The organism is Pseudomonas pisciculturae (genome assembly GCF_015461805.1).
GTDB classification, from domain to species: Bacteria; Pseudomonadota; Gammaproteobacteria; order Pseudomonadales; family Pseudomonadaceae; genus Aquipseudomonas; species Aquipseudomonas pisciculturae.
This window is the reverse complement of sequence record NZ_JACVZE010000009.1, coordinates 227,517-285,187: the sequence shown is the minus strand read 5'-3', so window position 1 is coordinate 285,187 and position 57,671 is coordinate 227,517. Positions and strand designations below refer to the sequence as shown.

At 58.2% G+C, this 57,671-nt stretch carries 46 protein-coding genes, 2 tRNA genes, 1 other RNA gene and 1 pseudogene (2 of these 50 cut by a window edge); 19 read left to right on the top strand and 31 right to left on the bottom strand.

The annotated features are described in order from the left end of the window. From ICY20_RS23735 to ICY20_RS23690, 10 genes are all read left to right on the top strand, one after another. A protein-coding gene (locus tag ICY20_RS23735; protein ID WP_194938722.1) for a sigma-54-dependent transcriptional regulator crosses the window boundary here: on the top strand, nucleotides 1-664 show its 3' end. It extends 767 nt beyond the left edge of the window; 664 of the gene's 1,431 nt are visible here — the last part of the coding sequence; the start codon falls outside the window, past its left edge; the stop codon is at nucleotides 662-664. Nucleotides 665-1,360: 696 nt separating this feature from the next. After that, nucleotides 1,361-2,749 (top strand): polynucleotide adenylyltransferase PcnB, encoded by a 1,389-nt coding sequence (locus ICY20_RS23730; protein WP_122486210.1) that lies wholly within the window; start codon nucleotides 1,361-1,363, stop codon nucleotides 2,747-2,749. Between the two features lie 2 nt (nucleotides 2,750-2,751). Continuing rightward, nucleotides 2,752-3,237, top strand: a complete 486-nt coding sequence (gene folK / locus ICY20_RS23725; RefSeq protein WP_194938721.1) for a 2-amino-4-hydroxy-6-hydroxymethyldihydropteridine diphosphokinase — start codon at nucleotides 2,752-2,754, stop codon at nucleotides 3,235-3,237. A gap of 365 nt (nucleotides 3,238-3,602) precedes the next feature. Beyond that, nucleotides 3,603-4,403 (top strand): 3-methyl-2-oxobutanoate hydroxymethyltransferase, encoded by an 801-nt coding sequence (panB, locus tag ICY20_RS23720; RefSeq protein ID WP_122486208.1) that lies wholly within the window; start codon nucleotides 3,603-3,605, stop codon nucleotides 4,401-4,403. Further along, entirely contained in the window at nucleotides 4,400-5,251 is an 852-nt protein-coding gene (panC, locus tag ICY20_RS23715) for a pantoate--beta-alanine ligase (RefSeq protein ID WP_194938720.1), read from the top strand. Before panB ends, panC begins: the two co-directional genes overlap by 4 nt. A gap of 201 nt (nucleotides 5,252-5,452) precedes the next feature. Beyond that, nucleotides 5,453-7,117, top strand: coding sequence for a glucose-6-phosphate isomerase (pgi, locus tag ICY20_RS23710; RefSeq protein WP_194938719.1), 1,665 nt, complete (start codon nucleotides 5,453-5,455; stop codon nucleotides 7,115-7,117). Nucleotides 7,118-7,222: 105 nt separating this feature from the next. Further along, nucleotides 7,223-9,160, top strand: a complete 1,938-nt coding sequence (gene acs, locus ICY20_RS23705; protein WP_194938718.1) for an acetate--CoA ligase — start codon at nucleotides 7,223-7,225, stop codon at nucleotides 9,158-9,160. Between the two features lie 16 nt (nucleotides 9,161-9,176). Beyond that, nucleotides 9,177-10,046 carry an oxygenase MpaB family protein gene (locus ICY20_RS23700; protein WP_194938717.1) on the top strand — a complete coding sequence of 290 codons (870 nt, stop codon included), beginning with the start codon at nucleotides 9,177-9,179 and terminating at the stop codon, nucleotides 10,044-10,046. Between the two features lie 76 nt (nucleotides 10,047-10,122). After that, nucleotides 10,123-11,139 carry a class I SAM-dependent rRNA methyltransferase gene (locus ICY20_RS23695; protein WP_159956151.1) on the top strand — a complete coding sequence of 339 codons (1,017 nt, stop codon included), beginning with the start codon at nucleotides 10,123-10,125 and terminating at the stop codon, nucleotides 11,137-11,139. A gap of 87 nt (nucleotides 11,140-11,226) precedes the next feature. Next, on the top strand, nucleotides 11,227-14,145 hold the full coding sequence (locus ICY20_RS23690) for a DUF748 domain-containing protein (RefSeq protein ID WP_194938716.1): 2,919 nt from the start codon (nucleotides 11,227-11,229) through the stop codon (nucleotides 14,143-14,145). 292 nt (nucleotides 14,146-14,437) lie between these two features. Here ICY20_RS23690 and ICY20_RS23685 read toward each other — a convergent pair whose 3' ends face one another. The 16 genes from ICY20_RS23685 to rlmE form a co-directional block, all read right to left on the bottom strand. Then, a complete protein-coding gene (locus ICY20_RS23685; RefSeq protein WP_194938715.1) occupies nucleotides 14,438-15,058 on the bottom strand; it encodes a BON domain-containing protein in 621 nt (206 codons plus the stop codon). Between the two features lie 295 nt (nucleotides 15,059-15,353). Then, entirely contained in the window at nucleotides 15,354-17,459 is a 2,106-nt protein-coding gene (gene pnp / locus ICY20_RS23680; protein ID WP_159956145.1) for a polyribonucleotide nucleotidyltransferase, read from the bottom strand. Nucleotides 17,460-17,653: 194 nt separating this feature from the next. Continuing rightward, entirely contained in the window at nucleotides 17,654-17,923 is a 270-nt protein-coding gene (rpsO, locus tag ICY20_RS23675; protein ID WP_003177875.1) for a 30S ribosomal protein S15, read from the bottom strand. A gap of 117 nt (nucleotides 17,924-18,040) precedes the next feature. Continuing rightward, nucleotides 18,041-18,958 (bottom strand): tRNA pseudouridine(55) synthase TruB, encoded by a 918-nt coding sequence (gene truB, locus ICY20_RS23670; protein WP_003235022.1) that lies wholly within the window; start codon nucleotides 18,956-18,958, stop codon nucleotides 18,041-18,043. Nucleotides 18,959-18,961: 3 nt separating this feature from the next. Continuing rightward, nucleotides 18,962-19,357 (bottom strand): 30S ribosome-binding factor RbfA, encoded by a 396-nt coding sequence (rbfA, locus tag ICY20_RS23665; protein ID WP_003176137.1) that lies wholly within the window; start codon nucleotides 19,355-19,357, stop codon nucleotides 18,962-18,964. A 159-nt stretch (nucleotides 19,358-19,516) separates the two neighbouring features. Then, entirely contained in the window at nucleotides 19,517-22,042 is a 2,526-nt protein-coding gene (infB, locus tag ICY20_RS23660) for a translation initiation factor IF-2 (RefSeq protein ID WP_194938714.1), read from the bottom strand. A gap of 27 nt (nucleotides 22,043-22,069) precedes the next feature. Further along, a complete protein-coding gene (nusA, locus tag ICY20_RS23655) occupies nucleotides 22,070-23,551 on the bottom strand; it encodes a transcription termination factor NusA (protein WP_159956141.1) in 1,482 nt (493 codons plus the stop codon). A 47-nt stretch (nucleotides 23,552-23,598) separates the two neighbouring features. Then, entirely contained in the window at nucleotides 23,599-24,057 is a 459-nt protein-coding gene (gene rimP / locus ICY20_RS23650; protein WP_038843818.1) for a ribosome maturation factor RimP, read from the bottom strand. Nucleotides 24,058-24,197: 140 nt separating this feature from the next. Further along, nucleotides 24,198-24,274, bottom strand: a tRNA-Met gene (locus ICY20_RS23645). Between the two features lie 96 nt (nucleotides 24,275-24,370). Beyond that, nucleotides 24,371-24,456: transfer RNA gene (locus tag ICY20_RS23640), tRNA-Leu, on the bottom strand. Between the two features lie 22 nt (nucleotides 24,457-24,478). Further along, entirely contained in the window at nucleotides 24,479-24,862 is a 384-nt protein-coding gene (gene secG / locus ICY20_RS23635; RefSeq protein WP_010206600.1) for a preprotein translocase subunit SecG, read from the bottom strand. 4 nt (nucleotides 24,863-24,866) lie between these two features. Then, nucleotides 24,867-25,622 carry a triose-phosphate isomerase gene (tpiA, locus tag ICY20_RS23630; RefSeq protein WP_015885920.1) on the bottom strand — a complete coding sequence of 252 codons (756 nt, stop codon included), beginning with the start codon at nucleotides 25,620-25,622 and terminating at the stop codon, nucleotides 24,867-24,869. 66 nt (nucleotides 25,623-25,688) lie between these two features. Further along, nucleotides 25,689-27,026 carry a phosphoglucosamine mutase gene (gene glmM, locus ICY20_RS23625; protein WP_159956137.1) on the bottom strand — a complete coding sequence of 446 codons (1,338 nt, stop codon included), beginning with the start codon at nucleotides 27,024-27,026 and terminating at the stop codon, nucleotides 25,689-25,691. A 16-nt stretch (nucleotides 27,027-27,042) separates the two neighbouring features. Then, nucleotides 27,043-27,894 (bottom strand): dihydropteroate synthase, encoded by an 852-nt coding sequence (folP, locus tag ICY20_RS23620; RefSeq protein WP_159956135.1) that lies wholly within the window; start codon nucleotides 27,892-27,894, stop codon nucleotides 27,043-27,045. Nucleotides 27,895-27,902: 8 nt separating this feature from the next. Beyond that, the gene (gene ftsH, locus ICY20_RS23615) at nucleotides 27,903-29,813 is read right to left on the bottom strand and encodes an ATP-dependent zinc metalloprotease FtsH (protein ID WP_122486196.1); all 1,911 of its coding nucleotides are present in this window, start codon (nucleotides 29,811-29,813) and stop codon (nucleotides 27,903-27,905) included. Between the two features lie 200 nt (nucleotides 29,814-30,013). Continuing rightward, nucleotides 30,014-30,664, bottom strand: coding sequence for a 23S rRNA (uridine(2552)-2'-O)-methyltransferase RlmE (gene rlmE, locus ICY20_RS23610; RefSeq protein ID WP_017139255.1), 651 nt, complete (start codon nucleotides 30,662-30,664; stop codon nucleotides 30,014-30,016). Between the two features lie 106 nt (nucleotides 30,665-30,770). Here rlmE and ICY20_RS23605 point away from each other — a divergent pair, with 106 nt between their 5' ends. After that, the gene (locus tag ICY20_RS23605; RefSeq protein ID WP_010206607.1) at nucleotides 30,771-31,079 is read left to right on the top strand and encodes a YhbY family RNA-binding protein; all 309 of its coding nucleotides are present in this window, start codon (nucleotides 30,771-30,773) and stop codon (nucleotides 31,077-31,079) included. Between the two features lie 9 nt (nucleotides 31,080-31,088). Here the strand turns inward: ICY20_RS23605 and ICY20_RS23600 are convergent, their stop codons facing one another. The 8 genes from ICY20_RS23600 to grpE form a co-directional block, all read right to left on the bottom strand. After that, complete coding sequence (locus ICY20_RS23600) at nucleotides 31,089-31,493, bottom strand: MFS transporter (protein ID WP_159956133.1); 405 nt, start codon at nucleotides 31,491-31,493, stop codon at nucleotides 31,089-31,091. Nucleotides 31,494-31,521: 28 nt separating this feature from the next. Further along, nucleotides 31,522-31,998: a transcription elongation factor GreA gene (gene greA / locus ICY20_RS23595; RefSeq protein ID WP_003235048.1), complete on the bottom strand. Its 477-nt coding sequence runs from the start codon at nucleotides 31,996-31,998 to the stop codon at nucleotides 31,522-31,524. Continuing rightward, nucleotides 31,995-35,216 (bottom strand): carbamoyl-phosphate synthase large subunit, encoded by a 3,222-nt coding sequence (gene carB, locus ICY20_RS23590; RefSeq protein WP_159956131.1) that lies wholly within the window; start codon nucleotides 35,214-35,216, stop codon nucleotides 31,995-31,997. Before carB ends, greA begins: the two co-directional genes overlap by 4 nt. A 105-nt stretch (nucleotides 35,217-35,321) precedes the next feature. Then, entirely contained in the window at nucleotides 35,322-36,458 is a 1,137-nt protein-coding gene (gene carA / locus ICY20_RS23585) for a glutamine-hydrolyzing carbamoyl-phosphate synthase small subunit (protein ID WP_159956129.1), read from the bottom strand. A gap of 258 nt (nucleotides 36,459-36,716) precedes the next feature. Beyond that, nucleotides 36,717-37,523 carry a 4-hydroxy-tetrahydrodipicolinate reductase gene (gene dapB, locus ICY20_RS23580; RefSeq protein WP_159956123.1) on the bottom strand — a complete coding sequence of 269 codons (807 nt, stop codon included), beginning with the start codon at nucleotides 37,521-37,523 and terminating at the stop codon, nucleotides 36,717-36,719. Between the two features lie 10 nt (nucleotides 37,524-37,533). After that, the gene (gene dnaJ, locus ICY20_RS23575) at nucleotides 37,534-38,658 is read right to left on the bottom strand and encodes a molecular chaperone DnaJ (RefSeq protein ID WP_122486191.1); all 1,125 of its coding nucleotides are present in this window, start codon (nucleotides 38,656-38,658) and stop codon (nucleotides 37,534-37,536) included. A 317-nt stretch (nucleotides 38,659-38,975) separates the two neighbouring features. Then, the gene (gene dnaK / locus ICY20_RS23570; RefSeq protein ID WP_159956122.1) at nucleotides 38,976-40,892 is read right to left on the bottom strand and encodes a molecular chaperone DnaK; all 1,917 of its coding nucleotides are present in this window, start codon (nucleotides 40,890-40,892) and stop codon (nucleotides 38,976-38,978) included. Between the two features lie 102 nt (nucleotides 40,893-40,994). Continuing rightward, nucleotides 40,995-41,555 (bottom strand): nucleotide exchange factor GrpE, encoded by a 561-nt coding sequence (grpE, locus tag ICY20_RS23565; RefSeq protein ID WP_159956121.1) that lies wholly within the window; start codon nucleotides 41,553-41,555, stop codon nucleotides 40,995-40,997. A 254-nt stretch (nucleotides 41,556-41,809) separates the two neighbouring features. Between grpE and recN the strand changes: the two genes are divergently transcribed. Beyond that, nucleotides 41,810-43,483: a DNA repair protein RecN gene (gene recN / locus ICY20_RS23560; RefSeq protein WP_159956120.1), complete on the top strand. Its 1,674-nt coding sequence runs from the start codon at nucleotides 41,810-41,812 to the stop codon at nucleotides 43,481-43,483. Between the two features lie 85 nt (nucleotides 43,484-43,568). Here recN and fur read toward each other — a convergent pair whose 3' ends face one another. Next, complete coding sequence (gene fur, locus ICY20_RS23555) at nucleotides 43,569-43,973, bottom strand: ferric iron uptake transcriptional regulator (RefSeq protein WP_003235066.1); 405 nt, start codon at nucleotides 43,971-43,973, stop codon at nucleotides 43,569-43,571. A gap of 98 nt (nucleotides 43,974-44,071) precedes the next feature. On the opposite strand from fur, the gene ICY20_RS23550 reads away from it, so the two are divergent. Beyond that, nucleotides 44,072-44,599, top strand: coding sequence for an outer membrane protein assembly factor BamE (locus tag ICY20_RS23550; protein WP_058427661.1), 528 nt, complete (start codon nucleotides 44,072-44,074; stop codon nucleotides 44,597-44,599). Between the two features lie 63 nt (nucleotides 44,600-44,662). On the opposite strand, the gene ICY20_RS23545 is transcribed toward ICY20_RS23550, so the two are convergent. Beyond that, nucleotides 44,663-44,965, bottom strand: coding sequence for an RnfH family protein (locus tag ICY20_RS23545; protein WP_194938713.1), 303 nt, complete (start codon nucleotides 44,963-44,965; stop codon nucleotides 44,663-44,665). Then, nucleotides 44,958-45,392 carry a type II toxin-antitoxin system RatA family toxin gene (locus ICY20_RS23540; RefSeq protein WP_049711477.1) on the bottom strand — a complete coding sequence of 145 codons (435 nt, stop codon included), beginning with the start codon at nucleotides 45,390-45,392 and terminating at the stop codon, nucleotides 44,958-44,960. The genes ICY20_RS23545 and ICY20_RS23540 overlap by 8 nt, the downstream gene beginning before the upstream one ends. Before the next feature lie 166 nt (nucleotides 45,393-45,558). Here ICY20_RS23540 and smpB point away from each other — a divergent pair, with 166 nt between their 5' ends. Next, a complete protein-coding gene (smpB, locus tag ICY20_RS23535; RefSeq protein WP_003235073.1) occupies nucleotides 45,559-46,041 on the top strand; it encodes an SsrA-binding protein SmpB in 483 nt (160 codons plus the stop codon). 37 nt (nucleotides 46,042-46,078) lie between these two features. On the opposite strand, the gene ICY20_RS23530 is transcribed toward smpB, so the two are convergent. Continuing rightward, entirely contained in the window at nucleotides 46,079-46,846 is a 768-nt protein-coding gene (locus tag ICY20_RS23530) for an FCD domain-containing protein (protein WP_159956117.1), read from the bottom strand. Nucleotides 46,847-47,108: 262 nt separating this feature from the next. On the opposite strand from ICY20_RS23530, the gene ICY20_RS23525 reads away from it, so the two are divergent. From ICY20_RS23525 to ICY20_RS28180, 5 genes and pseudogenes are all read left to right on the top strand, one after another. Next, nucleotides 47,109-48,803 carry a lactate permease LctP family transporter gene (locus tag ICY20_RS23525; protein ID WP_194938712.1) on the top strand — a complete coding sequence of 565 codons (1,695 nt, stop codon included), beginning with the start codon at nucleotides 47,109-47,111 and terminating at the stop codon, nucleotides 48,801-48,803. A 74-nt stretch (nucleotides 48,804-48,877) separates the two neighbouring features. Continuing rightward, a complete protein-coding gene (locus ICY20_RS23520) occupies nucleotides 48,878-51,688 on the top strand; it encodes an FAD-binding and (Fe-S)-binding domain-containing protein (RefSeq protein WP_194938711.1) in 2,811 nt (936 codons plus the stop codon). Nucleotides 51,689-51,824: 136 nt separating this feature from the next. Then, nucleotides 51,825-52,103, top strand: coding sequence for a hypothetical protein (locus ICY20_RS23515; protein WP_159956111.1), 279 nt, complete (start codon nucleotides 51,825-51,827; stop codon nucleotides 52,101-52,103). Nucleotides 52,104-52,206: 103 nt separating this feature from the next. Continuing rightward, nucleotides 52,207-52,603, top strand: a transfer-messenger RNA (tmRNA) gene (gene ssrA / locus ICY20_RS23510). Nucleotides 52,604-52,802: 199 nt separating this feature from the next. Further along, nucleotides 52,803-53,055: pseudogene (locus ICY20_RS28180) on the top strand (integrase arm-type DNA-binding domain-containing protein); the annotation flags it as partial. Between the two features lie 74 nt (nucleotides 53,056-53,129). Here ICY20_RS28180 and ICY20_RS23505 read toward each other — a convergent pair. The 3 genes in view from ICY20_RS23505 to ICY20_RS23495 are tightly spaced (each overlapping or abutting the next) and all read right to left on the bottom strand, a layout consistent with a single transcriptional unit that may run on beyond the window. After that, nucleotides 53,130-54,083 carry a PD-(D/E)XK motif protein gene (locus ICY20_RS23505; protein ID WP_194938710.1) on the bottom strand — a complete coding sequence of 318 codons (954 nt, stop codon included), beginning with the start codon at nucleotides 54,081-54,083 and terminating at the stop codon, nucleotides 53,130-53,132. Beyond that, nucleotides 54,076-56,394 (bottom strand): Z1 domain-containing protein, encoded by a 2,319-nt coding sequence (locus tag ICY20_RS23500; RefSeq protein WP_194938709.1) that lies wholly within the window; start codon nucleotides 56,392-56,394, stop codon nucleotides 54,076-54,078. Before ICY20_RS23500 ends, ICY20_RS23505 begins: the two co-directional genes overlap by 8 nt. Further along, nucleotides 56,394-57,671, bottom strand: partial view of an ATP-binding protein gene (locus tag ICY20_RS23495; protein WP_324187961.1) — the 3' portion only. The gene runs 741 nt beyond the window's last position; 1,278 of the gene's 2,019 nt are visible here — the last part of the coding sequence; its start codon lies beyond the right edge, outside the window; its stop codon occupies nucleotides 56,394-56,396. The genes ICY20_RS23500 and ICY20_RS23495 overlap by 1 nt, the downstream gene beginning before the upstream one ends.

The window sequence follows — 57,671 nt, the reverse complement described above, 5'->3', positions numbered from 1 at the left end:
AGCGCGCTTGCTGCGTGTGCTGCAGGAAGGCGAGATTCGTCGCGTGGGTTCGGTGCAATCGCAGAAGGTCGATGTGCGCCTGATCGCGGCGACCCACCGTGACTTGAAGAGCCTGGCCAAGATCGGCCAGTTCCGGGAAGACTTGTACTACCGCCTGCACGTGATCGCCCTAAAGCTGCCGGCCCTTCGCGAGCGTGGCGCTGACGTCAACGAAATCGCCAGTGCGTTCCTGCTGCGCCAGAGCGCGCGCATCAACCGTACCGACCTCAAGTTTGCCCCGGATGCCGAGCAGGCGATTCGGCATTACTCGTGGCCAGGTAACGTGCGCGAACTGGAGAACGCGGTGGAGCGCGCGGTCATCCTGTCGGAGAGCCCGGAGATTTCCGCCGAGCTGTTGGGCATCGATATTGAGCTGAGCGATCTGGAAGATGACGACTTCATCGGCCTGGCTCCGCAACAGGGCGGTGGTAGCAATACCAGCCACGAGCCAACGGAAGACTTGTCACTGGAAGACTACTTCCAGCATTTTGTCCTGGAGCATCAGGACCATATGACCGAGACCGAACTGGCACGCAAACTGGGCGTGAGCCGCAAGTGCCTGTGGGAACGGCGCCAGCGCCTGGGCATCCCTCGGCGCAAGACTGGGGTGGCCAGCGAAAGCTGAGGGTGTGCCCCCACAGGTAACACCCTCAGATGTGAAAAAACTGTTACCGCTGATTTTTTGCGTAACAAAAGCCGGGGCTTACGGTAACGAAGCCCCGGCTTTTTTTGGTCCGTCAAAAACCCGAAAACGCCTCAAACCCCTGTATTCATTGGCCGGCACAAAAGTTGGCACGCACCCTGCTATATGCTTAGTACAAAAACAATAACAAGCTTTGTACAAGACAATAAAAATAAGACGAATCGACTCACGCATAACAAAAACAACACGGCGGAGGCGCAGCTAACTGATTCTTTTGGAGAGGCGTTGCATTTGGGGCTTGCCCCGCAACCAGGCCGAGAACAACAAAAACTGCCCTAAGGCAGAGCCTGAACTGGTTGGATCGTAGATCAGCAACACAGCGACCAAAGCAATCCGTTTGCTCTTGGCTCCCGATTGGGAGTGTCATGAAGGTGAAGCTTCATGGCGAGGGCGATCAACAAAAACAAAAAGCCCGAAACCATAATAAAAATAGAGCACGCAACTACTTCTGGGGGAGCTTCGGCTCCCCTTGTAGTTTCCGGGATTTGACCTTCCAAGGCTTATGGCGCAATGCCTGTAGCTTGTTCCTACACCATCCCCTGACTAAATGCTAGAATCCCCGCCCATCATGCGGTCATTCTTCGTTATGGCCGAACATTCCTTCAAACAGTGCATCCCATGCTGAAGAAGTTGTTCCAGTCATTCCGTTCTCCCTTGCGTCGTACGCAACACAAACGCAGCACGCCTGAAGTGCTCAACAGCAGCCAGCATTCGCTGCAACGGGCTCAGTTCAGCCGTTATGCGGTGAATATCGTCGAACGTTTGCAGAACGCCGGCTACCAGGCCTACCTGGTGGGTGGCTGCGTGCGTGACATGCTGCTCAATATCACGCCCAAGGATTTCGACGTCGCCACCAGCGCCACGCCTGAACAGGTGCGCGCCGAGTTCCGCAATGCGCGGATCATCGGTCGCCGTTTCAAGTTGGTGCACATCCATTTTGGCCGCGAAATCATCGAGGTCGCGACCTTCCGCGCAGGTCACTCGCAAACCGATGGCGAGGAAGACACCAACCAGTCCTCCAGCAACGAAAGCGGGCGCATTCTGCGCGACAACGTTTACGGCACCCTGGAAGAAGACGCGCAGCGCCGCGACTTCACCATCAACGCGCTGTATTACGACCCGGTCAGCGAGCGCATCCTCGATTACGCCAATGGCGTACACGACATTCGCAATAACCTGATCCGACTGATCGGCGACCCGGTCAAGCGTTACCAGGAAGACCCGGTGCGTATGCTGCGGGCCGTACGTTTCGCCGCCAAGCTGAACTTCGGCATCGAGAAGCACACCGCCGCGCCGATTCGCGAACTGGCACCGATGCTGCGGGAAATCCCCTCGGCACGTCTGTTCGAAGAAGTGCTCAAGCTGTTCCTGTCGGGCTACGCCGCCGACACCTTCGAAATGCTGGTCGACCTGCAGCTCTTCGATCCACTGTTCCCGGCTAGCGCCGAGGCACTGGAGCAAAACCCGACCTACACTCACACGCTGATCAGCGAGGCGTTGATCAACACCGATCTGCGCATCAAACAGAACAAACCGGTCACCCCGGCGTTCCTGTTTGCGGCGCTGTTGTGGCCGGCCTTGCCAAAACGCGTACTGCGCCTGCAAGACCGCGGCATGCCGCCGATCCCTGCCATGCAGGAAGCGGCTCACGAGCTGATCGCCGAACAGTGCCAGCGCATCGCCATTCCAAAACGCTTCACCATGCCGATCCGCGAGATCTGGGACATGCAAGAGCGCCTGCCGCGCCGCAGCGGCAAACGTGCCGATCTGTTGCTCGACAACCCACGCTTCCGCGCCGGTTACGACTTCCTGCTGCTGCGCGAAAGCGCCGGCGAGCAGACCGACGGCCTCGGCGAATGGTGGACTGACTATCAGGACGCCAACGACAGCGAACGCCGTGACATGATTCGCGACCTCGGCAGCAAAGGCGATGGCGAAGCCCCGAAAAAGCGTCGTCGCAGCGGTAGCAAGCGCAAACGTAGCGCGGCCGACGCCTCGGGCGAATAAACGTGGAACGCATCTACATCGGTATGGGCAGCAACCTGGCTGCCCCAGACCAACAACTGCGCAGCGCCATCGAAGCACTGGCGCAATTGCCCGGCACTAGCGTCGCCGGCGTCTCCGCGTTTTATCAAAGTGACTCCCTGCTCCCGGGCCAACCGCGCTACACCAACGCGGTTGCCGCCCTCGACAGCAGCCTTGCGCCGCTTGAACTGCTGGATGCCCTACAAGCCATCGAGAACGACCAGGGCCGCGAACGTCTTGAGCGTTGGGGCCCGCGCACGCTCGACCTGGATATCCTGCTGTTTGGCGATCGCTTGATCGACGAGCCGCGCCTCAAGGTGCCGCATTACCAGATGCATGTGCGGGCTTTTGTGCTGTATCCGCTGGCCGAGCTGGCGCCCGAGAACCTCCAATTGCCTGATGGCCAACGCCTCAGCGACCTGCTGACAGCTTGCCCGTTTGTGGGCCTGGAACGCCTTCCCACGGCCTGACGCGGCCCATGTGGGAGCTGGCTTGCCTGCGATGGCATCACCTTGGCCCCACTGAAAGACCGAGGTGCCTGTATCGCAGGCAAGCCAGCTCCCACATTTGATCTCCAGCGTGTTCATAAATACCGCTCACATTGCTGAATCGCATCAGTAACAGGGGTAACACCCCACGCGTAACAATGCGGTAACACATCCAATTGACTTCCCGTGCCCTCCTCACGACTATAGGCGTCCCGCTGCCGCCAACCCGGCGCTGAAGGGCGCAATCCAGGCCATATAAGTACTGCTCTCAAGACAGTGCGCCTGCATAAACGAAGACTCACGCGCGTTACTCGCTGTTTCCAAGCGCCTGAACGAGGACCCTTTTCATGCCAGACGTTACCCTGACCACCTTGCAGAGCCTCAAGCTCAAAGGTGAAAAAATCACCATGCTGACCTGCTACGACGCCACCTTCGCCCACGCCAGCTGCCAAGCCGGGGTTGAAGTGTTACTGGTAGGCGACTCCCTGGGCATGGTGCTTCAAGGGAATGACAGCACCTTGCCTGTGACCACCGACGAACTCGCTTACCACACTGCCAGCGTCAAACGCGGCAATGATGGCGCGTTCATCATCGCCGACCTGCCATTCATGGATTACGCCACCGTCGAACAGACCTTCCATAATGCTGGCAAGCTGATGCGTGCCGGCGCGCACATGGTCAAGGTAGAAGGGGCGGTGTGGCTGGCCGAGTCGATTCGCCTGCTGGCAGAGCGCGGTGTGCCGGTGTGCGCGCACATGGGCCTGACGCCGCAGTCGGTAAACATCCTCGGTGGCTACAAGGTCCAGGGCCGTAACGAAGCCCAGGCACGTCAGATGCGTGCCGATGCCATCGCCCTGGAACAAGCCGGTGTGGCAATGATCCTGCTTGAATGCGTTCCTAGCGAACTGGCGGCAGAAATCACCCAAGCCGTTAAAGTACCAGTGATCGGCATTGGTGCCGGCTCGGCCACCGACGGTCAGGTATTGGTGCTGCACGACATGCTCGGCCTGTCGATTACCGGTCGCGTGCCGAAGTTCGTGAAAAACTTCATGACCGGCCAGGACAGCATTCACGCAGCCCTGAGCGCCTACGTCGCTGAAGTCAAAGGCGTGACCTTCCCTGGCGCCGAACACGGATTCTCTGCATGAACACCGTAAAAACCGTACGTGAACTGCGGGCCGCTGTGACCCACGCCCGCAACGCTGGAAAACGCATTGGCTTCGTGCCCACCATGGGCAACCTGCACAGCGGCCACGCCACACTCGTGACCAAGGCTGCACAACAAGCCGACTTTGTCGTCGCCAGCATCTTCGTCAACCCGCTGCAATTTGGCGCCGGCGAAGACTTGGACAAATACCCGCGCACCCTGGCCGCCGACCAGGAAAAACTCCTGCAATCGGGCTGCAACCTGCTGTTCGCGCCCACTGTCGAGGAAATGTACCCAGGCGGCACCACCGGCCAGACCCGCGTCAGCGTTGCGCAACTGTCCGAGGGGCTGTGCGGCGCTAGCCGTCCGGGGCACTTTGAAGGCGTGGCGACAGTGGTCAGCAAGCTGTTCAATATGGTCCAGCCGGACATCGCCGTGTTTGGCCAGAAGGACTACCAGCAACTGGCTGTGATCCGCGCCATGGTCCACGACCTGAACATGCCGATCCAGATCATCGGCGAGCCCACTGTGCGTGCCGACGACGGCCTGGCGCTGTCATCGCGTAACGGCTACCTCAGCGAAGAACAACGCGCCATCGCACCGGTGCTGTACCGCAGCCTCAGCCAGATTGGCGACGCGATCAAAGCCGGTGACCACGATTTCACCAAACTGCGTGCCGAACAGGTCCGCCAGATCGAAGCCGCCGGGCTGCGCATGGACTATCTCGAAGTGCGCCAAGGCGTACACCTGCGCCCGGCCACAGCCGAAGACCGCGACATTGTGATCCTGGTAGCTGCCTATTTGGGCGCCACCCGCCTCATCGACAACCTGCACCTGAACCTCAACTGACCCCCTCCCCGCTGTGCCGGTATAAAAAAGTACCGGCCACAGCGCAGACAAAGCCAAGACATATTCCCACGCTAGGTTTAATGTAATCGCCCTGCGCTATGGTTAGCGCTGTCCGGAACCCAATCCTCGATGAAAGACTGGACGTTCCGGGCCTAGAAGTGTCCTAAAGGCAGTCCCCGTAATAAAAGGAAACCCGCAGCGATGGCGTACTACCGCACTCCTCATGACGTTACCGCTCTGCCCGCCTGGCAAGCGCTCAATCAACACCGCCAAGCCATGCAGGATTTCAGCATGCGCGAAGCGTTCAATGCCGATCCTCAGCGTTTTTCCCAATTCACTTTGAGCAGCTGCGGACTTTTCCTCGATTACTCGAAAAACCTGATCACCAGCGAAACCCGTGACCTGCTGGTGGGCCTGGCCAAGGAAGTCGGCCTCAAAGACGCGATCAACTCGCTGTACGCCGGCGAGCCGGTCAACTCGTCCGAAGGCCGCCCTGCGCTGCACACCGCCCTGCGTCGCCCGGTGGGTGACAAGCTGTCGGTGAACGGCGTGAACATCATGCCGGACGTGCACAAGGTGCTGAACCAGATCACTGACCTGGTGGGCCGCATCCACGACGGCCTATGGCGTGGCTACACCGAAAAACCGATCACTGACGTGGTGAACATCGGCATCGGTGGCTCGTTCCTGGGTCCTGAGCTGGTGTCCGAAGCGCTGTTGTCCTACGCCCATAAAGGCGTCCGCTGCCACTACCTGGCAAACATCGACGGCAGCGAGTTCCACGAGCTGACGATGAAGCTGCGCGCCGAGACCACGCTGTTTATCGTCTCGTCCAAATCGTTCAACACCCTCGAAACCCTGAAAAACGCCCAGGCCGCACGTGCCTGGTACCTGGCCCAGGGTGGCTCGGAAGCCGAGCTGTATCGTCACTTTATCGCCGTATCGAGCAACAACGCGGCAGCTGTAGCGTTCGGTATCCGCGAAGAAAACATCTTCCCGATGTGGGACTGGGTGGGCGGGCGTTACTCGCTGTGGTCGGCCATCGGCTTGCCAATCGCCCTGGCCATCGGCATGTCCAACTTCAAGGAGTTGCTGTCTGGTGCCTACACCATGGACCAGCATTTCCAAAACGCGCCGTTCGAGCAGAACATGCCGGTGCTTCTGGGCCTGCTCGGCGTGTGGTACGGCAACTTCTGGGGCGCGCAGAGCCACGCGATCCTGCCGTACGACCACTACCTGCGTAACATCACCAAACACTTGCAGCAGTTGGACATGGAATCCAACGGCAAGAGCGTGCGCCAGGACGGTACGCCAGTGTCCACCGATACCGGCCCGGTGATCTGGGGCGGCGTCGGCTGCAACGGCCAACACGCTTACCACCAGTTGCTGCACCAGGGCACCCAACTGATCCCGGCCGACTTTATCGTGCCGATCGTCAGTTTCAACCCGGTGTCTGACCACCATCAGTGGCTGTATGCCAACTGCCTGTCCCAAAGCCAGGCGCTGATGCTCGGCAAGACCCGCAGCGAAGCTGAAGCTGAGTTGCGCGACAAGGGTATTTCCGAAGACGACGTGCAGAAGCTGGCGCCGCATAAGGTGATCCCGGGCAACCGTCCGAGCAACACCCTGGTTGTTGAGCGAATCAGCCCACGCCGCCTGGGCGCTCTGGTTGCGATGTATGAGCACAAGGTGTTCGTGCAGAGCGTGATCTGGGGCATCAACGCCTTCGACCAATGGGGTGTGGAGTTGGGCAAAGAGCTGGGCAAAGGCGTGTACAACCGCCTGACCGGCGCCGAAGAAACCTTGGCCGACGACGCGTCGACCCAGGGCCTGATCAACTACTTCCGCGGTCGTCACCGCGGCTGAAGCCGGTCACTCAAGGCCAACGTCCGTTTGGACGTTGGCCTTGAACCCTCCTCTCACTGCGTGCATCTTTATGACTTGTCCCTAAAACAAGAATAAGGACCGCACATGTTCGATATCAGCACATTCCCTGCCGCCGATGCCGTGCGCCGGGCTGCGCAACTCAGTCAAGAGGACTACCAGAGCCTCTATCGCCAGTCCATCGAGCAACCTGACACCTTCTGGGCGGAACAGGCCAAGCGCTTTCTCGACTGGATCAAGCCCTGGCACACCGTCCACCGCTCAGACATCAACACCGGCGCCGCCCAATGGTTTGCCGGCGGTCAGCTCAATGTCAGTTACAACTGCATCGACCGTCACTTGGCAGAGCGTGCCGATCAGCCTGCCTTCATCTGGGAGGGCGATGATCCGACAAAGTCCGACAACATCACCTACCGCCAACTTCATCAAAACGTCAGCCGCCTGGCCAACGTGCTGAAAAGCCGTGGCGTGAAAAGAGGCGACCGCGTGTGCATCTACATGCCGATGATCCCGGAAGCGGCATACGCCATGCTGGCCTGCACGCGCATTGGCGCGGTGCATTCGGTGGTGTTTGGTGGCTTCTCGCCGGATGCCCTGCGCGACCGTATCCTCGATGCCGACTGCCGTACTGTAATCACCGCCGATGAAGGCGTGCGCGGCGGCAAGCCGGTAGCGCTTAAACAGAATGTCGATAAGGCCCTGACCAGTTGCCCGAATGTCAGCACCGTGCTGGTGGTAGAGCGCACCGGCGCCAGCGTGAACTGGAGCGAAGGTCGCGACCTCAAGTACCAGCCAGCCGTGGAGGCTGCGAGTGATGACTGCCCACCCGAGCCGATGGACGCCGAAGACCCGCTATTTATCCTCTACACCTCCGGTAGCACCGGCAAACCCAAGGGCGTATTGCACACCACCGGTGGCTATTTGCTGCAGGCGGCGATGACCTTCAAATACGTGCTCGACTACCGCGATGGCGAAGTGTTCTGGTGCACCGCCGATGTCGGCTGGGTGACAGGCCACAGCTACATCGTGTACGGCCCGCTGGCCAACGGTGCCACCTCGCTGATGTTCGAAGGCGTACCCAGCTATCCGGACAGCTCGCGCTTCTGGCAGGTGATCGACAAGCATCAGGTGAATATCTTCTACACCGCGCCCACCGCCCTGCGCGCCCTGATGCGCGAAGGCCACGGCCCGTTGGAAAATACCTCCCGCGCCAGCCTGCGTTTGCTGGGCAGCGTCGGCGAGCCAATCAACCCCGAAGCCTGGGATTGGTACTTCAACGCGGTGGGCGAGCAACGTTGCCCGATCGTAGACACTTGGTGGCAGACCGAAACCGGCGGCATCATGCTCAGCCCGCTGGTCAGTGCCCAGCGCATCAAGCCGGGCTGCGCCACCCAGCCGATGTTTGGCGTACAACCTGTGTTGCTGGATGAGCAAGGCAAAGTCATTAGCGGTGCCGGCAGTGGCGTGCTGGCGATCAAGGCTAGCTGGCCGGGGCAGATCCGCAGCGTGTACGGCGACCCGCAACGCATGATCGACACCTATTTCAAACCCTATCCCGGCTATTACTTCACCGGTGACGGCGCGCGGCGCGATGAGGACGGCGACTACTGGATCACCGGGCGTATCGACGATGTGATCAACGTCTCAGGGCATCGGATCGGCACCGCCGAAGTGGAAAGCGCGCTGGTGCTGCACGACCTGGTCGCCGAAGCTGCCGTGGTGGGCTACCCCCATGACGTCAAAGGCCAAGGCATTTATGCGTTTGTCACGCCCATGAATGGTGTGGAGCCCAACGACGCGTTGAAAAAACACCTGTTGGAGCTGGTCAGCAAGGAAATCGGCAGCTTTGCCAAGCCGGAACTGATCCAATGGGCGCCCGCGCTGCCCAAAACCCGTTCCGGCAAGATCATGCGGCGCATTCTGCGCAAGATCGCCTGCAACGAATTGGACAGCCTCGGTGATACCTCGACCCTGGCCGACCCAAGCGTAGTGGACGGCCTGATCGACAAACGCCTGAACCGCTAGGAAACCCTGAGCCGCCATGGAATTTATCCGCAGCCGTATCGAACACCAGCTGATGAGCCTGACTGGTTTATCGCTGGGCCAACTGGACCTGGAAAACCCCAAGGGCGACCCAGGCCTTTTTGGGCCGGGCTCGGTGAGCTGGCAAGTCCATGGTGATTTCAGCAGCATGCTGATCGGCGGCATCAGTGCCTTGATGCTGCAAGCCTTGCACCCATTGGCCCTGGCGGGCGTGTGGGACCATTCCAACTTTCGCCAGGACATGCTCGGGCGCTTGCGGCGTACCTCACAGTTCATCTCCGGCACCACGTTCGGCTCGCGGCGCGACGCCGAGTGGCTGATCGAAAAAGTGCGCACCATCCACCTGCAAGTGGTCGGCCATGCGCCGGATGGGCGGCCTTATGCTGCCAGCGATCCGGAGTTATTGACCTGGGTGCATGTCGCGGAAGTCAGCAACTTTCTCGCGGCGCACCTGCGCTATCGCAACCCGCACCTTAGCGGTCGGGATCAGGATCGTTACTACAGCGAAATCGCCTTGGTGGCCGAACGTTTGGACGCGCGGCATGTTCCGCGTTCACGGCAGGAAATTTCGGATTACCTCGCGCGCATCCGCCCGCAGTTGCTCTGCGACGAGCGCAGCCGCGAAGTCGTGCGCCTGCTGCTCAATGCCCCCTCCCCCAGCACGATGGCCAAGCCCTTTGGCGCCTTGATGATGCAGGCGGGCATTGACCTGCTGCCAGAGTGGGCCAGTGCCATGCTCGAACAACACCAGAGCCCGCTGCAACGCCAAATGATCCGCGCCGGGGTCAAGCGCAGTGCGCCATTGTTGCGATGGGCCATGCGCAATGGTTCGGTACAACGCGCCCATCGGCGGATGGGGCTGATGTAGCTGCCGGCCCATAGCTGTTAAACTCCGCGCCCTCATTACCCCTATTCTCCTATTACTACTTAGCAAGGCGCGCTCCATGTCTCCCTTGAATCAGGCGCTGCGCGCCGCCCTCGATCATCGCCAAGACCTGATCAACGAGTTGCATGCCCAGGGCACCGATTGCTATCGACTGTTCCACGGCAGCCAAGAGGGCGCCGGTGGCCTCACCATCGACCGTTATGGCCCGCAACTGCTGGTGCAAAGCTTTCACCAGTCACTGCAAACCGAAGAGCTGTTGGAGCTGCATCAACTGGTCAACCAGTTCACCGGCCTGGAATTGCTGCTGGTGTACAACGACCGTGCCCGTGGCAACTCGCGGGTCGACCGCGAAGACACGGTGTACCGCGCCGAACCCGCCGCGCTGGCAGACCTGGTCGGCCACGAATGGGGCCTGAGCTACCGCGTACGCGGCCGACATGCTGGGCAAGACCCGTTGCTGTTCCTCGACCTGCGCAACACCCGTGGCTGGGTCAAAAACCACAGCGCCGGCAAAAGCGTGCTGAACCTGTTCGCCTATACCTGCGGTGTAGGCCTTAGCGCCGCTGCTGGCGGTGCACGTGAGGTGTGTAACCTGGACTTTGCCGAGGGCAACCTGGCAGTCGGGCGCGAAAACGGCCTGCTCAACCCGCATTTGCCGACCATGGAGTTTGTGCAGTCCGACTACTTCCCGGCGATTCGACAACTGGCCGGCCTGCCGATCACCCAGCGTCGCGGGCAAAAACTGCCGAGTTACCCGCGCCTGGAACAACGTCAATACGATCTGGTATTGCTAGACCCTCCGGCTTGGGCAAAGAGCGCATTCGGCACGGTCGACCTGCTTCGTGATTACCAAAGCCTGCTCAAACCCGCCTTGCTGACCACTGCGGACAATGGCGTACTGATCTGCTGCAACAACCTGGCAAAAGTCAGCATGGAGGATTGGCGCGAACAAGTGCTGCGTTGCGCGGAAAAAGCCGGGCGCCCGGTACGCGATTGGCAAATCATGACGCCTGGCGCAGATTTCCCTTCGCAAGATCAGCAACCGCCCCTGAAAACACTGATACTCCAGTTGTAGGACGTTTCCCAAGAGTCTGGATCTTCGGAACCGAAAACCCGTGCCATACTCAAAGGCACTCCTGTTTGACATAGATGGCGCCGCCCCATGCCCAAAGGATTGATCCGCGCCGCTGGCGCCTTGTTGACCGCCCTCGCTTTATACAGTTTGCTGGGTTTCTTGATTCTGCCGGGCATTGCCCTTCGCATTGCGAACCAGCAATTGGCCAATTACGCCAGCGTGCCGGCGCGCATCGAGCGCATCGAGCTCAACCCGTTCAGCCTGGAGCTGACCGTCTGGGGCTTGAAGATCGGCGAACCGGGCAAGGAGCAACTGGGTTTCGAGCGCCTCTATGCCAACCTGCAGATCGACAGCCTGTGGACCCGTGCCCTGCACTTGGCCGACGTCCAGCTCGACCAACCCAAGACCGAGGTGCTGTTCGACAAGTCCGGCCAGCTCAACCTGGCGCAGCTGTTCAAGCTGCCGCCAAGCGAACCCACCCCGGCCGACCCGAATGCCAAACCGTTCCCGTTGCGTATAGACGGCATCAAGCTGGCCGGCGGTTATGTGCACTTCGAAGACTTGCGCCCCAGCGAGCCCATCGAATTCCTCTACGACAAACTCGATTTCGAGCTGAAAAATCTCAGCACCTTGCCCGAAGACAATGCGGACATGACCCTGGTCGCCGCCGGCCCGGAAGGTGGGCAGATCGACTGGAAAGGCAATTTCAGCCTGGTGCCGATCACCTCCGAAGGCACGCTCAAAGTCACCGATGGCAAGATGAAAGCCTGGTGGCCGTATGTACGTGATGCCCTGCCACTGGTACTCGAAGACGGTGTGCTCAACTTCAGCACCGACTACAAGTTCAGCCTGGCCAAAGAAACCGAACTGAACCTGACCAACACTGCCGCCAGCATCGCACCGTTTGCCATCAAGGCCCCCGACGGTCGGCCGTTGGTACGCCTGGAGCGTCTGGACGTCAGCGAAACCACCGTAGACCTGGCCAAGCAGCAAGTGGTGGTCGGCAAGATCCGCAGCAACAAGCTCGAAACCTGGGCCGCCCTTGAAGCCGATGGAAAACTGGACTGGCAGAAACTGTTCGCCAGCCAGCCGAGCAAACCGGCCCAGGCGCCAGAGCCGGCTACTGCACCGGCCACCGCCGACTCGCCAAAACCCCAACCTGCCGCGCCAAGCAAGCCATGGCAAGTGCTGCTCAAGGATGTGCAACTGCGTAACTACCAAGTGCACCTGGCGGACCGTCAGGCCAAGCCTGCGGTCGCGCTGGAACTGGGCCCGCTGAATGTCGATGTGCAAAACTTCGACAGCCTTAACCAAAGCCCCTTCACTCTCAAGATTGATAGCGGCGTGGGCAAACAGGGCAAAATTGCAGCGACCGGTGAGGTCAACCTGAACCCGGTCAGCGCCAAGCTGAAAGTGACGACCCAAGACATCGACCTGCGGATCGCGCAGTCCTATATCAGCCCGTTTATTCGTCTGGAACTGCGCAGCGGCATGCTCGGCAGTAACCTTGACGTGAACCTGAAAAGCACTGACCCACTCAAGCTCCAGATCACTGGACGCGCGCAGGTCGACCAACTGCACACCTTGGACACCCTCAAGACCCGCGACTTCCTGAAATGGCAGCGCTTAGTAGTCGAAGGTTTGAACTACCAGCACGGTGACAGCCTGTCGATCGACAAGGTCAACCTGTTGCAGCCGTATGCGCGCTTTATGATCAACGATGATCGCACCACCAACGTTGATGACCTGCTGATTCCTCAACCGGCGGACAAGAGCGCCAAGCCGGCCAGCAAGGAAAAACCCCTGGGTATTCGTATCGGGCAGATTGCAATCAACGACGGCTCTGCCAACTTTGCCGACTTCAGCCTTACACCTAACTTTGCAACGGCGATTCAACAGCTCAACGGTCAGATCGGCACCATCGACAGCCGCCAGGCCAAACCGGCTACCGTCGATATCAAAGGCAAAGTGGACCGCTATGCGCCGGTGACCATCAAGGGCAGCGTAAACCCGTTTGACCCAATGGCCGCGCTGGATATCGCCACCAGCTTCAAACGTGTCGAGTTGACCACGCTAACGCCCTACTCCGGCAAGTTCGCCGGCTTCCGTATCCGCAAGGGCCGGCTCAATCTTGATTTGCACTACGTCATCACCAAAGGCCAGCTCAAAGCCGAAAACAAAGTGGTGGTGGAACAACTGCAACTGGGTGAGAAAGTAGACAGCGCCGACGCGGTGGACTTGCCGATTCGCCTGGCCATTGCGCTGCTTAAAGACGTCGACGGCAAAATCTCCATCGAGCTTCCGGTGACCGGCGACCTGAACAATCCGCAATTTAGCGTCATGCCAATTGTGTGGCAGACCCTGCGTAACCTGGTGGTGCGTGCTGCAACGGCACCTTTCCGGATGCTTGGCGGGCTGGTTTCAGGCGGTGGCTCAGAAGACCTGGGCAATGTGTCGTTCGCGGCCGGCTCCAGCGACTTGAGCAAAGATGCCCAGGCGGCCTTGGACAAGCTCGCTAAAGCACTCAAGGAACGCCCGACCCTTCGCCTGGAAATTGAAGGTACAGCGGCCGCCAACAGCGACGGCGCCTTCCTCGCCGCCCAGCGCCTGGAGCGCGAGTACCAGTACAACTTCTACAAGATTCTTCAGCGCCGCGGTGACAAAGTCCCTGCCCAAGCCTCATTGCTTGTAGTACCGGAGAAAGAAAAGGCGCCGCTGCTGGAAGGCATTTACCGCACGCGCTTGAAACAGCAACCACCGGCCGAGTGGAAAGACCTGAGTGACGATGACCGTACCGCCAAGCTGCGTGATGGCGTCATCCAGTTCTGGAGCGGCAGTGATGTGTTGCTGCGCCAGCTGGGGCAGGACCGTGCCAGTACCATCAAGGACTATCTGGTGGACAAAGGCCAATTGGAAGATGACCGGGTGTACTTCATTGATGCCAATCTGGGGCAGGCAGAGAAAGATGGTCGGGTGGTGACACCGATGCATCTGGATGCCGAGTAACCTCAGCACAGCACAATTTTATTGTGGGAGCGGGCTTGCTCGCGATGGCGGTGCATCAGTCATATATTCAGCGACTGACACGCTGCTATCGCGGGCAAGCCCGCTCCCACATTGGATCTCCATTATCCTGGCGTCTTTATTTCACCCACAATAGAACAGGCCCCGACACGAATGCCGGGGCCTGTAGTGACCACATCCCTGTGGTCGGTCGCATGAACGCGTGAGGTGCATTGAGTGGAAAACGGGCTCACTCGTTGCCGCCGACGCTCAGTTCAAAGCGATACGTTAAGCGTTACTCTGCTTTCAGGCCGTCGGCCGATACAGCTTTAACGCCTTTGATTTTCTTGGTGATGTTCACCGCGGTAGTTTTCTGTGCATCGGTCACTGCGGTGGTCGACGACAGGGAAACTACACCCTTGTTGGTTTCGACTTTGATGTCGGTACCAGGAATGCCTTTTTCGGTAACCAGATCGGCTTTCACTTTGGTGGTGATCCAGGTATCGGAGGTAGCACCTTTAGCGTCAGCGGCGGCAGCCTTGGTTTTATCTACGTTGTCAGCTTTGTACGCACCACCGGCATGCAGGCTGTCAGCGGAAACGGCGGTCACACCTTTGATTTTCTTGGTGATCGCTACAGCAGTCGCTTTCTGCGATGCCGAGATTTCTACGTCAGACGACAGGGTAACCACACCTTTGTTGGTCTCAACCTTGATGTCCGAACCTGGAATGCCTTTTTCGGTCAGCAGGTCAGCTTTGACTTTGGTGGTGATCCAAGTATCCGAAGTGGACTCTTTGGCTTTGGTCACTTCACCAGCGGCCAGGGTCATCGGCGCTTGGGAAGTTTGAGCAAAGGCAACGTTAGCCCCCATAGCCAGGGTCAGAGCGGTAGCAGTAGCGAGAGCGAACTTCTTCATACGGGTAACTCCTGTTTTAATAAAAGTCTGCAGTGTGTGTACCTTGATGCTGCAGCGTTAACAGGGATATTGCAGGCGCTGTGCCAAGTTTTTAAAACCTATAAAACCTATATAAATCAATATCTTAGAAATTTACGTGATTTTCGAAATCGTGCAACTTGCATGAAGCCCATCGTGCCTGCATGCAAGTTGCGGCTTTTGCGTTGAGCTAAACGGCTGATTTCGCTTCACTTTCCCGCGCTCATAAAAAAAGGACTCCGAAGAGTCCTTTTTTCAGCGTAAAGCGTTGGGGTGATTAAACGCCCGAAGCCTTGGCTGCTGCTACGTCCTTGATGGACAGCTTGATACGACCGCGGTTGTCCACGTCCAGTACCAGCACTTCCACTTCCTGGCCTTCTTTCAGAATGTCGGTCACTTTCTCAACACGAGCGTCGCTCAGCATGGAGATGTGAACCAGACCGTCTTTGCCCGGCAGGATGTTGACGAATGCGCCGAAGTCGACGATGCGCTCAACCTTACCAACGTAGATCTTGCCGATCTCGGCTTCAGCGGTGATGCCCAGAACGCGCTGACGCGCCGCTTCTGCCGCTTCTTTGGTTTCGCCGAAGATCTTGATCGAGCCGTCGTCTTCGATATCGATCGAAGCCTTGGTCTCTTCACAGATCGCACGAATGGTCGCGCCGCCTTTACCGATAACATCACGGATTTTGTCGGTGTCGATTTTCATCGCGATCATGGTCGGAGCATTTTCCGACAGCTCGGTACGGGACTGACCAATGATCTGGTTCATCTGACCGAGGATATTCAGGCGCGCTTCCAGGGCTTGGCCCAGGGCGATTTCCATGATTTCTTCGGTGATGCCTTTGATCTTGATGTCCATCTGCAGCGCGGTAACACCTTTAGCGGTACCGGCTACTTTGAAGTCCATGTCGCCCAGGTGGTCTTCGTCGCCCAGGATGTCGGTCAGGATGGCGAACTTCTCGCCTTCTTTAACCAGGCCCATGGCGATACCGGCAACCGGCGCCTTCATCGGCACACCAGCATCCATCAGCGCCAGGGAAGCACCGCAAACGGAAGCCATGGAGCTGGAACCGTTGGACTCGGTGATTTCCGACACAACACGGATGGTGTACGGGAACACGTCAGCAGCAGGCAGCATGGCAGCGATCGAACGACGGGCCAGACGGCCGTGACCGATTTCACGACGACCAGCACCACCCATGCGACCACACTCACCTACCGAGAACGGAGGAAAGTTGTAGTGCAGCATGAACGGGTCTTTTTTCTCGCCTTCCAGCGTGTCCAGCAGTTGTGCGTCACGGGCGGTGCCCAGGGTCGCGACTACCAGAGCCTGGGTTTCACCACGGGTGAACAGCGCCGAACCGTGAGTCTTCGGCAGAACGCCGACTTCGATGTTCAGCGGGCGTACGGTGCGAGTGTCGCGACCGTCGATACGTGGCTTGCCGTTAACGATGTTTTCGCGAACGGTGCGGTATTCGATTTCACCGAATGCAGCTTTGACTTCGCTGGAAGAAGGCTGGCCTTCTTCACCGGACAGTTTGGCTACAACCTGATCCTTCAGCTCACCCAGGCGAGCGTAACGGTCGGCCTTGATGGTGATGGTGTAAGCGTCGGAGATGGCAGCGCCGAACTCGGAGCGGATAGCGCCCAGCAGCTCGGTGGCTTCAGCTTGAGGCGCCCAGGTCCAGGTTGGCTTGGCAGCTTCGGCAGCCAGCTCGGCAACCGCTTTGATAACGGCCTGGAATTCGTCGTGGGCGAACAGTACAGCGCCCAGCATCTGGTCTTCGGTCAGCTCTTTGGCTTCCGATTCAACCATCAGAACGGCTTCCGAGGTACCGGCAACGACCATGTCCAGGCTCGAAGCTTTCTGTTGCTCGTAAGTCGGGTTCAGCAGGTAACCGGTGCTTTCGTGGAAAGCAACGCGAGCTGCGCCGATCGGGCCATCGAAAGGAATGCCGGAGATCGCCAGGGCAGCCGAGGTACCGATCATCGCAGCGATGTCCGGATCGGTCTTCTTGCTGGTGGAAACGACGGTGCAGACAACCTGCACTTCGTTCATGAAGCCTTCTGGGAACAGCGGACGGATCGGACGGTCGATCAGTCGGGAAGTCAGGGTTTCTTTCTCGGAAGGACGGCCTTCGCGCTTGAAGAAACCACCAGGGATCTTACCGGCAGCGTAAGTTTTTTCCTGGTAGTGAACGGAAAGAGGGAAGAAGCCTTTGCTCGGGTCAGCGGTCTTGGCGCCAACAACGGTCACCAGTACGGTAACGTCGTCATCAACGGTAACCAGCACTGCGCCGGAGGCTTGACGGGCGATACGGCCTGTCTCGAGGGTAACGGTCGACTGACCGAACTGGAATTTTTTGATAACCGGGTTCACGGTGTCCTACCTTCTTTGTGGCTCTTGGGGAACTTGTCTTCTTGCGAAATTCTTGGGCAATGGCGGGAATCGGCCCGACGCTCGTCCAGGGTAAAACGTGTGTCCAGATAAAACTTGAGGCTGGGAGCCTGCCATGGGCCAGCGGGAAACCCACTGACACACGGCAGACAACCAACCTCTAGCGCAATCGCTTATTAGCGACGCAGACCCAGGCGACCGATCAGAGTCTGATAACGACCCAGATCCTTGCCTTTCAGGTAGTCCAGCAGCTTACGGCGCTGGTTTACCATGCGGATCAGACCACGACGGGAGTGGTGATCTTTACCGTTGGCCTTGAAGTGACCTTGCAGCTTGTTGATGTTGTGGGTCAGCAGTGCAACTTGCACTTCTGGCGAACCAGTGTCACCAACAGCTTGCTGGTAGTCAGCTACGATTTGTGCTTTTTCTTGAACGTCGAGAGCCATGAGGCAATCCTTTTATCAGGAAACTGTTTCAGAAAAACAGTTTCAACAGGCCAGGGACAAATCCCTGTATCTAAAAATGAGAAGTGACCGTGCCTGTTAACAGCCACCCTCGTTCGGTCATTCTGACCGAATCAGTCGACGCGGCGCGATGCGCCCGTCTTCGCTCACTTCACCGATACCGATAAAGCGACCGTTATGATCTTGTACCCGCACCATGCCGAACTTCGGGGCATCCGGAGCGCGTACCGGCTGGCCGTTGAGCCAGTAGAACGCGCTGTGCTCCGAAAAGTGCAGCAATGGCCAATCCAGCAAACCGCTGTCCGACGGCATCAGGAAGCGATCAACCGCTTCGTTGCCACCTTCGGCGTGTACTGCTTCCAACTCTTCCAGCGTGACGGTCTGAGCCAGGCTGAAAGGGCCGGCCTGGGTGCGTCGCAGTTCTGCAACGTACGCGCCGCAACCGAGCTGTTCACCAATATCTTCCACCAGGGTACGGATATAGGTGCCTTTGCTGCAGTCCACGGCCAGTCGGGCGGTGTCGCCTTCACAGGCGAGCAATTCCAAGCGCGCAATAGTAACAGAACGCGGTTCGCGCTCCACTACTTCACCCGCACGTGCCAGCTTGTAAAGAGGTTGCCCATCACGCTTGAGCGCCGAGTACATCGGCGGTATCTGACTGATTTGCCCACGAAAACCGGGTAAAGCAGCTTCGATATCAGCACGACCAACGGTCACGTCGCGAACCTGCAAAACATCACCTTCGGCGTCGGCCGTGGTGGTGGTCTTGCCGAGTTGCATCAGGGTTTCGTAACCCTTGTCGGAATCGAGCAGGTATTGCGAGAACTTGGTGGCCTCGCCAAAGCACAATGGCAAGACGCCAGTGGCCAAGGGGTCGAGGCTGCCGGTGTGCCCGGCCTTCTCGGCATTGAGCAGCCAGCGAACCTTCTGCAAAGCGGCATTGGAGGTAAAGCCAATGGGCTTGTCGAGCAGAATGATGCCGCTGACGTTGCGACGGATACGTTTGACCTGAGCCACCGCTTACTCCTTGGCGTCTTCAGGTGTGGACGGGTGCTGGCTGTCTTCAGCCACGGCGCGCTCGATCAGTGCCGACAGGTGCGCACCACGCACGACGCTTTCGTCGTAGTGGAAGTGCAACTGAGGCACGCTACGCAGCTTCATTTCACGGGCCAACTGCATGCGCAGGAAGCCTGCGGCAGAGTTGAGCACCTTGATGCTTTGCGCGATTTCTTCACTGTTGTCCTGACCCATCACGGTGATGAAGATCTTGGCGTGACCCACGTCACGGCTCACTTCAACGGCGGTGATAGTGACCAGGCCAACGCGCGGGTCTTTGACTTCGCGACGGATCAGTTGGGCCAGCTCACGCTGCATCTGATCGCCGATACGTTGGGTACGGCTGTATTCTTTTGCCATGTCTTGTTACCTGTTACTGCCACACGGTGAAACCCGTGGGGTCTGAAAGCGGCAAACGCCCGGCCTGACAAAAGCCAGACCGGGCGTTGCGTTTAGAGTCCGTACGCTGCGTGGGGCATTTGCATGCCCACACGCCGCGTGGCTCCGGAAGTGCGCGAGTTAGAGGCTGCGAGCAACCTGAACCTTCTCGAAGACTTCGATCTTGTCGCCAACCTTGACGTCGTTGTAGCTCTTGACGCCGATACCGCATTCCATGCCGGCACGTACTTCGGAAGCGTCATCCTTGAAGCGTCGCAGGGATTCCAGCTCGCCTTCGAAGATAACGATGTCTTCACGCAGTACACGGATTGGACGGTTACGGTACACGGTGCCTTCGACAACCATGCAACCGGCGATCGCGCCGAATTTCGGCGAGCGGAACACGTCACGAACCTCGGCGATACCCAGGATGTTCTCCCGGACGTCGCTGCCAAGCATGCCGGTGAGGGCCTTCTTGACGTCTTCGATGATGTCGTAGATGACGTTGTAGTAACGCATGTCCAGGCCTTCTTGCTCGACGATCTTGCGAGCGCCAGCATCGGCACGCACGTTGAAGCCGAACAGTACAGCGTTGGAAGCCAGTGCCAGGTTGGCGTCGGATTCGGTGATACCACCGACACCGCCACCGACAACGCGCACTTGCACTTCGTCGTTACCCAGGCCATTCAAGGCGCCGTTCAACGCTTCGAGGGAACCACGTACGTCAGATTTGAGGACGATGTTAAGCGTCTTCTTCTCTTCCTGGCCCATGTTCTCGAAGATGTTTTCCAGCTTGCCTGCGTGAGCACGGGCCAGTTTGACTTCGCGGAACTTGCCTTGGCGGAACAGAGCCACTTCACGGGCTTTCTTCTCGTCGGCAACCACGCTCATCTCGTCGCCAGCGTCCGGGGTACCGTCCAGGCCGAGGATCTCGACCGGGATAGCAGGACCCGCTTCCTTGATTGGCTTGCCGTTCTCGTCGAGCATGGCACGTACACGGCCGTAGTTCGAACCGACCAGCACCATGTCGCCTTGGCGCAGGGTACCGTCTTGAACCAGAACGGTCGCAACCGGGCCACGGCCCTTGTCGAGGCGCGATTCAACCACAACACCACGGCCAGGAGCCGATGGAGTCGCAGTCAGTTCCAGCACTTCGGCTTGCAACAGAACGGCTTCGAGCAGTTCGTCAACGCCAGTACCCATCTTCGCGGAGACTGGTACGAATGGAGTGTCACCACCCCACTCTTCGGATGTCACACCGTGAACCGACAGTTCGCTACGGATGCGATCGAGATCGGCGCCCGGCTTGTCGATTTTGTTCACCGCAACTACCAACGGAACGCCGGCTGCCTTGGCATGCTGAACAGCTTCGATGGTTTGTGGCATCACGCCGTCGTCAGCTGCAACCACCAGGATCACGATGTCGGTCGCCTTGGCACCACGGGCACGCATTGCGGTAAACGCGGCGTGACCAGGGGTGTCGAGGAACGTCACCATGCCACGGTCAGTTTCAACGTGGTATGCGCCGATGTGCTGGGTGATACCGCCGGCTTCGCCCGCAGCAACCTTGGCACGACGGATGTAGTCGAGCAGGGAAGTTTTACCGTGGTCAACGTGGCCCATTACGGTCACAACCGGAGCACGGGAAACTGCCTCACCTTCAAACTTCAGGGACTCAGCCAGGGAATCTTCCAGGGCGGTGTCGCTGACCAGGGTCACTTTGTGGCCCAGCTCTTCAGCAACCAGTTGGGCAGTTTCCTGGTCCAGTACCTGGTTGATGGTGGCCGGAGTGCCCAGCTTGAACATGAACTTGATGATTTCAGCTGCCTTGACCGACATCTGCTGAGCAAGATCGCCAACAGTGATGGTCTCGCCGATCTTCACTTCACGCACGACAGGGCCGGTTGGGCTCTGGAAACCGTGGGCGTTGCGTTTTTTCAGCTTGGCCTTGCCGCGACCACCACGACGGAAGCCATCGCTTTCTTCGTCGGTAGTACGTGGGGCAACGCGTGGAGCAGGCGCTTTCTCTTTGACCGAGGCACGATGCGGAGCGTTTTTACGCTCGCCGTCGCCACCACCGCCGCGACGATTGTTATCGTCAGCACGTGGTTTGTCCGGGCGACGAGGTTCGTCGCGCTTGCGAGCGTCAGCAGCAGGTGCTGGTGCAGCGGCAACCGGAGCGGCCTCACGCACAGCTTCAACAGGTGCCGCGACCGCTTCAGTGGCAGCAGGTTGCGCAGCAGCAGCAGCAGCAGGCTGGCGACGCGCTTCTTCTTCGGCGCGACGCTTGGCTTCTTCTTCAGCCTTCTGACGAGCAGCATTTTCTACTGCGCGACGTTCATCCAGTTCGCGTTTGCGCTCGGCTTCGATCTCTTCCGGGCTGCGCTGTACGAAGACTTTCTTCTTGCGTACTTCAACGCTGATGCTTTTGCTACCAGCAACACGCAGGGTGCTGGTGGTTTTGCGCTGCAATGTAATCTTGCGCGGTTCTTCCACTTTCGCCTTGTGGCTGCTCTTCAAGTGAGTCAGCAAAGACTGCTTCTCACTATCGCTCACACCTTCATCGGCGGCGGTGTGCGGCAGACCTGCCTCACGCATCTGCTGCAACAGGCGCTCTACCGGTGTTTTGACCTCATCGGCCAGTTGTTTCACCGTGACTTGCGTCATGCACTTCTCTCCTCAGGCCGCGCCTAGTTACTCGAACCAATGGGCTCGGGCGGCCATGATCAACTTGCCGGCACGATCATCGTCAATGCCGTCGATGTCGAGCAGATCGTCAATAGACTGCTCGGCCAGGTCTTCGCGGGTAATTACGCCGCGCACCGCCAGTTCCATCGCCAAATCCTTGTCCATACCCTCAAGCGAGAGCAGGTCTTCGGCCGGATGGGCGTCTGCCAGCTTTTCCTCAGTAGCGATGGCTTTAGTCAACAAACGATCCTTGGCCCGAGCGCGAAGCTCGTTGACGGTGTCTTCGTCAAAGCCGTCGATGTTGAGCATTTCTTCCAACGGTACGTAGGCAATCTCTTCCAGACTGGTGAAGCCTTCATCTACCAGCACCTGCGCCAGGTCTTCGTCGACTTCCAGCTCGTCGATGAAGTTGCGCAGGATGTCACCGGTTTCAGCTTGCTGCTTAGCCTGGATGTCCGATTCGGTCATCACGTTCAGGGTCCAACCGGTCAGTTGGCTGGCCAGACGCACGTTCTGACCACCACGACCAATGGCCTGAGCCAGATTGTCTGCGCCAACGGCGATGTCCATTGCATGGGCATCTTCGTCAACGATAATTGCCGCCACTTCAGCCGGCGACATGGCATTGATCACGAACTGCGCCGGGTTATCGTCCCACAGGACGATGTCCACACGCTCACCGCCCAATTCGCCCGATACTGCCTGGACGCGCGAACCGCGCATACCAATGCAAGCACCTTGCGGGTCGATGCGTTTGTCTTTGGAGCGGACCGCGATCTTGGCACGCGAGCCCGGGTCACGGGACGCAGCCATCACTTCGATCAGGCCTTCGGCGATCTCAGGCACTTCGATACGGAACAGCTCGATCAGCATCTCTGGCGCGGTACGCGACAGGATCAACTGAGGGCCGCGGTTCTCGGTGCGGATTTCCTTGAGCAGCGCACGCAGACGTACGCCAACACGGAAGGTTTCGCGCGAGATGATGTCTTCGCGGGCCAGCAACGCTTCGGCGTTGTTACCCAGGTCGACGATCACGTTGTCGCGAGTCACTTTTTTCACGGTGCCGGAGATGATTTCACCCAGGCGCTCGCGATAGGCGTCAACGACTTGAGCGCGTTCGGCTTCACGAACCTTTTGCACGATCACCTGTTTGGCGGTCTGTGCAGCAATACGGCCGAACTCGATCGATTCGATTTTTTCTTCGATAACGTCGCCGACCTTGGCTTCAGGATGCGTTTCGGCAGCCTTGCTTGGCCAGGTTTCGATGGCCGGATCATCAAGATCGGCTTCTTCGACAACCGTCCAGCGACGGAAAGTCTCATAGGCACCGGTGTGGCGGTTGATTTCCACACGCAGATCAACTTCGTCTTCAAAACGCTTTTTGGTAGCAGTGGCCAGGGCCAGCTCCAGCGCTTCAAAAATCACGTTTGCCGGTACGCCCTTTTCATTGGATACCGACTCAACAACCAGCAGTACTTCTTTGCTCATCGTACGCCTCGCCTTTCGCAAGCCATTGGATCCGCGGGATCCGCGTCTCAGTCAAAACTGGGAATAATGTTGGCCTTGTCGATCATATCGATCGGCAACAGGAACTCATGGTCTTCTACCTGCACCACGACGTCCTGTTCTTCCACACCGCGCAGAAGGCCCTGAAAGTTGCGTCGCCCTTCAAAGGGAGATCGCAGCTTGATCTTCACTTGTTCACCGGCAAATTTTGCAAACTGCTCAATAGTGAACAGTGGGCGTTCCATGCCTGGCGAGGAAACTTCGAGGGTGTATTCAACGGAGATCGGATCTTCAACATCCAGGACACCGCTGATCTGACGGCTGACAATGGCGCAATCGTCCACCAGCACACCGCCCTCTTTATCGATATAAACGCGCAACATTGAGTGGCGACCTTGAGCCGAAAACTCAATACCCCAGCATTCATAGCCTAGGGCCACGACCACCGGGGCCAGCAAGGCCTGCAACTCTTCTAGCTTGCTCGACACCTGAACCCCCTAGTGCATGTATGTGCATGCTGTGCAAAATAAAAAAATGGGCGAAACGCCCATCCTTGAAACGCCGTCGAACAGCGGCGTTGAAAGTGTCCAGCTAACAAAAAGCCCCTTAAAAGGGGCTCCGCTAAAACTGGTTGCGGGGGCCGGATTTGAACCGACGACCTTCGGGTTATGAGCCCGACGAGCTACCAGACTGCTCCACCCCGCGACAAAGCTGGGGCGGAAGTATACGACCGATCCCTTACAGGGTCAATGTAACCTTCCACCTACAAGAAAGCCCGCAACAGCGGGCTCTCCTGATAATTGGTACCGAGAAGGGGACTCGAACCCCTACACCCTATGGGCACAACCACCTCAAGGTTGCGTGTCTACCAATTCCACCACCTCGGCAATACAGCGTTTACAACCCTTCTTACTTCTGCTCTTGAGCTGGAGGTACGTCAGTCGCTGGAGTAGCCGACTTTTGCTCTTGAAGCACCGGGACATCATCAGAAGCCGGTTTTGCTTTTGGCACTTCCAACACTGCTGGGTTTGGGAGACCTACTTGAGTCAGCACATGAGCCTTCTCTTTAGCAAAGTAACCTAACCCCAAGCTGGTTATGAAGAAACCGGCGGCAAGTATAGCAGTAAACTTACTAAGAAAGGTAGAGGAACCTTGGCTTCCGAACACAGTATTTGAAGCACCTGCACCGAAAGACGCACCAGCATCCGCACCTTTACCCTGTTGCAACAAAACCAGGGCAACTACGCCCAGGGCAGCCAACAGATGAAAAACGACTACGACTGTTTCCAGCATTTTTTCAGTTTCCCGCGGCGCGACAGATCGCACCGAACTCATCTGCATTCAGGGAAGCTCCACCAATGAGCCCCCCATCGATATCCGGCATGCCGAACAGTTCGACCGCATTGGCCGCCTTCACGCTGCCGCCGTATAGAAGACGCACACCTTGTGCGACTTCAGAATTCTCTGCCGCCAACTGCGCGCGGATGGCTGCGTGCACATCCTGCGCCTGTTGCGGTGTAGCAGTCAGCCCGGTGCCAATGGCCCAGACCGGCTCGTAAGCGATTACTGCCTTTGCAAACGCACCAACACCCAGCTCCTCAATGATGCTGCCCAGCTGACGCGAGACAACTTCTAGAGTTTTGCCAGATTCACGCTGCTCAAGGGTCTCCCCTATACACAACACTGGAATCAAGCCACAAGCCTGTGCCGCTGCGAACTTGCGATTGAGTGTCCCATCACGCTCGCCCATCATCTGACGGCGCTCGGAGTGCCCGACAAGCACATAGGAACAACCCGCATCGACCAACTGACTCGGCGCAATCTCACCGGTCAGTGCACCTTGCATGGCTTCCACCGCAGAATTCTGCGCGCCGACCTGAATCGACTTACCTTTCAAACCATCAACCACTTGGGTGATATGCAAGCAAGGCGGGAAAACCGCGATATCAACACCGCTAGGCAAGGCCAAGTGACGAAGGCCATTGATCAGCTCAGCGACACTGGCGCGGGTACCGTGCATCTTCCAGTTACCAGCTACCATAGTGCGACGCATGCTGTACCCCGTCGGTCAAAGTGGGCGCAGATGTTACCCAACCACATCATTACTGGCAAGCCGAATTCAGGCGCAAACTTCAGTTACCAGTTTTGCCAGGTCTTCGGCATGGCCGCGAACCTGTATTTCATCGTCACCTTCGACCATGACACGCACCAAAGGCTCTGTGCCGGACTTGCGCAACAACACCCGCCCACGCCCCGCCATTGCAAGGGTCACGCGCTCACACGCCTCTTTGACAGCCGGATGCTCGATCGGGTTTTCACCGCCGGCAAAACGCACGTTCAACAGCACCTGAGGGCACTTGCGCAAAGCCTGGCGCGCCTGAGCAAGACTCTCTTCGCGACGACGCAACGACAGCAATACCTGCAATGCGGCGATAATTGCGTCACCGGTAGTCGTGTGGTGGAAGCAGACGACATGCCCGGAGTTCTCGCCACCGACTTGCCAGTTACGCTCCAGCAGCTCGGCAATGACGTAGCGGTCGCCGACGTTGGCACGTACAAAGGGAATACCAAGGTCAGCCAGCGCCAACTCCAACCCCAGATTGCTCATCAACGTACCGACCACACCACCTTGCAGCTTGTCACGCTCATGCAGGTCACGAGCGATGATGAACAACAAATCATCACCATCGACCACCGCACCGGTGTGATCCACCATCAGGACTCGGTCACCATCCCCATCGAAGGCAATACCCAGGTCGGCATGCTCAGCCAGGACCGCTGCCTGCAGCTGCTCCATATGAGTGGAGCCGCAATTTTCGTTGATGTTCAAGCCGTTGGGCTGAGCCGACAGCACCGTGACATCCGCGCCGAGCTCCTTGAACACGCTTGGCGCAACCTTGTAGGTCGCGCCGTGAGCGCAGTCGACAACAATCTTCAACCCAGCGAAATTCGTACTGGTCGGCACACTGCTTTTGCAAAATTCGATGTAGCGGCCAGACGCGTCATTGATTCGCGATACCTTGCCCAGCTTGCTGGACTCAACCACCGTCATCGGTGCATCCAGCAACTCTTCAATCATCAATTCGATCTCGTCTGGCAGCTTGGTGCCTTGACCAGAGAAAAACTTGATGCCGTTGTCATCATGGGGATTGTGCGACGCACTGATCACGATACCGGCTTCAGCGTGAAAGGTACGCGTCAGGTAGGCGATCGCAGGTGTCGGCATCGGGCCCAGCAACATGACATCGGCGCCAGCGGCAGACAGACCCGCCTCCAGTGCAGACTCAAACATATACCCGGAAATCCGGGTGTCCTTGCCTACCAGGATGCGGCACGCGCCCATGCTGCGGAACGCCATACCTGCCGCCCAACCCAGTTTGAGCATGAAATCAGGAGTAATCGGAAACTCGCCGACACGACCACGGATACCATCGGTACCAAAGTATTTCTTAGTCATAAGTGCTCCATCATTCTTATTCGGCTGATTCTACGGCGGCAATCATGCGCACCACATCTACGGTCTCGGCAACATCGTGCACGCGCAAGATTCGCGCGCCCTTGGTCACGGCAAGTGCCGCCAGCGCAAGACCGCCATATAGCCGCTCACCCACCGGGCGATTCAAGGCCAGCCCTATCATGCTCTTGCGCGAAACGCCGACCAATAGCGGCCGACCAAGGGCAAACAGGGACTCCATGTGTTTGAACAGGCTTAAATTATGTTGCAGGCTTTTGGCAAAGCCAAACCCAGGATCGAGGATGATCTTTTCGGCAGGAATCCCCGCCGCCACACATTGAACAATGCGCTCGGAAAGAAAACCGCTTACCTCGCCCACAAGATCATCATAGTGCGGACTGTCTTGCATATTGCCCGGCTCGCCGAGCATATGCATCAGACACACCGGCAAGCCGGTAGCGGCCGCAGCGTCCAGCGCACCGTCCCGCTGAAGGGAGCGCACATCGTTGATCAACCCAGCGCCCAGGCGTGCGGTTTCGCGCATCACCGCAGGCGTAGAGGTATCAACCGAGATGATCACATCCAGCTCACGCGCAATTCGCTCAACAATCGGCGCGACTCGCTCCAACTCCTCCAACGGGGAAACAACTCGAGCGCCTGGACGGGTCGACTCACCACCGACGTCGATCAGTGTCGCACCGGCAGCCACCATCGCCTCGGCATGACGCAATGCGGCATCAAGCTGGCTGTATCGGCCACCATCGGAAAAGGAGTCAGGAGTTACATTAAGAATGCCCATGACATGTACACGGGCCAAATCAAGAACCCGGTTGCCGCAAGGCAACCGGGTGGAGGACAACACAGAAGTCATTTCAAACCTTAGTGGTCAGCTGCCGGGCCGCCGATTGGGGTTTCGGGGCGTTCGTTCTGAACCACAGGCGGAGTGCCCGAAGTACCCGAACCACCTTCCCAATCGCGTGGTTCACGCGGAGCGCGACCCGCCATGATGTCGTCGATCTGATCGGCATCAATGGTCTCGTACTTCATCAGCGCGTCAGCCATTGCGTCCAGCTTGTCGCGATTGTCAGTGAGGATCTGCTTCGCCGTGCCGTAGCACTGATCGATGATGCTGCGTACTTCAGAGTCGATCAGCTTGGCTGTCTCACCGGAGAAACTGGCGCTTTGACCGCCACCACCACGACCCAGGAATACTTCACCATCATCCTCGGCATACATGAGAGGACCCAGTTTTTCCGACAAGCCCCACTTGGTCACCATGTTCCGTGCGATCTGGCTGGCACGCATGATGTCGTTGGAAGCGCCAGTGGTCACACCGTCAAAACCCAAAGTCATTTCTTCAGCAATCCGACCACCGTACAGCGAGCAGATCTGGCTGATCAAGGCGCGCTTGGAGAGGCTGTAGCGATCCTCTTCCGGCAGGAACATGGTGACGCCCAGTGCACGACCACGCGGAATGATCGACACCTTGTAGACCGGGTCGTGCTCAGGCACAACACGGCCGACAATGGCGTGACCAGCTTCGTGATAAGCGGTGTTCTGCTTCTCTTTCTCGGACATGACCATAGACTTGCGCTCAGCGCCCATCATGATCTTGTCTTTCGCCAGCTCGAATTCTTTCATCTCAACGATGCGCTTGCCGGTACGGGCAGCAAACAACGAAGCCTCGTTCACCAGGTTAGCCAGGTCGGCACCGGAGAAACCGGGTGTACCACGGGCAATCACAGCCGGAGCCACGTCGTCGCCCATCGGTACTTTACGCATGTGCACTTTCAGAATCTGTTCGCGACCACGAATGTCTGGCAGACCCACAACGACCTGACGGTCGAAACGGCCTGGACGCAGCAATGCAGGGTCCAACACGTCAGGACGGTTGGTCGCAGCGATGACGATGATGCCGTCGTTCATTTCGAAGCCGTCCATCTCAACCAGCAACTGGTTAAGCGTCTGCTCGCGCTCGTCGTGACCACCGCCCATGCCCGCGCCACGATGGCGACCAACGGCGTCGATTTCATCGATAAAGATGATGCACGGCGCGTGCTTCTTGGCTTGTTCGAACATATCGCGAACACGGCTGGCACCGACACCGACGAACATCTCGACGAAGTCAGAACCGGAGATAGTGAAGAACGGCACCTTGGCTTCGCCGGCAATTGCCTTGGCCAGCAAGGTTTTACCGGTACCCGGTGGGCCAACCATCAGCACGCCGCGCGGGATGCGGCCACCCAAGCGTTGGAACTTGCCTGGATCGCGCAGGAACTCAACCAGTTCGCCGACTTCTTCCTTGGCTTCATCGCAACCCGCGACGTCAGCCAAAGTAGTCTTCACCTGGTCTTCGGACAGCAGGCGCGCCTTGCTCTTGCCGAAACTCATCGGCCCGCCCTTGCCCCCCGCACCGCCTTGCATCTGGCGCATGAAGAACATGAACACGGCAATGATCACGAGGATCGGGAAGCTGGCCACCAGAAGCTGGGTCCAGATGCTCTGCTGCTCAGGCTGCTTACCTTCGACAACCACATGATTGTCTACCAGGTCGCCGATCAGGCCGTTGTCTGGAATATTCGGGCGAATAGTCTTGAAACCATCGCCATCATTGCGTTTGCCGGTGATTACAGCGCCATCAACCGTGACGCGCTCGACCTTGCCATCCTTAACTTGCTGGATGAAGTCGGAATAGTTGAGGGTCTGCGGCTCGTTAGGGCTGGAGAAGTTGTTCATCACCGTCACCAGGACAGCCGCGATGATCAACCACAGGATCAGATTCTTTGCCATATCGTTCAATTAACTACCCTCTGAAGCAAGCTCCGCTACTGGCGCGCGCTTCGCATGATATTCACCGGCCTAACTTACTACATTACCTACAACTCTGGCAGGCGCCGTCTGTAACCCTTTGTGAAACTTTGACTACACAATATTCGTAAAGCTTCGTGACGAAAGCGACATAAAAAAACCTATCGCCTCCCTCGAATTTCTCAAAAACGCTCTTCACTCTCCGCGCCCTCTACGCCACGGAAGCCGCGGCACAGCAGGTATTGCTCCCTGGACCTGTCCCGGGAAGAGTCCGGTTTACGGGTCTGTACCTTGTCGAACAGCTTGCGGATGTTCTTGTGGTACTCGTCGAAACCCTCACCCTGGAACACCTTCACCAGGAAATCACCACCAGGACGCAACACGCGACCTGCCAGATCCAATGCCAACTCGCAGAGGAACATGGCTCTCGGCATATCAACAGCCGGTAATCCACTCATATTGGGGGCCATGTCGGAAATCACAAGGTCTACCTGCGAATTTCCCACAGCTTCCAGGATCTCGGCCAAAACCGTGTCCTGGGTAAAGTCGCCGTGCACGAAGGTCACATCCGGGATGCTGTCCATCTCAAGGATGTCGGAAGCGATCAAACGACCCTGGCCGCCAATCAGACGACTGGTCACCTGGGACCAACCACCTGGGGCCGCGCCAAGGTCAATTACGCTCATGCCTGGACGGATCAACTTGTCCTTGTCCTGGATCTCCAACAGCTTGTAGCTGGCCCGGGAACGGTAGCCGTCCTTCTGCGCCTTTTTGACGTAAGGATCGTTGAAATGTTCTTGTAGCCACTTAAGGCTGGTTTTGGAACGGGCCACGGGCCACCTCGAAAAATAAAACGGGTCGTGATTAACTGGGCGGTCCCGGACTCGCTCGGGTAAACTGGCCGCCGCTTTTTACAAGATCAGACGCAGGGGTCAGATTATGCCGCTCACTCAAGAGCAGAAGAAACAGTACAAATCCATTGGCCACCATCTGAAACCAGTTCTGATTGTGGCAGACAACGGTTTGACTGAGGGTGTGTTAGCCGAATTCGAACGCGCATTGAACGATCACGAACTGATCAAGATCAAGGTCAACATTCTTGATCGCGAAGCGCGCCTGGCTGCCATTGCAGAACTGTGCAAGGTTGGCAAGGCGGACCTGGTTCAGGTTATCGGCAAGATGGCGCTGCTGTATCGCAAGAATTTCAGCGTCAACAAGCAACTGTCGAACGTTCATCGTTTCAAATGATTCAAAGGGTCACGGGCGTGCTTCGCGCGCCCTGCCACTCCACCCCGGTGCCGGTTGCATAACCAACACCAAGCCGGAGAACCCTAGCACAAGATAGCTGAATAACTGCCAGCGCAACGCTTCCGGCAGCCACACATGCACGATGCAATACATTGCACACGCATAAAGCGCCATCAACAGCAGTTGGCCGCGAATATCCCGCCACAAACTCTCCAAACCCTCGGCCCTGACCAGCACCAACGCCTGGAGCGTCACGCACGCCGCCGCAAAACCCACCAGCAACGCACTCAGTAATCCGTCGATCTCATCGATCAGCAACGGTGCCAGGCCAATCAGGCCCAGCGCCGGTAAAACACCAATATGCAACAACCACAGGCCGCCCACCCAAAGCATCTGGGAGAGCTGCCAAAGCATGGCGCCCGCACGCAGCGGGCGCCGCCTTTCAGACGTGACGAACTTCGACAATCTCGTACTCGATCACGCCACCAGGCGTCTTCACGGCCACCACATCACCCTCTTCCTTGGCAATCAAGGCGCGAGCAAGCGGAGAACCGACAGAGATCTTGCCAAGTTTGAAGTCAGCCTCGTCCTCACCCACGATGTGATAAACCACGCTTTCGTCAGTCTCAACGTTGGCGATTTCCACGGTGGTGCCGAAGATTACCTTGCCGGTCTTGGGAATGGTCGTCACGTCGATAACCACCGAGTTCTGCAGGCGGCCTTCGATGTCACGGATCCGCGCCTCGACCATACCCTGCTGCTCACGAGCAGCGTGGTATTCGGCGTTCTCCTTCAAGTCACCCAACTCGCGGGCCGTACCGATGTCCTGGCTTAGCTTCGGACGGACGACCTTGGTCAGATGGGCGTGCTCCTCTTCCAGGGCCTTGAAGCCCTGGACGGTCATTGGGTATTTGGTCATGCCTTCAATCCTGCGTGTAGATCCTGCAAGCGACGCACGGTCTTTTCCGGACCGAACTTGAGCGCTTCACAGATGGCTTCGCCAGCAGCAATGGTGGTGGTGCAGTAGATCTTGTGCTGCAAGGCGTTACGGCGAATGGAGTAGGAATCCGCGATCGACTGGCGACCTTCCGTGGTGTTGATGATCAGCGTGACTTCGTCATTCTTGATCATGTCGACCACGTGCGGACGGCCTTCCGTCACCTTGTTTACGCGACGCACTTTCAGGCCGGCAGCTTCGATCAGCTTGGCGGTCCCGGCAGTGGCCACGACTTCGAAGCCCAAGTTGATCAGATCGCGGGCTACGCCTGCAACCAATGGCTTGTCGTCATCACGCACGCTGATGAACGCAGTACCGCCGGTCGGCAGCACTTCGCTGGCGCCCATCTGAGCCTTGGCGAATGCTTCACCAAAGGTGTCACCCACGCCCATCACTTCACCGGTGGACTTCATCTCTGGGCCCAGGATCGGGTCCACACCAGGGAATTTGGCGAATGGGAACACCGCCTCTTTCACGCTGTAGAAGTTCGGAATGATTTCTTTGGTGAAGCCGATTTCTTTCAGGGTCTTACCGGCCATCACGCGGGCAGCGATCATGGCCAGGGAGACACCGATGCACTTGGAAACAAATGGCACGGTGCGGGAAGCACGCGGGTTGACTTCGATAACGTAGATGTCTTCGCCTTGCAGCGCCAACTGTACGTTCATCAGGCCGACCACACCCAGCTCCAGGGCCATTTTCTTGACCTGCTCGCGCATCTCGTCCTGGATGTGCGCCGGCAGCGAATACGGCGGCAGCGAGCACGCAGAGTCACCGGAGTGAACGCCCGCCTGTTCGATGTGCTGCATGATCGCGCCGATCACCACGTCAGTACCGTCGCAAACAGCGTCCACGTCCATTTCGATGGCGCAGTTGAGGAAGTGATCCAGCAGCACCGGGCTGTCGTTGGACACTTTCACTGCGTCACGCAGGTAACGCTTGAGTTCTTCTTCTTCGTAGACGATTTCCATCGCACGGCCGCCCAGTACGTAGGACGGGCGCACTACCAGCGGGTAGCCGATCTTGCTGGCTGCACGGATGGCCTCGTCTTCGCTGCGCACGGTGGCGTTTGGCGGCTGACGCAGGTTCAGGCGCTCAACCATTTGCTGGAAGCGCTCACGGTCTTCGGCACGGTCGATAGCATCCGGGCTGGTACCGATGATCGGCACGCCGGCGGCTTCCAGGGCACGAGCCAATTTCAGCGGGGTTTGGCCGCCGTACTGGACGATCACGCCTTTCGGCTTCTCGACGCGACAGATTTCCAACACGTCTTCCAGTGTGACTGGCTCGAAGTACAGACGGTCGGAAGTGTCGTAGTCGGTGGAAACAGTTTCCGGGTTGCAGTTGACCATGATGGTCTCGTACCCGTCTTCGCGCAGGGCGAGGGCGGCGTGTACGCAGCAGTAGTCGAACTCGATGCCCTGGCCGATACGGTTAGGACCGCCACCCAGGATAATGATCTTGTCGCGACCCGACGGCGCAGCTTCGCACTCTTCCTCGTAGGTGGAGTACATATACGCGGTGTCGGTTGCGAACTCGGCCGCGCAGGTGTCAACGCGCTTGTAGACCGGGTAGATATCCAGCTTGTGGCGATGCGTGCGCAGGTTTTTCTCGGTCACACCCAGCAATTTGGCAAGGCGCTGGTCGGAGAAACCTTTGCGCTTGAGGCGGAACATAAGGTCGCGGTCGATAGAGGACAGACCGAGGGTCTTGACCTTCTCTTCTTCCTTGATCAGATCTTCGATCTGCACCAGGAACCACGGGTCGATCATGTTCATGCCGAAGATGTCTTCGACGCTCAGGCCGGCACGAAAGGCGTCAGCCACGTACCAAATACGCTCGGCGCCCGGCACGGTCAGCTCGCGCTTGAGCACGCTCATGCTTTCCGGGTTGGTCAGATCGAGCTTCTCGTCCAGGCCGCAAACACCGACTTCCAGGCCGCGCAGGGCTTTCTGCAGGGATTCCTGGAAGGTACGGCCGATGGCCATCACTTCACCTACCGACTTCATCTGAGTCGTCAGGCGCGCGTCGGCTTTCGGGAATTTCTCGAAAGCAAAGCGTGGCAGCTTGGTCACGACATAGTCGATCGACGGCTCGAAGGACGCTGGTGTAGCGCCGCCAGTGATTTCGTTTTGCAACTCATCCAAGGTGTAACCGATCGCCAGCTTGGCAGCGATGCGCGCAATCGGGAAGCCGGTGGCTTTCGAGGCCAGTGCCGACGAACGCGATACACGCGGGTTCATCTCGATCACGACCATGCGGCCAGTATCCGGGCAGATACCAAACTGAACGTTGGAGCCGCCGGTTTCCACACCGATCTCACGCAGTACCGCCAACGAGGCGTTACGCATGATTTGGTACTCTTTGTCCGTCAGGGTCTGCGCCGGAGCAACGGTGATCGAGTCACCGGTATGCACGCCCATCGGGTCGAAGTTTTCGATCGAGCAAACGATGATGCAGTTGTCCTTCTTATCGCGGACAACCTCCATCTCATACTCTTTCCAGCCGATCAGGGATTCGTCGATCAGCAGCTCTTTGGTTGGCGACAGGTCCAGACCACGGGCGCAGATTTCTTCGAACTCTTCACGGTTGTAAGCGATACCGCCACCGGTGCCGCCCATGGTGAAAGACGGACGGATAATGCACGGGAAGCCCAACTTTTCGAGGACTGCGTTGGCCTCCTCCATGCTGTGGGCGATACCGGAACGTGGGCAGTCAAGGCCGATGGACTTCATGGCCTTGTCGAAACGCGAACGGTCTTCAGCCTTGTCGATGGTGTCGGCATTGGCGCCGATCATCTCTACGCCGAATTTTTCCAGGACGCCTTCGCGCTCCAGGTCCAGGGCGCAGTTCAGTGCAGTCTGGCCGCCCATGGTTGGCAGCAGTGCGTCCGGACGCTCTTTCTCGATGATCTTGGCAACGGTCTGCCATTTGATCGGTTCGATGTAGGTGGCATCGGCCATGTCCGGGTCGGTCATGATGGTGGCCGGGTTGGAGTTCACCAGGATGACGCGGTAGCCCTCTTCGCGCAGGGCTTTGCAGGCCTGGGCGCCGGAGTAGTCGAATTCGCAGGCCTGGCCGATAACGATCGGGCCAGCGCCGAGAATCAGGATGCTTTTTATGTCTGTACGTTTTGGCATGGGTTTGTCACTCAAATCCGCAGGTCAGTCGGCAAGCCGTCTTGAACAATCTTTGAAGAGCCTGCGGGGGCCACCGAGGTTCGGGGCCGCCCGCAGGCCGCTCAGTCAGCGTCGCTTGGCCATCTCATTGATGAAACGGTCGAACAGCGGCGCTACGTCGTTCGGGCCCGGGCTCGCTTCAGGGTGGCCCTGGAAGCTGAACGCGCTCTTGTCGGTACGCTCGATGCCTTGCAGGGAACCATCGAACAGCGACTTGTGAATGGCGCGCACGTTGCTCGGCAAGGTCGCTTCATCCACAGCAAAACCGTGGTTCTGGCTGGTGATCATGACGACGCCGGTGTCCAGGTCTTGCACTGGGTGGTTGGCACCGTGGTGGCCGTGACCCATTTTCAGGGTCTTGGCGCCGGAGGCCAGAGCCAGCAGTTGGTGACCGAGGCAGATACCGAAGACCGGGATCTCGGTTTCCAATACTTCCTTGATCGCCTGGATGGCGTAGTCGCAAGGCTCAGGGTCGCCTGGGCCGTTAGACAGGAACACGCCGTCCGGTTGCAGGGCGAGTACGTCGCTGGCTGGGGTTTGCGCCGGCACTACGGTGACGCGGCAACCGCGCTCGACCAACATGCGCAGGATGTTGTACTTCACGCCGTAGTCATAGGCCACAACGTGGTACGGCAGGTCAGCGGCTTCGATGGTCGCGTGGCTGTCGGTCTTCAAGTCCCAGACAGTGGAGCGCCATTCGTACTTCTCTTTGACGCTGACGACTTTCGCCAGGTCCATGCCTTTCAGGCCAGGGAAACCCTGCGCTGCAGCAATGGCTGCCGCTTCGGAAATGTCGTCACCGACCATGATGCAGCCGTTCTGCGAGCCTTTTTCACGCAGGATGCGTGTGAGGCGGCGCGTGTCGATACCGGCGATTGCCACAACATTGTTGGCTTTCAGGTAATCGGACAGTGACATCGTGTTACGCCAGTTGCTCGCAACCAGTGGCAGGTCACGAATAACCAGGCCGGCGGACCAGACACGATCAGACTCGACGTCTTCCGGTGTAGTACCGGTATTGCCGATGTGCGGATAGGTCAGGGTAACGATCTGTTGGGCGTAGGAAGGATCGGTAAGGATTTCCTGATAGCCGGTCATGGCAGTGTTAAACACCACCTCTCCAACGGTTTGACCGTCGGCTCCAATGGCTTCGCCGCGAAAAATGCTGCCATCAGCAAGGGCGAGTATGGCTGGCTTAGTCAAGAAGACCTCCCGTAAATAAAGCCTGAAAGGGCGATCGCAGGTGTAAAAAAGCGGAGTGACGTATGGACACGTCACTCCGCTTATTCACTGAATTATTCTGCGCGCTTTTAGTGAACACACTAAAGCTGTAGCTTACAGAAAAAGGCTTTTTTGGTCCACCGCTAATGAGCCGAAAAGGCAGGGGAATGCGACAGGGCGTCGCTTAGCGGGTAAAAACGGGGCCTAAGCATAAGCTTGAGACCCCATTTAAGCTACGGATTAGTGCAGATCCAGCACATCGCGCATGTCATACAGACCCGGCTCGCGACCTTCCAACCAGAGCGCAGCACGTACCGCACCCTTGGCAAAGGTCATGCGACTGGAAGCCTTGTGTGTGATTTCCAGGCGCTCGCCTTCGGTTGCGAACAGTACGGTGTGATCACCGACCACATCGCCACCGCGCACAGTCGCAAAGCCGATGGTGTCACGCGCACGCGCACCGGTATGGCCTTCACGCCCGTACACCGCCACTTTCGACAGGTCACGCCCCAGCGCATCGGCAATCGCTTCACCCATGCGCAGCGCGGTACCCGACGGCGCGTCGATCTTGTGACGGTGATGGGTCTCGATGATCTCGATATCCGCCTCATCGCCCAACACGCGCGCAGCCAAGTCCAACAGCTTGAGCGACAGGTTCACACCGACGCTGAAGTTGGCGGCGAACACGACAGGGATATCCTTGCCCGCTTCCACCAGCAATTGCTTCTGCTCACCCGTCAAACCCGTGGTGCCGATCACCATGGCCTTGCCCGCCTTACGACAGAACGCCAGGTTTTTCAGCATCACATCCGGCAGGGTGAAGTCGATCAGCACATCGAACTCGTCCGCGACCTGCTCCAGGTTGCCCGACAACGAAACGCCGATACGGCCCAACGAAGCCAACTCGCCCGCATCTGCACCGATCAACGTGCTGCCAGGGCGAACGATCGCTGCCGTCAGCCCGGAAGCCGGGGAACGTTGCTGCACGGCCTCGACGAGGGTTTTACCCATACGCCCAGCAGCGCCCATTACAGCTATACGTCGCATATTCAATTCCTTACAGATCGCCGAAGAAGCGCTTCACACCGTCGAAGAAGCCCGCGGTTTTCGGCGAGTGGGAGTCATCACCCTCCATTGAACTGCGGAACTCTTCGAGCAACTCACGCTGACGACGATTCAGATTGACCGGAGTTTCTACCGCCACACGGCACATCAGGTCACCCGCACCACCACCACGCACCGGCGCAACGCCTTTGCCGCGGATACGGAACTGCTTGCCGGTCTGGGTACCCTCAGGGATCTTGAGCTTGACTCGACCATCAAGGGTCGGGATTTCCAACTCGCCGCCCAAGGCCGCATCGACAAAGCTGATCGGCACTTCACAGAACAGGTGCTTCCCATCTCGCTGGAAGATCGAGTGCTCACGCACATTGATCACCACGTACAGGTCGCCGGTAGGGCCACCCTGAGTGCCCGCCTCGCCTTCGCCCGACAGACGGATACGATCACCCGTATCAACGCCAGCAGGCACTTTCACCGACAGGGTCTTGTACTCTTCTACGCGGCCTTCGCCATGACAGGAGTCGCACGGATCGGAGATGATCTTGCCCTGGCCATGGCAACGCGGGCAGGTCTGCTGCACCGAGAAGAAGCCCTGCTGCATGCGAACCTGGCCAATACCGCCGCACGTCGGGCAGGTAATGGGCGAGGAACCTTTCTTGGCACCCGAGCCGTCGCACGGCTTGCAGTTGACCAGCGTCGGGACACGGATGTTGACGCTGGTACCACGCACGGCCTCTTCGAGATTCAGCTCCAGGGTGTAGCGCAAGTCGCTGCCGCGCTGGGCACCGCCTCGCTGGCCACCACGGCCACCGCCGAAGAAGTCGCTGAACACATCACCGAAAATATCGGAGAAGTTCTGACCGCCAAAACCGGCGCCGCCGCCACCCATGCTCGGGTCGACACCGGCATGGCCATACTGGTCGTAGGCCGCACGCTTATTGGGATCAGACAGACATTCGTAGGCCTCGTTGGCCTCTTTGAACAGTTCTTCGGATTCTTTGCTATCCGGATTACGGTCCGGGTGGTGCTTCATCGCCAGGCGACGGTAGGCCTTTTTCAGGTCCGCCTCGCTGGAGCCGCGCTCCACACCCAACACTTCGTAATAGTCACGCTTTGCCATAAGTCTTTGCACTCTTAAGGACGTTCAGCCAGACCCTCCTGAGCCTTGCCAAACTCGTTGAGCCCCAATACAGGCCCGGACCCAACTCACGTCAATTCAACGATCCTGGTCATTACTACTTTTAGCCAGGGACCCGGCCAAAAATGCGGTATTTACTGCTCGGAAAGCAGGAGCATTCCCGATCACACCGCCAGCATCCGAACGTTGTCGCATGCTGTAAAAATTCGCATACCCCAGACACGCCAACGCGGGAGCAAGCTCCCGCGCGGCGACATCCTACCAGTCACCGCTTGATAGCGGTCAACCGGGCGACCAACTTACTTCTGGTCTTTGACTTCTTCGAACTCGGCATCGACAACGTCGTCGTGCTTGGCTTCAGGCTCTGCCTGCTGCGCGCCGCCTTCAGGCTGGGCCTGTTGCTCGGCGTACATTTTCTGAGCAACTGGCGCGGAGACTTTCGACAGCTCCTCAACCTTGGCTTCGATGGCAGCCTTGTCGTCGCCTTTAATAGCGGCTTCCAGGGCAACCACGGCAGCTTCGATCGCGGCCTTCTCTTCGGCAGTTACTTTATCGCCAGCATCAGCGACCATTTTGCGCGTCGAGTGAACCAGGGCATCACCTTGGTTACGTGCACCGGCCAGCTCAGCAAACTTGGCGTCCGCATCAGCGTTGGCTTCAGCATCACGAATCATCTGTTGAATTTCTTCATCAGACAGACCGGAGTTGGCCTTGATCGTGATCTTCTGCTCCTTGCCGGTAGCCTTGTCTTTCGCGCCGACGTGCAGGATGCCGTTGGCGTCGATGTCGAAGGTCACTTCAATTTGTGGCACGCCACGTGGTGCTGGTGGAATCTCAGCCAGGTCGAACTTGCCCAAAGACTTGTTCTGAGCGGCTTGTTTACGCTCACCTTGCAGCACGTGAATGGTCACAGCGCCCTGATTGTCGTCGGCAGTCGAGAACACTTGCGATTTCTTGGTAGGAATCGTGGTGTTTTTCTCGATCAGCGCAGTCATCACGCCACCCATGGTTTCGATACCCAGGGTCAGCGGGCTGACGTCCAGCAGCAGCACGTCTTTAACGTCACCGGCCAATACCGCGCCCTGGATAGCAGCACCCATGGCAACCGCTTCGTCCGGGTTCACGTCTTTACGTGCTTCTTTACCGAAGAACTCGGTCACTTTTTGCTGAACCAGTGGCATACGGGTCTGACCGCCCACCAGGATCACGTCGTTGATCGCGCCAACGTCGATGCCTGCGTCTTTCAGAGCAATGCGGCAAGGCTCGATGGTGCGCTGAACCAGGTCTTCAACCAGCGATTCCAACTTGGCGCGAGAAATCTTCACGTTCAAGTGCTTAGGACCAGTGGCGTCTGCAGTGATGTACGGCAGGTTCACGTCGGTCGCATTGCTGGACGACAGTTCGATCTTGGCTTTCTCAGCGGCTTCTTTCAGACGCTGCATCGCCAGCGGGTCACCCTTGAGGTTCATGCCGCTTTCTTTCTTGAATTCGTCGACGAGGTAGTCGATCAGACGAATGTCAAAGTCTTCACCACCCAGGAAGGTGTCGCCGTTAGTGGCCAACACTTCGAACTGGTGCTCACCGTCAACTTCAGCGATCTCGATAACCGAGACGTCGAACGTACCGCCACCCAGGTCATAAACGATCACGGTGTGGTCGCCTTTGGCCTTGTCCATGCCGTAAGCCAGAGCGGCCGCGGTCGGTTCGTTGATGATACGTTTTACGTCCAGACCAGCGATGCGGCCGGCGTCTTTGGTCGCCTGGCGCTGGCTGTCGTTGAAGTAGGCCGGAACGGTAATCACCGCTTCGGTCACTGTTTCACCGAGGTAGTCTTCAGCAGTCTTCTTCATCTTTTTCAAGACTTCAGCCGAGATCTGCGGAGCGGACATTTTCTGGCCGTTCACTTCAACCCAGGCGTCACCGTTGTCAGCCTTGGCGATTTTGTAAGGGACCATCTTGATGTCTTTCTGTACGACTTCTTCATCGAACTTACGGCCGATCAGACGCTTTACCGCGTACAGGGTGTTGTGCGGGTTGGTTACAGCCTGGCGCTTGGCCGACTGACCCACCAGGATCTCACCGTCATTGGCGTAAGCAATGATCGACGGCGTAGTACGCGCGCCTTCGGCGTTTTCGATAACTTTAGCTTTACCGTTTTCCAGAACGGAGACACACGAGTTGGTGGTCCCCAGGTCGATACCGATAATTTTGCCCATGATTTACTCTCCCGAAACTTGAATTTGGTTGCCGCAGCAGTTGTGGCTAACTGCGGTAGCACTTAAACGCTTGACTTATAGATGGGGGCCTTGCGGCGGATTTCAAGCCTGCTCATCAATAGAGGGCGAAACCGGCGCTGGCGCCTTGCTCACTACAACCATCGCCGGGCGCAACAAGCGACCATTGAGCAGGTAACCCTTCTGGAACGTCTTCAGCACGCTGTTCGGCTCCAGGTCATGGCTTTCCTGCATGGCCATGGCTTGATGATGCTCAGCGTTAAACGGCTCACCGCCTTGTGGATCAATCGCTTCTAACTGATAACGCTTCAGGGTGTCCTGGAACATTTTCAGGGTCAGCTCGATCCCTTCGCGCATCGGGCGGATGTTTTCGTCGTCCGGGTTGGACAACTCAAGGCCACGTTCCAGGCTGTCGATGATCGGCAGCAAGTCATTGGCGAATTTTTCCAGCGCGAATTTATGCGCCTTCTCTACATCCTGCTCGGCACGGCGGCGGACGTTCTGCAGATCGGCGGCAACACGCAAAGACTGGTCCTGCGCAGCAGCCAATTGCTCTTCGAGCACTTGCACACGAGTCGCCAGCTCATCACCGGCAGCCGAGTTAGCGTCTGGAGTTTGCGTATCCTGCGTCTGTTCGTCAGCCATAGATTTCTCCTTTCAAAATCATGCGCGATCTCAACTCGCGCTTCTGTTCCGGTATATGGGGCCACAATTTCCAGGTTCAAGGGCGCAGGCGTTACCAAAAGTCTTTCCAGTGCGCGGGATCAATTCCGGCTCATTCATTCCTCATTGCGCTAAAAAACCCAGACGAGCGAGCAAATCGAGCTAAGCATCAGGATTGTCAGCCCCAAACAAAACACTGTATAAATAACCAGACCTAACACCTGGGAGCGGCCGTCATGCTCGTGCACTTGTCTGTACATAACTACGCCATCGTTGAACACCTGGATCTCGAACTGGATCGCGGGATGAGCGTAATCACAGGCGAAACCGGCGCCGGCAAGTCGATCATGCTCGACGCCCTGGGCCTGACGCTGGGTGACCGCGCCGACAGCGGCGTCGTACGCCCCGGCGCCGACAAGGCCGACATTCTGGCCACCTTCGACCTCGCCGACATACCCGAAGCCGAAAGCTGGCTGGCGGAACGTGACCTTAATAATGACGGGCCGTGCATCCTGCGTCGGGTGATCACCGCGGAAGGACGCTCGCGAGGCTACATCAATGGTACGCCCTGCCCCCTTGGCGACTTGAAGGCTTTGGGCGAGCTGCTGATCGATATCCACAGCCAGCACGAACACCAATCCCTGCTGAAAACCGACACCCATCGCCGCCTGCTCGATGAGTATGCCGGTGCCACCGACCTTGCCCGGCAAGTACAGCTTGCCGCCCAGCGCTGGCGCCAGACCCGCCATGAGCTGGAGCGTCTCTCCAACTCCGGTGACGAACAGCGCGCTCGCCACCAATTACTCAGCTATCAGCTTGAAGAGCTGGAAAGCCTGGGCTTGGGTGAGACCGAGCTGGAACAGCTTGAGCAGGAACAAAAAAACCTGACAAACGCAGAGACGCTGCTGGGCATCTGCCGCCAAGTCGTCGAGCAATGCAGTGAAAGCGATTCCGGCAATGTGCTCAATGCGCTGACTGCCAGCCTCAATCGCCTGTCCAGCGTGAACAGTGCCTCCGGCTCTTTGTGTGAAGCAACCACCCTGCTGACCAGCGCACAGATCCAGGTAGAAGAAGCCGTCGGCGAGTTGAATCGCTTCCTGGATCATTTCGATGCCGACCCGGCACGCCTGCTAGAAATCGAAGAGCGCCTGGACACCATCTACACCCTGGCGCGCAAACATCGAATCCAGCCCACCGAAGTGGCGACGATGCAGCAGAAACTGCTGGATGAAATTGAAACCCTGAATGCAAACGATGAATCCATCGAGCGCCTGGGCGATGAACTCGCGGCATTCGCCCGCCACTATCAAGAGAAAGCCCGAGAGCTAAGCGACTTGCGCCAGCAATCGGCGACCGGCCTGGCCAGCGCAGTGGAATTGGAGATCCAGCGCCTGGGCATGCCGGGCGGCCGCTTCACCATTGAATTACGCCCCAACACCAGCAATGAGCTGCAGCCACACGGGCTGGAACAGGTCGAGCTATTAGTCAGCGCCAACCCCGGGCAACCACTCAAAGCGTTGGCGAAAGTGGCGTCAGGTGGCGAACTCTCGCGCATCAGCCTGGCGATCCAGGTGATCACCGCACAAACCTCCCGAGTACCGACACTGGTGTTCGATGAAGTGGACGTGGGGATTGGCGGGCCGACAGCAGAAATTGTCGGTCAGCTATTGCGTCGCCTGGGGGACCGAGGCCAGGTGCTTACCGTAACCCACTTGCCACAAGTGGCCGCCCAAGGGCATCAGCATCTGTTTGTGCATAAAGTGCGGGGCAGCGATGCAACGCATACCGCCGTATCGAAGCTGAACAAGTCGGAACGCGTCGAAGAAGTCGCACGCATGCTCGGGGGCATAGATTTGACCAAGGAATCTTTGGCCCACGCGAAGAAAATGGTCGTGGCCGCTAAAGCCTGAACGGATAAATCTCCCTCTATATAAAGCACGAAGGCGACCCTAGGGTCGCCTTCAATCGTTTTGCAGAGCGAATCTGCAGCGATTTTTACTTTTTCTTACGGATGTACAACACGAGATTGTGGTCAACCAAATCGAAGCCATGGTCCTCAGCAATCTTATGCTGCAGTGCTTCGATCTCCGGGCTGGTGAACTCGATAACCTCGTTGGTATCCAGGTCAACCATGTGGTCGTGATGACCACCGTCAGCCAATTCGAACACTGCATGACCGCCGTCGAAATTATGACGAACCACCAGCCCTGCGGCTTCAAACTGGGTAAGCACACGGTAAACCGTGGCCAGGCCTACGTCCTCGTTAGACTCCATCAGCGCCTTGTAAACATCCTCGGCACTCATGTGGCGCTGCTCAGCAGAATCGAGCATTTGTAGAATTTTGACTCGTGGCAGAGTCACTTTAAGACCGGCTTTGCGTAGTTCGCTATTTTCAACCATGGTTAGCTTTCTCGCGGATGCTGCTTCGCAGCTTCTCTTAATACGGGTATGATCGGCGTTTACGTTGTCCCAGCCAAGATAGTGGAAGTCGCCCACCGATGCAAAACACCAAGCTCTTGCTAACCAGTTTCACCTTTGTGGGACTGCTCGCACTCGCCGGTTGTTCATTCCCCGGGGTTTACAAAATCGACATCCAGCAGGGCAATGTCGTCACGCAGGACATGATAGACCAGTTACGCCCGGGAATGACCCGACGGCAAGTACGGTTTATCATGGGCAACCCCCTGCTGACCGACACGTTCCATGCTGATCGCTGGGATTATCTCTACAGCCTGCAGCCTGGTGGCGGTGAACGCCAACAGGAACGCGTCAGTGTCATTTTTAATGGCAACGACCAGCTTGTGAGCCTGTCCGGCGATTTCATGCCCGGCGTAAGCCGCGATGAGGCCTTGCTAGGCAAGGACAACGGTACCAACGTGACCGCGCCAGCGCAGGAAGCCGAGAAGCCGAAGTCTGAAGTGCCAGCCAAGCCCGGCTCACTGCTCGACAAGATCCAGAAAGACGTCGACGGCGTGGAGACTGTACCCGTCCCGACGCCGCAGCCTCTGGACACCAGCCCGCAGTAACTTTGCGGCGCCCAACAAAAAGCCCGGCATGCCGGGCTTTTTGCTATGTGCGAATTGGCAGATTTATGAGTGTTGCTGCCTGGCCAACGCCGCCTTGGCAGCGCGCAGCCTGCGCACTTCTTTAGGGTCGGCCAGCAAAGGCCGATAGATCTCGATACGATCACCGGCCTGCACGGTACGCACGTCTGAATCCGCAACGACCTTACCGAATATTCCCAGAGCGCAGCCTGCAAGATCCATCTCAGGAAATTGCGTCGCGATCCCTGATAACTGTACTGCCGCTCGCAAACGGGTACCCGCTGGCACCGCCACCGCCAACAACACCTGGCGATCCACGGCGGCGTACACCACCTCGATCTCAACCATGCAGTTGCTTGGCCCGCTGACAGAATGCATCCACCAGCGTATTGGCCGCCTGATTGAACAAAGGCCCCAGCGTCGCTCGCACGATCGGCCCTGCGTAGTCGAATGACAGATCCAGGCTGATCTTGCAGGCCTTGTCGGTCAGCGCCTTGAATACCCAAACACCATGCAACTGGGTAAAAGGCCCCTCCTGTAGGTTCATTTCGATGGATTTGCCCGGCACCAGTACATTGCGCGTGACAAAGTGCTGGCTAAGGCCGCCCTTCGCCACACCAACGCTGGCGACCATATGCTCATCGCTACCCTCCAACACCTCGGCAGTTGAGCACCACGGCAGGAATTCCGGGTAACGCGCCACGTCGTTGACCAGGTCATAGAGCGCCTGTGCCGGATAAGGCAGCAGCGCTGAACGTTGAATATGCGTCGTCATGTGTGCGTTATTTCCACTGCTGAGGCAAACATCGCGAAAAAACAGCCCGATCCGCGAGAGAAAAAAACCAAAGAACTGCCCGCATTGTCCGGGATTCATCAGACACGCTCAAGCACGCAGGTTGACCGTAGCCGACACGCTCGCAACTCCCTATAATGCCGCCCCTATGGCTAAACAAAAGAAACACCCCACAGGGACCATCGCGCAAAATAAAAAGGCGCGACACGATTACTTCATCGAACATCGTTTCGAGGCTGGTCTGGTCCTGGCCGGCTGGGAAGTAAAAAGTCTGCGTGCCAGCAAACTGCAGCTGGTCGACAGCTATGTGCTGCTCAAGGACGGCGAGGCATGGCTGCTCGGCAGTCACATCACCCCGCTGACCACCGCGAGCACCCACGTGATTGCCGACCCGGTGCGCACGCGCAAGCTGCTGCTCAATGCCCGCGAGCTGGAAAAACTCGCCGCTGCCGTTCAGCAGAAGGGCTATGCCTGCATCTGCCTGTCCTGGTACTGGAGCAAGCACCTGGTCAAGTGCGAGATTGCACTGGGCAAGGGCAAGAAGGAATACGACAAGCGTGATACCGAGCGCGAGCGCGATTCCAATCGCGAACTGCATCGCGCCGTGCGCAACAAGGGCAAGGAAGACTAACCCTTGCAGCTATGTGGCCCTGAGCTCACCGCCAGGGCTACATCCCCTTGCGCCGCTCCGCACGCGCCATGCGCTGAACCTCCTGACGTACCTCGTCCAACACTTCCTGCACATACAGCAGATGACGCGTAGAAACTTCACGCGCCTGCTCCGCTCGCCCTTCGATAATCGCCAGGTATAGATCCCGGTGCTGACTGATCAGCATGTCGCGGGTTTCAGTGCGCTGCTGATACATGCCACCAATGTTGGTCACCACGTTACGCTTGAGTAGATCAAACAAGCCGCGAATGGTGTGCAGCAACACAGCATTATGACTGGCCTCGGCGATCGCCAAGTGAAACTGCGCGTCTGCTGCGCCCTCCTCCACTCGACTCACCTCATCGGAGCGGGAGTAACAATCCTGCAGCGCCTCGAAGGCCGCCTTAAGTCGCTCACGATCCACTTCGGTAGCGCGTAACGCGGCGTAATAAGCACAGGACGCTTCGAGGGTCTGGCGAAACTCGAGCAAATCGCGCTGAGCCTCAGGGTTGTTTTCCAGCAGATGCAGCAGCGGATCACTAAAGGTCGAACCCAGAGACTCGGCAACATAATTACCACCACCCTGGCGACTCACCAGCAAACCCTTGGCCGCCAGTTTCTGGATCGCCTCCCGCAGCGACGGGCGCGACACACCAAACTGCTCCGCCAACGCACGTTCGGCCGGCAAACGCTCACCCGACTTCAGCGTGCCCTCAAGGATCATGCCCTCAAGCTGCTCGACAATATCGTCAGACAAACGGCGCTGACGCACCTGATCAAACCCCATAACCCACTCTCCACCATCCCGACCACTCGCCGGGCCCTCTATTCTCGCCTATCCCAGCACGCACCACACCTATCAGAACACCCTCGTTTTGCCCGATCAGCACCGCTTACCACCCGAACTACGACCAAAGTTTCGCAGGCGACAAATTGACACATCCCCCCGAAGGCTTTTAACCTAGCCAACAACGATTGTAAATTGGTAATACCAATTATCCAAATCGACTATGCAGTGCCTGACCAACAACAATTAGGGGCTACCCCATATGCAAACCTGGCAACAGCTCTACAGCCCACTCGGCAGCCTCGGCCTGTCCGCACTGGCAGCCGTTATCCCGATCGTATTCTTCTTTTTGGCCCTGGCCGTGTTTCGCCTCAAAGGCCACGTCGCCGGCAGCATCACCTTGGCGCTGTCGATTCTGGTGGCGATCTTTGCCTTCCAGATGCCGGTAGACATGGCGCTGGCCGCCGCAGGTTACGGCTTTGCTTATGGCCTGTGGCCTATCGCGTGGATCATCGTCGCGGCGGTATTTCTCTACAAACTGACCGTCAAGAGCGGCCAGTTCGAGATCATCCGCAGCTCCGTCCTGTCGATCACTGACGACCAACGCTTGCAGGTGCTGCTGATCGGCTTCTGCTTCGGCGCCTTCCTCGAAGGTGCAGCCGGATTCGGCGCACCAGTAGCAATTACCGCCGCGCTGCTGGTGGGCCTGGGCTTCAACCCGCTGTACGCCGCCGGCCTGTGCCTGATCGCCAACACTGCACCCGTAGCCTTCGGCGCCCTGGGCATCCCAATTATCGTTGCGGGCCAAGTGACCGGCATCGACGCATTCAAGATCGGCGCCATGACCGGCCGCCAACTGCCGCTGCTGTCGCTGTTCGTGCCGTTCTGGCTGGTATTCATGATGGACGGTATGCGTGGCGTGCGCGAAACCTGGCCGGCCGCACTGGTTGCGGGCCTAAGCTTTGCCATCACGCAATACTTCACCTCCAACTTCATCGGCCCGGAACTGCCAGACATCACCTCGGCCCTGGCCAGCCTGATCTCCCTGACCCTGTTCCTGAAAGTCTGGCAACCCAAGCGCACCGCAGGCGCACAGATTGCCGGTGCCACGTCCAGCGCAGCGATCACCGCCAGCGCCGGCGGCTTCGGTCTACCCCGCAGCACCGTTGCCTCGCCCTACAGCCTTGGGCAGATTTTCAAAGCCTGGTCGCCGTTCCTGATCCTCACCGTGCTGGTCACGATCTGGACCCTCAAGCCCTTCAAAGCGATGTTTGCAGCCGGTGGCTCGATGTACAGCTGGGTGTTCAACTTCGCGATCCCGCACCTGGATCAGTTGGTGGTCAAGGTTGCGCCGATCGTGACCAACCCGACTGCGATCCCGGCCGTATTCAAGTTGGACCCGATCTCGGCGACCGGCACCGCGATTTTCTTCTCCGCGCTGATCTCCATGATCGTGCTCAAGATCGATATCAAAATTGGTCTTACCACTTTGAAAGAGACCTTCTACGAGCTGCGCTGGCCGATCCTCTCCATCGGCATGGTGTTGGCCTTTGCGTTCGTCACCAACTACTCCGGCATGTCATCGACCATGGCCCTGGTATTGGCCGGCACGGGTGCAGCCTTCCCGTTCTTCTCACCATTCCTGGGTTGGCTGGGTGTTTTCCTGACGGGCTCTGACACCTCATCCAATGCCCTGTTCAGCTCACTGCAAGCCACCACCGCCCATCAGATCGGCGTCAACGACACTCTGTTGGTAGCGGCGAACACCAGCGGCGGCGTGACCGGCAAGATGATCTCGCCGCAGTCGATCGCCGTGGCCTGCGCCGCCACCGGCTTGGTGGGCAAAGAATCCGACCTTTTCCGCTTCACCCTCAAGCACAGCCTGTTCTTCGCCACCATCGTAGGGCTGATCACATTGGCCCAGGCTTACTGGTTCACCGGTATGCTGGTGCACTAAGGCCAACGCGTAAGTAATAGAGTAAGAATCGACGCCGGACACCCATTCCGGCGTCAGCTATTTCTGGAGGACCGATGAGCCTGCCTGCTGCTTTTATAAGCGACGTCGCACAACTGATCCCGAAAGATCGGCGTTTCGACGACCCCCTTTCCACCCTCGCATTCGGCACTGACGCCAGCTTTTACCGACTGATCCCACAACTGGTGATCCGCGTGGAGTCCGAAGACGAAGTCGTTGCCTTGCTGCAATTGGCTCAACGCGACCATGTCCCGGTGACCTTCCGCGCAGCCGGCACCAGCCTTTCCGGGCAAGCCATCAGCGACTCGGTGTTGATCGTGCTGGGGGACAATTGGAACGGCCGCGACATTCGCGGGCAAGGCACGCAGATTCGCCTGCAACCCGGCGTCATCGGCGCACAGGCCAACGCCTGGCTGGCGCCGTTCGGGCGCAAGATCGGGCCTGACCCCGCGTCGATCAACGCCTGCAAGATCGGTGGCATCGTCGCCAACAATGCCAGCGGCATGTGCTGTGGTACGGCACAAAACACTTATCACACGCTGGCGGGCATCCGCCTGGTACTGGCCGACGGCAGCTGCGTGGACACAGAAGATGCGGCCAGCGTCGCCGCCTTCCGACAACAGCACAGCGCGCTGCTTGAGCGCCTGGCAACCTTAGGGCGTGAAACGCGGGCCAATGCTGAATTGGCTGCGAAAATCCGCCACAAATACCGTCTGAAAAATACCACCGGCCTGTCACTCAATGCTCTGGTGGATTTCGATGAGCCGCTGGATATCCTCAGCCATTTGCTGGTGGGCTCCGAGGGGACACTGGGTTTTATCAGCGCAGTCACTTACAACACGGTTATCGATCACCCGAACAAAGCGTCGGCACTGATTGTGTTCCCGAATGTAGAAACCTGCTGCAATGCTGTCACCGTGCTGAAAACCCAGCCTGTTTCCGCCGTTGAATTGCTGGACCGCCGCAGCATGCGCTCGGTACAAGACAAACCGGGCATGCCAGCTTTCGTACAGCACCTATCGGAAAATGCCTGCGCGCTGCTGATCGAGTCGCGCGCCGCGACGCCATCGTTGCTGCACGAACAGATGGCGCTGATCATGGCGTCCTTGGCCCGTTTCCCCGTAGAGAAACAGGTCGATTTCACCGAAGACCCCGTCGAAAACGCCCGTCTGTGGGCAATTCGGAAAGACACATTCCCCGCCGTCGGTGCCGTGCGTAAAACCGGCACCACGGTGATCATCGAGGACGTAACCTTCCCGGTCGAACAGTTGGCCATCGGCGTCAATCGCCTGATCGCATTGTTCGACAAACATCACTACGACGAAGCGATCCTTTTCGGACACGCCCTGGAAGGCAATCTGCACTTCGTGTTCACCCAAGGCTTCAACAGCGCGCAAGAAGTCACACGCTACCAGGCATTCATGGACGACGTGGCGCAACTGGTGGCAGTGGAATTTGGCGGCTCACTGAAAGCCGAACACGGTACGGGCCGCAACATGGCACCCTTCGTTGAGCTGGAATGGGGCAGCGACGCCTATCAGCTCATGTGGCAACTCAAGCGCCTGCTCGACCCCAACGGCATTCTTAACCCGGACGTGGTGCTCAGCGAAGACCCGCAGATTCACCTTAAGCACCTCAAGCCCCTTCCAGCCGCCGATGAGCTGGTGGATAAATGCATTGAATGCGGCTTCTGTGAACCGGTGTGCCCATCAAAAGGCCTGACCCTCAGCCCGCGCCAACGCATCGTGATCTGGCGCGATATCCAGGCAAAAAAGCGTGCGGGCATCGACACCACCGAGCTGGAAGCGGCCTACCACTACCAAGGCATCGACACCTGCGCCGCCACGGGCTTATGTGCCCAACGCTGCCCTGTAGGAATCAATACCGGCGACCTGGTAAAAAAACTGCGCAGCCGCGACGCCGACCGTACGAAAACCGCCGAATGGCTCGCCAACCACTTCGCCACGGCACTGCAAGGCGCACGCTTTACGCTACATGTTGCCAACGGTGCACGCATGCTGCTGGGTGCCCCACGCCTGGCAAAGCTTTCAGCCACAGTCACCCGACTGTCCAAGGGGCAAATCCCGCAGTGGACCAACGCCATGCCCCAGCCGGAGAAAGCGATTCGCTTCAGCCCGGCCGTGACCGATGAACGGCCACGCGTGGTTTACCTCGCGGCCTGCGTCTCACGCGCCATGGGCCCGGCGGCCGGTGATAAAGAGCAAATGTCCCTGTACGAAAAAACCCGCGGCCTGCTGGAAAAAGCCGGTTACCAAGTGGTATCGCCAGATAACCAGGACAACCTATGTTGCGGCCAGCCATTCGCCTCCAAGGGCTATGCCGAGCAAGCCGAACACAAACGCCAGGAACTGCTCGGTGCCCTGCTGCACGCCAGTCGTGGCGGGCTCGACCCGATCTATTGCGACACCAGCCCCTGCACCCTGCGCCTGGTTCAAGACCTGGGCAAAACGCGCCTGGATCTCTACGACCCCGTACGATTTATCCGCACACACTTGATGGACCGCCTCGACTTCACCCCTCAGGAAGCCCCCATCGCCGTACACGTCACCTGCAGCACCCAACACCTGGGCGAAAGCCAAGCCCTCATCGACCTGGCCCGACGCTGCTCAAAAAATGTGGTGATCCCCGAAGGCATTCATTGCTGCGGTTTTGCCGGCGACAAAGGCTTCACCACGCCCGAACTCAACGCCCACTCCCTGCGCTCTCTGAAGGATGCGGTGCAATATTGCAGCGAAGGTATCTCCACCAGCCGCACCTGCGAGATCGGCCTGAGCCAGCACGGGGGCATTGATTATCACGGGCTGGTCTACCTCGTGGACCGCGTAACCCAAGCCCGCGCGCATTAATCCTGCAAAAAAACAGAACCCCTGCGCGCTGGCGCAGTCATCTGCATAGGCCTCGACGAACGAGGCCCATCAGTGATGTCGCTGGCAGCCCTTGAACGCCAGCAGCGTCGAGCCCTTTTGCGCAAGGAGATACCCTATGAAGCGTTCCGCTCTTGCTGGCTTGTTCATTACCGCTGCGATGTTGGCCTCTCCTGCCTTTGCGGCAGGTGACAAAGACCTGTGCGAAATCAACCTCACTAAAATCAACAATGCCAAAACGCCGCTCCCCACCGACAGTACCGGCAAAAGTGGCGAAATAGACACCGCCGTCTCCTCCGCCATGGCAGCCCACGCCGCGGGTGACGACAAGAAGTGCATCGAGATCACGTCCAAGGCCCTGCAAGACCTGCAAAACCTTAACAAAGGCGAAAAATAGCCAGCCGGCCGCTGGAGACCAACCTTCGGGTTGGCCTTCCGCGACGGTTTGGCGTACACTGCACAGGCTTGTCACTCACTAAGAAACAACGAGTTACAAGCACGGGGCCGTTTAGGATTCGACGCCGGTCGCGAAACTTTAGGTGCATGCCGAGTTGGTAACAGAACTCGTAAATCCACTGTTGCAACTTCTTATAGTTGCCAATGACGAAAACTACGGCCAGGAATTCGCTCTCGCTGCGTAAGCAGCCTTAGCCCTGAGCTTCTGGTACCTTCGGGTCCAGCAATCACCAGGGGATGTCTGTAAACCCAAAGTGATTGTCATATAGAACAGAATCGCCGTGCAGTACGTTGTGGACGAAGCGGCTAAAACTTACACAACTCGCCCAAAGCACCCTGCCCTTCGGGTCGCTGAGGGTTAACTTAATAGAAACGGCTACGCATGTAGTACCGACAGCGGAGTACTGGCGGACGGGGGTTCAAATCCCCCCGGCTCCACCAAATCAACAAAAAAAGACGTCCACGGACGTCTTTTTTTGTGCCTGAAATTTAGTAAGTATAAGACTTTCAGAGCTATTGGAGTTTCGAAGCCGTTTGGTATTCCCAATGGGGTCATAAAGTACTTCTCAAGTGCGCTCAAACCACCCGCCTCTCCGACCGCCACCTCAGGGAGGTCAGCCCAAAAGACAAGGATTATGTTCTGACCGATGGCAACGGGCTCCAGCTGCGAGTCAGGGTCAATTGATCGAGGCTGTGGAGTTTCAACTACCGGCATCCAATAACCAAGAACCGAATCAATATGGCACTGGGCGCCTATCCCGAGGTATCTCTTGCCTAGGCCAGAAAAAAAACCGTTGAAACCAGAGAACTGCTTGCACAGGTCATCGACCCCAAAGCTCAACGCAATGATGTACAAGAAGCTAAAGGGGCGGAAAACGGAACATACGTTCGAGAGGCAGCCTGGAAACGGTCAACCTTTTTAGCCAGCGGCTAAACGAGATCATGACATCCGGCATGGGGTGACGCGCTAGGCGGTTAATAGAACTTCCTTAACCTCCGATACATCGAGTGACGGCAGGCTGCCGACATTGATGCTGTACTTAATGCCTGTCACACCGAGTGGCGGCACGTAGTCATCGGGGAGCCTGGGGAAGTTACCTGCAACTTCGAAGACATGGACATCGCGGAATGTGAACCGGAGGAGTGCGCCTGTCTGCCGTAGGCCCTCGTGCCAACCGAGTTGTTCTAGGCGTGAATCGAAAACATCTAGCGCACGCCCATCGGATACCAGTTTCTCTCGAATTTCATCGACGCGGTCTGCCAGCGTTTCGTCGCCGCCGAGGCTGCGCTCAAGCATAACGCTGACAAACAGGAGGCGCTTGGTGGCGGGTGCCTTCAGCTGATCAAAACGGGATATCTCGTGCTTCGGTTCCGATCGCGTGGTGGTCTTCACTTCGACGTGGACGCCCTGTCCGACGAAATCATGACGTTCGCTTTCAGGGCCGCTCCAAAGGTGGCTGACGCGCGGGCCGATGGTCGGGAACAGCACATTGGACAGCACCCAGAGTTCGCCGAAAAGACCGATCTGCTCTACCGCGCTCAGGTCAGGTGCGAGCGGGCGCAATGCCGCACGCATATCGTCGATGATGCGTTCAACCGAGACAACAGGATCGCGGCCTTCAATGCGGATAGCGTGGAGGACCTTGTTGGCTACCAGAGTGAGCAGTTCTTCGTGGTGGCTGCGTGCGGAAACGTCGAGCCAAGTCTGTCCGCCTTCCAGGATCCGGACCTGAAGGCTCTGCAGGTCCGGCGGCAGGTTTTGCGGGACAACATCAATGGCCAGCAGCAGGTGCAGGCGTCCGTCATCTGACACTCCGATCAGCGCTGCTTCCAGGTCTTCGGTCGCCTGTTCGTAGATGTCCTCGTGCGAAAGTCGCTGCTCGCGCAGACTTGCCCAGCGGTCCTGCGTGATCTCAACCATTGCGTACCCCACGGTTCACGACAAGCCGTTGTTCGCCGTCCGCAGTGCGAGGCAGAGAAAGCGCGAGGCCCAGCACTGCCTGTGTTGGCGCGCGGAGCGGTTCGGGATCCAGGGGGTAGAGCAGGAGCAAGCCCTGCTGTGCGGGTCGCTCCTCGCGCATTGCCCGTGCATTGAAGCCTGAGCCAGCACGGTAGTTCCCCGGCCCGCCATGCAGGTCGACACCTTCATGGCGTGGATCGATCAAGATGCCAATCGACTCGTTGGCCTGCAAAGAACGTCGAACAAGGCCGAAAGGCCTTCCACCCAGGAGTACCTGTCGTTCCCGCTCCGGGTTGGCTACGAACACGGTCCAGTTCGTCAGCTCTCCCGCTTCAGTTCGCTCCAGGATCCAGTCGGCAATCTCTGCGCCCAGAAATGCAATGCTGTTCGGGTGCCCTTCATAACGCCTCAGGAACAGTGCGATGTCCTCAGCCGGCACATCGTGTGCTATGGCGCCGCCGTGTGCATCCTGTGTCGGGGGGTGCTGTCGCAGTAGGGCGGACGCCAAGTCCAAATTCCGTTCCAGCAGTTCCCGGTCCTGCATGGGAAACAGAATCGTCTGCGGGTTTTCGCCAGACCATGACCGTGCATCATCCGTCTGCATCCTGCTCTTGTTCTTGCTGGTAAGCAGGAGCTTTGAATGGGAGCGCATCCGGATGGCCATCTGGTCAGGCCTGCGGCCGGCCTTGTTCAGTGCCGTGATGGAGTCACGCAGGGATTCTTCGACCAGCGCCAGCTCCACAAACCACTGAGCGATGCCTTCGGTTGTCCAGATGCGGATCAGGTCTTCATAGCCTGTCCTGAAACCATACCAGCGGGCCATCTGCAGCAGAGCGTCTGCCAGCGTTGTAGTGCGCAGGAAGTATGCGATCGTTAGTCCCTCAAGCGTCAATCCGCGCGACAGCCGATTGCCACCCACTGCAACGAGCTGCCGTCCAGGCTTGGCGTCGTATTCCAGCTCATCGCCCGTCGTGCTATTGAGCACAACGACGACTAGGCGGGCTAGGTTCGTCACTGCCTCTTCCAGTAGAACCTCTTCACTGCAAGGCAGATCTACCGGCCCCAGCCCTGCGAGCGTTGACCGGAACATCTGTTTGAGCACGCCGGGTTCGGCGTTCTCATGATGGAACCAATTGCGGATCTGCTCCTCGATCGCCCCTCCAATACGCAACTGGTCCTGCTGGAGATGGGATACGTGCACCAGCATCGTGTTCGGCTTACCGATCTGGCCGCGCTGCAGTCTGATGGCGCCGGCAAGTGCAAAGGTCAGGAGGGCATCGGCGAGCGACGGGGGAAGATCCAGCGGTCCCCGGGCAACGATCGCCTCGCTCCTCTTGCGCTGCTTCGGCTTCAGAGCCTTCACATCCGCCGCGTCTACAGGACGCAGTACATCGCGGCCCTGCGAGCTGACGCCGAAAAGCTCTTCCGTTCCCGTGTAGCCGTCCGGCCGCGGAAGCTGCACAACGAAGTCCTTGGGGAATAGGTCTTCGCCGACCTGGCTGTCGGTGGCGTCTGGGTCGATAAGGATGTTGGCGAATGGCGTAGCCGTGTAGGCGATGTATGTGGCACGCGGAATTTTTTTGAGAATGTCGCGAATCAGGGCGTTGGTCAGTGACGGGGCCGTGTCGTCATCCGATTCGGTGTCGGTGTCGATACTGGGGTCGCGCCGATTTCCGCGTGTATTGATGGAGGCCTGATCGGCTTCGTCATCGATGAGAAGAACCGGTACATCAGCAAGCCGGCCTTCGAGCTTGCCGAACCACTGGTTGAGCCGTTTCAGGATCGGCGTGATCTTCTTCGCGACGATCAGAACGGTACCGGTCGATGCGAATCCGTCGGCCACCTCCGGCTCACGAAAGTCTGAAGCCTCGTCGGTCAGCGTGATCCAGTCAACGCCAGTCCCGACCAGCTCCAGATCCAAGCGCTTCTGTGTCTGGTTCCGCAGTGAATCGTGAATACCTGAAAGAACGATGATCAGGCGATAGCCGACATCTGCTGCGCGCGCTGCAACAGCCGTGAAGTTGGCGGTCTTGCCTGACTGAACGTAGCCGACGACCAGACCGCGGCACTGGAATTCCGGGCGACCTACCGGCGTGGTCTTCGAGATAATCCGCAGTGACTCTTCCGCGATCGACGCAATTTGATGCGGCTTCCATTTTGGCTGGGCCCGCAGATAGGCTTCATGCCGGGACCAGTTTGTCCAGGCGGTTGCATCGGCCCACAGGGTCAGCCTGGGCTTTAGTGTAAGGGGAAGCGGAAGCCGGGCCAGCATCAGGCCTTGTCCGTCAGCTGGTCTAGGACACCGGCCGTCTCCAGTGCGCGAAGGAATTCAGACAGAGCCGTCTTGGCCTCGGCATCCTTGTCGATGAGTTGCACGAGCGTCATCAGCGTCGGCATCAGCGGTGTGACCTCGACTTCCTCTCCCTTGAACCCGGTCTTGCGTTGCCATGGCTTGTCGCCGCTGCTGACAAGGCGGATTGAAGTTCTGTCCTTCTTTGCCGTAGGAGCCGGGGCAGGTGCCTCTACAGAAGAGCCTCCCGCGGCTGTCGTTGGAGGCAAGAAGCCGCCTGGCGCTGGCGTGCCGGCCGGCGACGCAGTCTTGCTGCCTCCTTTCAGAGTCGGCGCAGGTTTTTCCTTCTTGTTGTATCGGAGGCGGGCTGCTGCGCGAGGGCTCTTGATCAGGTCTCCGAGGGGCTTGGTGATCGCAAAAGGCAGGCGAATGAGCTGCTTGCTGATATCTACCTGCAGCTGCTCATCTGCCAGCCTGTCGAAGTCGACTGCGACACGAATCAGCTTGGTGTGCTCATCCTTGGCGAAGAGATCTTCCCAGCCGCCCCATTTGATGAGGCGGTCAAGTCGATAGAAGTAAAGGCCCTGAGCATCGTTTGCGCGGCCATTCAGGGTGTGACGGTCGCGTTCGACGCGTTGTTCCAACGGCGGCAGATCCTTGATGTATTCGTCGAATTCTGCCTCGTTAGGCGTGACGTACGCACGAACATAGAGGACAGGAATCTTGTCTGGAGAGGCGCTGGGAAGCTCGATGCGATGCTGGTCGTACTCTCTCGTCAGCGGGTGCCCCATGGGGTTATTGGCACACAGAACCTCATCATTCAGCCGTATGACGACCTTCTCGCGTCCGCGCGCCTTGCCTTCAAGGTAACGATGGAAGACCAGTTCGAGGTGCGACTTGATGGCAGCGAGTTCCTGCGCGTAGGGAGAATCTGCCCTGCCTCTCGCAGGCTCCATCGAGGGGCGCATCTGCGTGAGCAGCACGGCAGTGCCCGAGTCGCCGATGTCCACTGCCGAGGCATGCTCGGGAGCTACCGGGTCACTCAGAAGCGCCCAGCGGCGCGTCTTGGCAAGGTGTTCCTTGTCCCAGGTGAGTGTCGAGCTCTCGTTTCCGGCAGCTTTCGATACGACCGTCAGTCGATCGGCTTGGGACCAGGCCGCACCCTTCAGCCCATAGCCGAACTTGCCCAGATCGCCGTCATCGTATTCACGCTGGTGCCCGATCTTCATGGCATCGCGCAGCCCCGATGGAGTCATGCC

Bases quoted from the DNA above. Each gene is read 5' to 3' on its own strand.
- carB (WP_159956131.1), bottom strand. From the start codon at position 35,216: ATGCCAAAACGTACAGACATAAAAAGCATCCTGATTCTCGGCGCTGGC.
- ICY20_RS23605 (WP_010206607.1), top strand. From the start codon at position 30,771: ATGCCGCTCACTCAAGAGCAGAAGAAACAGTACAAATCCATTGGCCAC.
- panC (WP_194938720.1), top strand. From the start codon at position 4,400: ATGAACACCGTAAAAACCGTACGTGAACTGCGGGCCGCTGTGACCCAC.
- ICY20_RS23515 (WP_159956111.1), top strand. From the start codon at position 51,825: ATGAAGCGTTCCGCTCTTGCTGGCTTGTTCATTACCGCTGCGATGTTG.
- tpiA (WP_015885920.1), bottom strand. From the start codon at position 25,622: ATGCGTCGCACTATGGTAGCTGGTAACTGGAAGATGCACGGTACCCGC.
- ICY20_RS23730 (WP_122486210.1), top strand. From the start codon at position 1,361: ATGCTGAAGAAGTTGTTCCAGTCATTCCGTTCTCCCTTGCGTCGTACG.
- ICY20_RS23700 (WP_194938717.1), top strand. From the start codon at position 9,177: ATGGAATTTATCCGCAGCCGTATCGAACACCAGCTGATGAGCCTGACT.
- recN (WP_159956120.1), top strand. From the start codon at position 41,810: ATGCTCGTGCACTTGTCTGTACATAACTACGCCATCGTTGAACACCTG.
- ICY20_RS23530 (WP_159956117.1), bottom strand. From the start codon at position 46,846: ATGGGGTTTGATCAGGTGCGTCAGCGCCGTTTGTCTGACGATATTGTC.
- ICY20_RS23550 (WP_058427661.1), top strand. From the start codon at position 44,072: ATGCAAAACACCAAGCTCTTGCTAACCAGTTTCACCTTTGTGGGACTG.
- pgi (WP_194938719.1), top strand. From the start codon at position 5,453: ATGGCGTACTACCGCACTCCTCATGACGTTACCGCTCTGCCCGCCTGG.
- dnaK (WP_159956122.1), bottom strand. From the start codon at position 40,892: ATGGGCAAAATTATCGGTATCGACCTGGGGACCACCAACTCGTGTGTC.
- ICY20_RS23600 (WP_159956133.1), bottom strand. From the start codon at position 31,493: ATGCTTTGGCAGCTCTCCCAGATGCTTTGGGTGGGCGGCCTGTGGTTG.
- ICY20_RS23500 (WP_194938709.1), bottom strand. From the start codon at position 56,394: ATGCTGGCCCGGCTTCCGCTTCCCCTTACACTAAAGCCCAGGCTGACC.
- nusA (WP_159956141.1), bottom strand. From the start codon at position 23,551: ATGAGCAAAGAAGTACTGCTGGTTGTTGAGTCGGTATCCAATGAAAAG.
- glmM (WP_159956137.1), bottom strand. From the start codon at position 27,026: ATGACTAAGAAATACTTTGGTACCGATGGTATCCGTGGTCGTGTCGGC.
- ICY20_RS23685 (WP_194938715.1), bottom strand. From the start codon at position 15,058: ATGAAGAAGTTCGCTCTCGCTACTGCTACCGCTCTGACCCTGGCTATG.
- fur (WP_003235066.1), bottom strand. From the start codon at position 43,973: ATGGTTGAAAATAGCGAACTACGCAAAGCCGGTCTTAAAGTGACTCTG.
- ICY20_RS23690 (WP_194938716.1), top strand. From the start codon at position 11,227: ATGCCCAAAGGATTGATCCGCGCCGCTGGCGCCTTGTTGACCGCCCTC.
- dapB (WP_159956123.1), bottom strand. From the start codon at position 37,523: ATGCGACGTATAGCTGTAATGGGCGCTGCTGGGCGTATGGGTAAAACC.
- greA (WP_003235048.1), bottom strand. From the start codon at position 31,998: ATGACCAAATACCCAATGACCGTCCAGGGCTTCAAGGCCCTGGAAGAG.
- rpsO (WP_003177875.1), bottom strand. From the start codon at position 17,923: ATGGCTCTCGACGTTCAAGAAAAAGCACAAATCGTAGCTGACTACCAG.
- smpB (WP_003235073.1), top strand. From the start codon at position 45,559: ATGGCTAAACAAAAGAAACACCCCACAGGGACCATCGCGCAAAATAAA.
- secG (WP_010206600.1), bottom strand. From the start codon at position 24,862: ATGCTGGAAACAGTCGTAGTCGTTTTTCATCTGTTGGCTGCCCTGGGC.
- rbfA (WP_003176137.1), bottom strand. From the start codon at position 19,357: ATGGCAAAAGAATACAGCCGTACCCAACGTATCGGCGATCAGATGCAG.
- folP (WP_159956135.1), bottom strand. From the start codon at position 27,894: ATGACTTCTGTGTTGTCCTCCACCCGGTTGCCTTGCGGCAACCGGGTT.
- acs (WP_194938718.1), top strand. From the start codon at position 7,223: ATGTTCGATATCAGCACATTCCCTGCCGCCGATGCCGTGCGCCGGGCT.
- ICY20_RS23545 (WP_194938713.1), bottom strand. From the start codon at position 44,965: ATGGTTGAGATCGAGGTGGTGTACGCCGCCGTGGATCGCCAGGTGTTG.
- grpE (WP_159956121.1), bottom strand. From the start codon at position 41,555: ATGGCTGACGAACAGACGCAGGATACGCAAACTCCAGACGCTAACTCG.
- ICY20_RS23525 (WP_194938712.1), top strand. From the start codon at position 47,109: ATGCAAACCTGGCAACAGCTCTACAGCCCACTCGGCAGCCTCGGCCTG.
- ICY20_RS23540 (WP_049711477.1), bottom strand. From the start codon at position 45,392: ATGACGACGCATATTCAACGTTCAGCGCTGCTGCCTTATCCGGCACAG.
- infB (WP_194938714.1), bottom strand. From the start codon at position 22,042: ATGACGCAAGTCACGGTGAAACAACTGGCCGATGAGGTCAAAACACCG.
- ftsH (WP_122486196.1), bottom strand. From the start codon at position 29,813: ATGGCAAAGAATCTGATCCTGTGGTTGATCATCGCGGCTGTCCTGGTG.
- ICY20_RS23695 (WP_159956151.1), top strand. From the start codon at position 10,123: ATGTCTCCCTTGAATCAGGCGCTGCGCGCCGCCCTCGATCATCGCCAA.
- panB (WP_122486208.1), top strand. From the start codon at position 3,603: ATGCCAGACGTTACCCTGACCACCTTGCAGAGCCTCAAGCTCAAAGGT.
- ICY20_RS23520 (WP_194938711.1), top strand. From the start codon at position 48,878: ATGAGCCTGCCTGCTGCTTTTATAAGCGACGTCGCACAACTGATCCCG.
- ICY20_RS23505 (WP_194938710.1), bottom strand. From the start codon at position 54,083: ATGGTTGAGATCACGCAGGACCGCTGGGCAAGTCTGCGCGAGCAGCGA.
- dnaJ (WP_122486191.1), bottom strand. From the start codon at position 38,658: ATGGCAAAGCGTGACTATTACGAAGTGTTGGGTGTGGAGCGCGGCTCC.